Annotated in this window: 49 protein-coding genes (2 of these 49 only partly in view); 23 read left to right on the top strand and 26 right to left on the bottom strand. The window is 58.0% G+C overall.

Annotated elements, in window-relative coordinates:
• The 3 genes in view from IPK79_09385 to IPK79_09375 are tightly spaced (at most 3 nt apart) and all read left to right on the top strand, a layout consistent with a single transcriptional unit that may run on beyond the window.
• Positions 1–520, top strand: the 3' end of a protein-coding gene (locus IPK79_09385; GenBank protein ID MBK8190645.1) for an acetyl-CoA C-acyltransferase. It extends 662 nt beyond the left edge of the window; the window shows 520 of its 1,182 coding nt (coding positions 663–1,182); the start codon falls outside the window, past its left edge; the stop codon is at positions 518–520.
• Between the two features lie 3 nt (positions 521–523).
• The gene (locus IPK79_09380) at positions 524–1,414 is read left to right on the top strand and encodes a 3-hydroxybutyryl-CoA dehydrogenase (protein MBK8190644.1); all 891 of its coding nucleotides are present in this window, start codon (positions 524–526) and stop codon (positions 1,412–1,414) included.
• Positions 1,401–1,991 carry a thermonuclease family protein gene (locus IPK79_09375; GenBank protein ID MBK8190643.1) on the top strand — a complete coding sequence of 197 codons (591 nt, stop codon included), beginning with the start codon at positions 1,401–1,403 and terminating at the stop codon, positions 1,989–1,991. Before IPK79_09380 ends, IPK79_09375 begins: the two co-directional genes overlap by 14 nt.
• Positions 1,992–2,170: 179 nt before the next feature.
• Here the strand turns inward: IPK79_09375 and IPK79_09370 are convergent, their stop codons facing one another.
• Entirely contained in the window at positions 2,171–3,382 is a 1,212-nt protein-coding gene (locus IPK79_09370; protein ID MBK8190642.1) for an aspartyl protease family protein, read from the bottom strand.
• Positions 3,383–3,887: 505 nt separating this feature from the next.
• On the opposite strand from IPK79_09370, the gene IPK79_09365 reads away from it, so the two are divergent.
• A complete protein-coding gene (locus tag IPK79_09365) occupies positions 3,888–4,181 on the top strand; it encodes a winged helix-turn-helix transcriptional regulator (protein ID MBK8190641.1) in 294 nt (97 codons plus the stop codon).
• A 21-nt stretch (positions 4,182–4,202) separates the two neighbouring features.
• Positions 4,203–4,724: a rhodanese-like domain-containing protein gene (locus tag IPK79_09360; GenBank protein ID MBK8190640.1), complete on the top strand. Its 522-nt coding sequence runs from the start codon at positions 4,203–4,205 to the stop codon at positions 4,722–4,724.
• A gap of 14 nt (positions 4,725–4,738) precedes the next feature.
• Here the strand turns inward: IPK79_09360 and IPK79_09355 are convergent, their stop codons facing one another.
• The 5 genes from IPK79_09355 to IPK79_09335 all read right to left on the bottom strand — a co-directional run bounded on the left by IPK79_09355 (position 4,739) and on the right by IPK79_09335 (position 9,753).
• Entirely contained in the window at positions 4,739–5,239 is a 501-nt protein-coding gene (locus IPK79_09355; GenBank protein MBK8190639.1) for an isoprenylcysteine carboxylmethyltransferase family protein, read from the bottom strand.
• Positions 5,239–6,504, bottom strand: coding sequence for a [FeFe] hydrogenase H-cluster maturation GTPase HydF (hydF, locus tag IPK79_09350; GenBank protein MBK8190638.1), 1,266 nt, complete (start codon positions 6,502–6,504; stop codon positions 5,239–5,241). Before hydF ends, IPK79_09355 begins: the two co-directional genes overlap by 1 nt.
• On the bottom strand, positions 6,501–7,919 hold the full coding sequence (locus IPK79_09345; protein MBK8190637.1) for an aspartate ammonia-lyase: 1,419 nt from the start codon (positions 7,917–7,919) through the stop codon (positions 6,501–6,503). The genes hydF and IPK79_09345 overlap by 4 nt, the downstream gene beginning before the upstream one ends.
• Positions 7,920–7,993: 74 nt before the next feature.
• A complete protein-coding gene (locus IPK79_09340) occupies positions 7,994–8,803 on the bottom strand; it encodes a 16S rRNA (uracil(1498)-N(3))-methyltransferase (protein MBK8190636.1) in 810 nt (269 codons plus the stop codon).
• Positions 8,800–9,753, bottom strand: a complete 954-nt coding sequence (locus IPK79_09335; GenBank protein ID MBK8190635.1) for a 50S ribosomal protein L11 methyltransferase — start codon at positions 9,751–9,753, stop codon at positions 8,800–8,802. The genes IPK79_09340 and IPK79_09335 overlap by 4 nt, the downstream gene beginning before the upstream one ends.
• A gap of 57 nt (positions 9,754–9,810) precedes the next feature.
• Here IPK79_09335 and IPK79_09330 point away from each other — a divergent pair, with 57 nt between their 5' ends.
• The 4 genes from IPK79_09330 to tsaD all read left to right on the top strand — a co-directional run bounded on the left by IPK79_09330 (position 9,811) and on the right by tsaD (position 13,289).
• On the top strand, positions 9,811–11,016 hold the full coding sequence (locus IPK79_09330) for an LL-diaminopimelate aminotransferase (protein ID MBK8190634.1): 1,206 nt from the start codon (positions 9,811–9,813) through the stop codon (positions 11,014–11,016).
• Positions 11,017–11,104: 88 nt separating this feature from the next.
• Positions 11,105–11,812 carry a hypothetical protein gene (locus IPK79_09325; protein MBK8190633.1) on the top strand — a complete coding sequence of 236 codons (708 nt, stop codon included), beginning with the start codon at positions 11,105–11,107 and terminating at the stop codon, positions 11,810–11,812.
• Positions 11,809–12,246: a hypothetical protein gene (locus tag IPK79_09320; GenBank protein MBK8190632.1), complete on the top strand. Its 438-nt coding sequence runs from the start codon at positions 11,809–11,811 to the stop codon at positions 12,244–12,246. The genes IPK79_09325 and IPK79_09320 overlap by 4 nt, the downstream gene beginning before the upstream one ends.
• A gap of 23 nt (positions 12,247–12,269) precedes the next feature.
• On the top strand, positions 12,270–13,289 hold the full coding sequence (gene tsaD, locus IPK79_09315; protein ID MBK8190631.1) for a tRNA (adenosine(37)-N6)-threonylcarbamoyltransferase complex transferase subunit TsaD: 1,020 nt from the start codon (positions 12,270–12,272) through the stop codon (positions 13,287–13,289).
• Here the strand turns inward: tsaD and IPK79_09310 are convergent.
• Entirely contained in the window at positions 13,261–14,379 is a 1,119-nt protein-coding gene (locus IPK79_09310) for a polysaccharide biosynthesis/export family protein (GenBank protein ID MBK8190630.1), read from the bottom strand. The two genes, tsaD and IPK79_09310, sit on opposite strands and share 29 nt — an antisense overlap.
• A gap of 208 nt (positions 14,380–14,587) precedes the next feature.
• Between IPK79_09310 and proB the strand changes: the two genes are divergently transcribed.
• Positions 14,588–15,814, top strand: coding sequence for a glutamate 5-kinase (gene proB, locus IPK79_09305; protein MBK8190629.1), 1,227 nt, complete (start codon positions 14,588–14,590; stop codon positions 15,812–15,814).
• Here the strand turns inward: proB and IPK79_09300 are convergent.
• Positions 15,799–18,141: a diguanylate cyclase gene (locus IPK79_09300; protein MBK8190628.1), complete on the bottom strand. Its 2,343-nt coding sequence runs from the start codon at positions 18,139–18,141 to the stop codon at positions 15,799–15,801. The genes proB and IPK79_09300 overlap by 16 nt on opposite strands.
• A 460-nt stretch (positions 18,142–18,601) precedes the next feature.
• On the opposite strand from IPK79_09300, the gene IPK79_09295 reads away from it, so the two are divergent.
• The 4 genes from IPK79_09295 (at position 18,602) to IPK79_09280 (ending at position 21,721) form a co-directional block, all read left to right on the top strand.
• Positions 18,602–19,204, top strand: coding sequence for a hypothetical protein (locus IPK79_09295; protein ID MBK8190627.1), 603 nt, complete (start codon positions 18,602–18,604; stop codon positions 19,202–19,204).
• Between the two features lie 4 nt (positions 19,205–19,208).
• The gene (locus IPK79_09290; protein ID MBK8190626.1) at positions 19,209–20,084 is read left to right on the top strand and encodes a hypothetical protein; all 876 of its coding nucleotides are present in this window, start codon (positions 19,209–19,211) and stop codon (positions 20,082–20,084) included.
• A gap of 32 nt (positions 20,085–20,116) precedes the next feature.
• Positions 20,117–20,971 carry an SGNH/GDSL hydrolase family protein gene (locus IPK79_09285; GenBank protein MBK8190625.1) on the top strand — a complete coding sequence of 285 codons (855 nt, stop codon included), beginning with the start codon at positions 20,117–20,119 and terminating at the stop codon, positions 20,969–20,971.
• A 201-nt stretch (positions 20,972–21,172) separates the two neighbouring features.
• Positions 21,173–21,721, top strand: a complete 549-nt coding sequence (locus tag IPK79_09280) for a hypothetical protein (GenBank protein ID MBK8190624.1) — start codon at positions 21,173–21,175, stop codon at positions 21,719–21,721.
• Positions 21,722–21,795: 74 nt separating this feature from the next.
• Here IPK79_09280 and IPK79_09275 read toward each other — a convergent pair whose 3' ends face one another.
• The 3 genes from IPK79_09275 to flhA all read right to left on the bottom strand — a co-directional run bounded on the left by IPK79_09275 (position 21,796) and on the right by flhA (position 25,655).
• Positions 21,796–22,908 carry a hypothetical protein gene (locus tag IPK79_09275; protein ID MBK8190623.1) on the bottom strand — a complete coding sequence of 371 codons (1,113 nt, stop codon included), beginning with the start codon at positions 22,906–22,908 and terminating at the stop codon, positions 21,796–21,798.
• A gap of 175 nt (positions 22,909–23,083) precedes the next feature.
• Positions 23,084–23,509: a hypothetical protein gene (locus IPK79_09270; protein MBK8190622.1), complete on the bottom strand. Its 426-nt coding sequence runs from the start codon at positions 23,507–23,509 to the stop codon at positions 23,084–23,086.
• Positions 23,510–23,528: 19 nt separating this feature from the next.
• Complete coding sequence (gene flhA / locus IPK79_09265; protein MBK8190621.1) at positions 23,529–25,655, bottom strand: flagellar biosynthesis protein FlhA; 2,127 nt, start codon at positions 25,653–25,655, stop codon at positions 23,529–23,531.
• 347 nt (positions 25,656–26,002) lie between these two features.
• Between flhA and IPK79_09260 the strand changes: the two genes are divergently transcribed.
• Positions 26,003–26,254 (top strand): hypothetical protein, encoded by a 252-nt coding sequence (locus tag IPK79_09260; GenBank protein ID MBK8190620.1) that lies wholly within the window; start codon positions 26,003–26,005, stop codon positions 26,252–26,254.
• Here IPK79_09260 and IPK79_09255 read toward each other — a convergent pair.
• The gene (locus IPK79_09255; protein MBK8190619.1) at positions 26,251–27,237 is read right to left on the bottom strand and encodes a stage II sporulation protein M; all 987 of its coding nucleotides are present in this window, start codon (positions 27,235–27,237) and stop codon (positions 26,251–26,253) included. The genes IPK79_09260 and IPK79_09255 overlap by 4 nt on opposite strands.
• A 158-nt stretch (positions 27,238–27,395) precedes the next feature.
• Between IPK79_09255 and IPK79_09250 the strand changes: the two genes are divergently transcribed.
• Positions 27,396–28,199 (top strand): RDD family protein, encoded by an 804-nt coding sequence (locus IPK79_09250; protein MBK8190618.1) that lies wholly within the window; start codon positions 27,396–27,398, stop codon positions 28,197–28,199.
• Positions 28,200–28,327: 128 nt separating this feature from the next.
• Here the strand turns inward: IPK79_09250 and IPK79_09245 are convergent, their stop codons facing one another.
• The 7 genes from IPK79_09245 to IPK79_09215 form a co-directional block, all read right to left on the bottom strand.
• Entirely contained in the window at positions 28,328–29,392 is a 1,065-nt protein-coding gene (locus tag IPK79_09245; GenBank protein MBK8190617.1) for a glycosyltransferase, read from the bottom strand.
• A gap of 82 nt (positions 29,393–29,474) precedes the next feature.
• Positions 29,475–31,061, bottom strand: coding sequence for an oligosaccharide flippase family protein (locus IPK79_09240; protein MBK8190616.1), 1,587 nt, complete (start codon positions 31,059–31,061; stop codon positions 29,475–29,477).
• Entirely contained in the window at positions 31,061–32,644 is a 1,584-nt protein-coding gene (locus IPK79_09235; GenBank protein MBK8190615.1) for an O-antigen ligase family protein, read from the bottom strand. Before IPK79_09235 ends, IPK79_09240 begins: the two co-directional genes overlap by 1 nt.
• A gap of 81 nt (positions 32,645–32,725) precedes the next feature.
• Entirely contained in the window at positions 32,726–34,702 is a 1,977-nt protein-coding gene (locus IPK79_09230) for a hypothetical protein (protein ID MBK8190614.1), read from the bottom strand.
• A gap of 303 nt (positions 34,703–35,005) precedes the next feature.
• Positions 35,006–35,185: a hypothetical protein gene (locus IPK79_09225; GenBank protein ID MBK8190613.1), complete on the bottom strand. Its 180-nt coding sequence runs from the start codon at positions 35,183–35,185 to the stop codon at positions 35,006–35,008.
• A gap of 63 nt (positions 35,186–35,248) precedes the next feature.
• Entirely contained in the window at positions 35,249–36,040 is a 792-nt protein-coding gene (gene rnc, locus IPK79_09220) for a ribonuclease III (GenBank protein MBK8190612.1), read from the bottom strand.
• Positions 36,041–36,190: 150 nt separating this feature from the next.
• Positions 36,191–41,236, bottom strand: coding sequence for a hypothetical protein (locus IPK79_09215; protein MBK8190611.1), 5,046 nt, complete (start codon positions 41,234–41,236; stop codon positions 36,191–36,193).
• Positions 41,237–41,714: 478 nt separating this feature from the next.
• Here IPK79_09215 and ruvB point away from each other — a divergent pair, with 478 nt between their 5' ends.
• Together ruvB and IPK79_09205 are read left to right on the top strand one after the other, a co-directional pair.
• Positions 41,715–42,869 carry a Holliday junction branch migration DNA helicase RuvB gene (ruvB, locus tag IPK79_09210; GenBank protein MBK8190610.1) on the top strand — a complete coding sequence of 385 codons (1,155 nt, stop codon included), beginning with the start codon at positions 41,715–41,717 and terminating at the stop codon, positions 42,867–42,869.
• Positions 42,853–44,037, top strand: coding sequence for a hypothetical protein (locus tag IPK79_09205; GenBank protein ID MBK8190609.1), 1,185 nt, complete (start codon positions 42,853–42,855; stop codon positions 44,035–44,037). The genes ruvB and IPK79_09205 overlap by 17 nt, the downstream gene beginning before the upstream one ends.
• Here IPK79_09205 and IPK79_09200 read toward each other — a convergent pair.
• Positions 44,022–45,014, bottom strand: coding sequence for a DUF1731 domain-containing protein (locus tag IPK79_09200; GenBank protein MBK8190608.1), 993 nt, complete (start codon positions 45,012–45,014; stop codon positions 44,022–44,024). The genes IPK79_09205 and IPK79_09200 overlap by 16 nt on opposite strands.
• 201 nt (positions 45,015–45,215) lie before the next feature.
• Between IPK79_09200 and IPK79_09195 the strand changes: the two genes are divergently transcribed.
• Positions 45,216–46,184 (top strand): hypothetical protein, encoded by a 969-nt coding sequence (locus tag IPK79_09195; protein ID MBK8190607.1) that lies wholly within the window; start codon positions 45,216–45,218, stop codon positions 46,182–46,184.
• A 147-nt stretch (positions 46,185–46,331) separates the two neighbouring features.
• A complete protein-coding gene (locus IPK79_09190) occupies positions 46,332–47,162 on the top strand; it encodes an enoyl-ACP reductase (GenBank protein ID MBK8190606.1) in 831 nt (276 codons plus the stop codon).
• Positions 47,163–47,182: 20 nt separating this feature from the next.
• Here the strand turns inward: IPK79_09190 and IPK79_09185 are convergent, their stop codons facing one another.
• A complete protein-coding gene (locus tag IPK79_09185; protein MBK8190605.1) occupies positions 47,183–49,489 on the bottom strand; it encodes a hypothetical protein in 2,307 nt (768 codons plus the stop codon).
• Positions 49,490–49,646: 157 nt separating this feature from the next.
• On the opposite strand from IPK79_09185, the gene IPK79_09180 reads away from it, so the two are divergent.
• Positions 49,647–50,936, top strand: a complete 1,290-nt coding sequence (locus IPK79_09180) for a replication-associated recombination protein A (GenBank protein MBK8190604.1) — start codon at positions 49,647–49,649, stop codon at positions 50,934–50,936.
• Between the two features lie 112 nt (positions 50,937–51,048).
• Here IPK79_09180 and IPK79_09175 read toward each other — a convergent pair whose 3' ends face one another.
• From IPK79_09175 to IPK79_09165, 3 genes are all read right to left on the bottom strand, one after another.
• Positions 51,049–51,336 carry a peptidylprolyl isomerase gene (locus IPK79_09175; protein MBK8190603.1) on the bottom strand — a complete coding sequence of 96 codons (288 nt, stop codon included), beginning with the start codon at positions 51,334–51,336 and terminating at the stop codon, positions 51,049–51,051.
• 102 nt (positions 51,337–51,438) lie between these two features.
• Positions 51,439–52,461 (bottom strand): inorganic phosphate transporter, encoded by a 1,023-nt coding sequence (locus IPK79_09170; protein MBK8190602.1) that lies wholly within the window; start codon positions 52,459–52,461, stop codon positions 51,439–51,441.
• Positions 52,462–52,512: 51 nt separating this feature from the next.
• The gene (locus tag IPK79_09165) at positions 52,513–53,139 is read right to left on the bottom strand and encodes a DUF47 family protein (protein ID MBK8190601.1); all 627 of its coding nucleotides are present in this window, start codon (positions 53,137–53,139) and stop codon (positions 52,513–52,515) included.
• Between the two features lie 273 nt (positions 53,140–53,412).
• Here IPK79_09165 and IPK79_09160 point away from each other — a divergent pair, with 273 nt between their 5' ends.
• Positions 53,413–54,771: a hypothetical protein gene (locus IPK79_09160; GenBank protein MBK8190600.1), complete on the top strand. Its 1,359-nt coding sequence runs from the start codon at positions 53,413–53,415 to the stop codon at positions 54,769–54,771.
• Positions 54,772–54,853: 82 nt separating this feature from the next.
• On the opposite strand, the gene IPK79_09155 is transcribed toward IPK79_09160, so the two are convergent.
• Entirely contained in the window at positions 54,854–56,149 is a 1,296-nt protein-coding gene (locus IPK79_09155) for a PDZ domain-containing protein (GenBank protein MBK8190599.1), read from the bottom strand.
• Positions 56,150–56,437: 288 nt separating this feature from the next.
• On the opposite strand from IPK79_09155, the gene IPK79_09150 reads away from it, so the two are divergent.
• The gene (locus IPK79_09150) at positions 56,438–57,022 is read left to right on the top strand and encodes a hypothetical protein (protein ID MBK8190598.1); all 585 of its coding nucleotides are present in this window, start codon (positions 56,438–56,440) and stop codon (positions 57,020–57,022) included.
• Between the two features lie 22 nt (positions 57,023–57,044).
• Here the strand turns inward: IPK79_09150 and lepB are convergent, their stop codons facing one another.
• Positions 57,045–57,671: the 3' portion of a signal peptidase I gene (gene lepB / locus IPK79_09145; GenBank protein ID MBK8190597.1), read on the bottom strand. 477 nt of this gene lie beyond the right edge of the window; 627 of the gene's 1,104 nt are visible here — the last part of the coding sequence; the start codon falls outside the window, past its right edge; it ends in the stop codon at positions 57,045–57,047.

Genomic DNA, 57,671 nt, shown 5'->3' with positions numbered 1-57,671 from the left:
CGCCCGCGCCGATCTCGATCGACTGGCGGCGCTGAAACCAGCCTTTAACGCCAAGGGCGCGATTACGGCAGGAAACGCCTCGACTCTCAACGATGGAGCAGCTGCCGTAGTAGTAGCCTCCGCCCGCGCAACACGAGAACGGCAACTTAAACCGCTGGCGAAAATCCGGGCTGATGTAACGTTTAGTCATGACCCGCAGTGGTTCACGACGGCCCCTATCGGCGCAATTACAAGCGTCGCCGAAAAAGCGGGAGTGAGTCTGCGCGATATCGACCTGTTCGAGATTAACGAAGCTTTCGCCGTGGTCCCAATGGCCGCCATTGAAGAATTAAGCCTGCCCCCTGAACGCGTTAACGTCAATGGCGGCGCGATTGCCCTGGGGCATCCGATTGGCGCATCCGGGGCGCGCTTGCTGGTGACGCTTTTATACGCGTTGGCCGCGCGCGACAAGACGCTGGGGCTTGTCACGCTCTGTATTGGCGGCGGCGAATCGGTCGCAATGGTCGTTGAGCGCCTCTAGACGATGACCAGCGTTTGCACAACCAACGCCCCATTACCGCGCATTATCGGCGTGGTTGGCGCGGGACAAATGGGACGCGGCATTGCGCAGGTGTTCGCCCAGGCCCCTGTTATTGAACAGGTAATCTTGCATGACACGTCCGAACAGGCGCTTAGCGCCGCGCGCGCAGCCATCGCAGACAGTTTGCGGCGTCTGGCGGAGAAAAATAAATTAGACGGGCGTCCGGCTGAGGAGATTCTAACGCGCATACGCTTTGAGCCAACTTTGCAGGCGCTGGCCCCGAGCGAATGGGTGATTGAAGCTATCGTTGAGGACGAAGCCGCCAAATGCGCCCTGCTGTCTCAATTAGACGGATTCCTTTCGCCGAAAGCGATTTTAGCCTCCAATACCTCCAGCTTGCCGATTTCGCTGCTCGCCAAGGCCACGCGACGGCCAGAACAAGTGATCGGCCTGCACTTTATGAATCCGCCGCCATTGATGCCGTTGATTGAAGTAATTCCTGGCCAACGCACGCGCGACGACGTACGCGACGCAGCGCTTACGTTAGCCCGGGCATTGGGAAAAACCCCCGTTCTGGCGCAAGACGCCCCCGGTTTTATCGCCAATCGCATTCTGATGCCCCTGCTGAATGAAGCCATGCGCGCACTGGAAGAAGGCGTCGCCAGCGCCGAAGATATTGACGCAACCTTTCGCCTCGGAATGCGGCATCCGATGGGCCCGCTCACATTGGCAGATTATATCGGCCTGGACACCTGTCTGGCGATTATGAACGTGTTACACGCCGGTCTTAAGGAAGAGCGCTTTCGTCCCTGCGCCTTGCTGGCGGCGCATGTGGCGGCGGGGCGTCTGGGCAAGAAGTCGGGTAAAGGATTTTATGACTATGCCCAATCTTGACCGCCGCGCCATTATCTGGGCGCTAAGCCTTGCAATGACCAGTCTAATGAGTTGTGGTCTACCCCCCTTGGATACAGGGGATCAGGAAGAAGCCGCCACATCATCGGCGCAAGACCGCACCCCGTGCTTTGTCACCCGCGTGTTTGACGGCGATACGCTCGCCTGCGATCTCAACAACAACCGGCGAATTGAATCGCCCGGCGAGCATGTCCGTTTACTGGGAATCGATGCGCCGGAAACATCGCATTCCGCCAAATTAAAGCATCGTCTTAAGCCGGGCCAAGCCCCGTACGACGAGCCCTACGCTCAGGAAGCGACGCGCATGCTGCAATCGCTGGCGTTGCGCCATACGGTGTATCTGGCGTGGGACGTTGAGCGGGTGGATCGCTACGGGCGCTCGCTGGCTGTCATTTATCCCGGCGCTGGATCGCAGGCGTCGTTGAATGAAGCGTTGCTCAAGGCCGGGGTGGTAAAAACGCTTTTCTTCCCGCCGAATTTGGCTTACGCAAAGCGGTTTCGGGCGGCGCAAAAAGAAGCCAGACGCGCCCGCGTCGGTCTATGGCAATCCGCGCGGTAAGTGAATTAATTTGATAGTGAGGGGATCTGACCTATTGGTCCTTATCACAGCTCGACTTTGCTCAAAAAACAGCGGCATCCAACCCTATTGCGCAGATTATTTCAAGAGAATAAACGTCGGAATCAAGGCATTTCTTTCGGATTCAGGAGCGGTTTCAGAGCGTATTTGCCGCAGCAGATTTACCCGTTGTTGGTCCGCCGCAAGGTCAAGGTTCCTGCCTCGCGGTTGATTTCAAACTGGAATTGCTGAAGCACGTCCATGCCGATCACGCCATCGACGTGATCATCTTTCATGGGCGGAGTAAGGGCGATCCGCAAGTTCTCAAAATCATGTTTTCCTAGCCGAAGGTTTCCGTAAGCAATGGGCGATTGAATCATGCCGTTGCCCGTCTGGAAAGCCATCACCTGTCCGGTTGGCTTTAGCTTGAATTTGGCAGCCTTATTCGCAGGCGCCACGCAAAACGAGGCGCCGGTATCGATCAGGAAACGCCCGGTAACGCCGTTTAAATCCGCCTTCACAAACACCACATTGCCTTGCGAGGTAATCGGCAAGGTTTGGGAAGTCAGGTTCTCCAGTTCCGGCGGTACGCGCTTGCCAGTAATCTCGTAAATCCGTTGAGCGGCGATACTGTCCTCCATAGGATCCAGTTGCAAGGATTTTCGGTAGGCGACAACGGCCTCCGGGTATTTTTTCATCGCATCGTATAAACATCCCAGACCAAAATACTGCATGTCATCTTTTGGATTTTGTTTAAGTCCTTCCAGGCGGATTTTCAGGGCTTGATCATATTGATTAAAATTCTGGTAGCTCAGGGCATATTGGTCCCAATAATGGTAATAGTGCGGATCTTCCTTAATCAACTCTTTGTATAGTGGGAGCGCTTCCGCGCGCCGATTGTTCTCCACCAGTTGGGTCGCTTTAGCAATTTTGTAATCGCCATTATTAGGGGCTCGAGAAACAGCCTTTTCAAGATAGCGCATGGCCGTCTCCCAATCCCCGTAGTTTGCTTCGTCTTCAAACTTTAAAAAATTGTAATGGGGGTGGTCAGGAGTCATCGCCAGCAGGCGGTTTAGCGTCAGCAGAGATTCGCTGCGCCGGCTTTCGTGATCAAGGGCGTTATATTTCAGTTCCAGATATTCGACTTTTTCCTTGCGGCGAAGGGCTTCGTTGAGATGGTCCAGGCAAGTCAGGGCCTGGCCCTGTTCACAAGCATCCTGCGCCTTGGCGTAGGATGCTTCTGCCGCCCGTGTTGCTTCGGCATCCGACCACCACCAGACGCCCAGACCGATGAGCGCCATCACCCCAGTGACAATGGCGAGGATTATCACCATCGTCTTGTTACTGTTGGCGGTTTCTACAGTAAATCGTTCCAAAGACGCTTGTGTTGGCATCGCCTTATACCACATAAAAAGTAGGTGTAATTGAATATACCCAAGAAACCCTTATACGGCCCATTAGCCAGGACGTTAGAAGAGAAGAGGCCCATTCATGGGACAGCATGCGGACGCGCATGAGCCGCCCCCTCAATCGATCTCGTTCGAAAAGCTGAAATGCTCATTCGTCGCACTCTGATAGCAAGGCTGGACCACTATAATCACAAACTGGGACAAGAGTTGCGCTGTTGGGAGAAGAGGAAGCGATGGACGAACAGCAGGCGAGAGATCGCCGACGAGAAAAACAGTGGCTTTGGGGCCTGGCTGGTTGCGGATGTCTGAGCGCAGTAGCGATATTATTATCGACCGTCGCGCTCACCGCGCTCGTGGTTTTTTGTCATACTGGAGAAAACGCCTTCGATGAAGGGGAGTATCGCTATCCGACAGGACATTGCGCTCAGTCAGGGCCAACGGGGGGATAAGCCCTTGAAACATTTTAAAATTATGATATCTTGATTTCAAGATGTCAGAAACCCCTCTCAAAATCGAGCAAGCCGTTGGATGCCTGAAAACCCTGGCGCATCCTGTACGGCTATCCATCCTGTGCGCGCTGCGAGAAGGCGAACGCTCCGTGCAGACGCTGGAAGCATCCCTTTCGGTCTCGCAATCGCTGATGTCGACGCATCTCGCTAAAATGCGAGACAGAGAGATTGTGATCGCGCGTCGAGAAGGCCACCAGGTTTTCTATCGCGTAAGAGATCCGCGTCTGTTTGCGCTGCTGGACCTGCTACAAACGCTTTATTGCCCCCCACTGTAACCCCGCAAAGGAGCCCTTTCGATGCCAACCATCGTCAACGCCCAGGAAATTCAACCCGAAGCAACCGCCCACATCATTGACGTGCGCACGCGCGATGAATTTGCGCGCGAGCGAATCGCCGGCTCGCGCAATATTCCGCTGGATGAGCTACCGAGCGCCTGCGGGCAATTAAAATCCATGCAGCATATTATTTTAAGCTGTCAAAGCGGAGGACGCGCGGAGCAGGCAAACGCATTTCTGGAGTCCATGGGGATTTCGCACGCGGTGTTACTGCAAGGCGGCCTCAATGGCTGGAAGGCCGCGCGCCGTCAGACGGAATCCGTCAAGCAGGGCGTCAGCATTCTGCGCCAAGTGCAGATGATTGTCGGCGCCATGGTCCTGATTGGAACATTTTACCCGCCGCTGTGGCTGCTGGCCCCCATCGCAGGAGCGGGCATGCTCTTTGCAGGCCTCAGTAACACGTGCATGATGGCAGTCTTATTGGCAAAAATGCCCTGGAATCGTATGCCTGCGTCCAATACGCAGCAATGCGCCTTGCGTTAAAGCCCCATCACGGCCTAAAGCCACCGTCGGACGCGGCGTTGATACTGTGCATAAGTATCGCCGAACGCACGCAATAAATAGACTTCTTCCCGGGCAATCACCAGGCGGTCGATGACGAGCGTCACCACAAGCAGGGTCATCAGCCCCCATGGATTGAGAAAAATCAGCGCGAACGCCAATAGGGTCAGACTCAACGAGAGATAAATCGGGTTGCGGCTGATACGATAGGGGCCGGTTTGAATCAGCGCCTTCGATGGCTTCCACGGCGGCAACGGCGTCGCATGCTGCCGAAAAAGCCCAATGCAGCGCCGAAACAAGCTCACAGAAACCACGAGCAAAAGAACGCCGGCGATGCGCACCCACAGACCTCCTGGCAAGAGGAGCGGGAAAAACCACTGGGCTATGGCGCCGATCGCCAGCGCCATCAAATACGTCACAGGCGGATGAAGACGCACATCAGCGTGATCGTCCCCGTGATCATCTTCATGGTGAGCCGCAAACGACGGCGTTTCCATCAGACAGACTCCTGAGGCATTTTCAACGCCTCGTCATACGCAGCATACGCCAGCGGGAAGGGCGACAGGGCGCGACGCAGAACCCCTTGCAACGCCGAAATAGCGACGCCGTAATTGGTGATGGGCAATGCATGTTCATCCGTCACGCCCATGCGGCTGAGCATCTCGCGGCGATTGATCATACAGCCCCCGCAGTGAATTACCAGGCGATAATCGCCCAGATTTTCGGGGTAGTCGCGACCCGCGTAAGTGTCAATCTCCAGCGCGCAACCGGTATACTGACGCAACCAGCGCGGAATTTTAACGCGACCAATATCGTCTTCGAGCGCGTGATGCGTACAGGCTTCAGCAATCAACACCCGATCGCCAGGCCTTAATTGCTCGATACGCGCCGCGCCGCGCGCCATCGTCTGCAAATCGCCCTTAAGGCGGGAGAATAAAATAGAAAAGGTCGTCAGCGACGTCTGGGGCGGCGTGTCCGCTACCACGCGCGCGACCACTTGAGAATCGCAAATCACCAGATCCGGCGGCGCATTCAGACGCTGAAGCAACGCCGGGTATTCGCGCTCTTTCACCACCAGCGCGGCGGCGTCGTTATCCAGCAAATCGCGAATCGTCTGCACCTGCGGCAGAATCAGCCGACCTTTCGGAGCCTGGAGATCAATCGGAACGACCAAAACCGCAAGGCCGCCCGGAGGCAGCAAATCGCCCGCAAGCGCAGGTGGCGCAAAAAACGACTCGGGCAAATGCGCGGCGAGCGCTTGTTTAAAGTCTTTCTTTAAACGCTCTTGCGCCTGCGGATCCGACGAAATGGCGCTGCCATAGAGGATAGCAGTCGCAACCCCCTGCGCCGAGGCTTGGACATCCGGATCCACCGCAGCTTTATCTGTCTTATTAAACGCCACGATCAGGGGCAGACCCTTGGCGCGGGCTTCCTGAGCGATAGCCGTTTCGCAGTCGCTCCAGACGTCAGGCTCGCACACCAACACGATGACGTCAGCGCGTCCCATTGCGCGATAAGCCCGTTCAATTCGGGCGGGCGCCAACGCGGAGCGATCATCAAGCCCGGCAGTGTCCAAAAACGTGACCGGGCCAATAGGCAGCAGCTCCATGCTTTTTTCGACTACGTCGGTGGTCGTTCCCGCTACAGGAGAGGTAATAGCCGCTTGTTGATCGGCAACAGCATTCAGCAGAGACGATTTCCCCACGTTGGTACGGCCAAACAGACCGATATGCAAGCGCAGGCTTTTGGGCGTTTTATTCATGCGCGGTTCTCCTCGATGCACGCGGGTGGGCGGGCATCGCCCAGACACAACAGGCGTTGCGGAGAGAGCGCCTCGTTGACGAGGGCGTCGCCGAGCTGCTGACGCAGATAATTGCCAAACGAGGGCGGGTTTTCAAGCGCCTGATAGGCTTTCACTAAAGCGGTCGCGCGATCGTAGCCGACACTTGGCAGCAAAGCCGTCGCCAAGGTCGAGCTATCCATCGCGTACTGGGCGCAGCGCGCTGCGTTGGCTTCGATCGCGCCGATGAAAGGCGTCAGGGCTTCGGCAAGCTTCTCCAGCAGTCGGAACGATTCCAGCAGAGCGTGCGCAATTAGCGGCAAAAATTCATTGATTTGCAGCGAGCCGCGCGCAGCGGCGGCGGCAATTAAGCCGTCATTGGCCATGGTTTTCAATCCCGCCTGAATCGCAGCCTCTAACAGCACCGGATTGACTTTTCCCGGCATAATTGAGGATCCGGCCTGTAAGGCAGGCAAATGAATTTCGCCCAGCAGTTGCAAGCGGCGCAGGTCGTCAGCGATTTTCACCAGATTAGCGGCGCAGGCCTTGAGAATACCGGACACTTCCACAAAGCAATCGACGTTGGCCGTGGCGTCAATCAGATTTTCGCCTCGACTCAATCCCTGGCCGGTGAGCGTGCGGAGAATTTCAATCACCCGAAAAATATACGCGCGCGGGGCTGTCAACCCCGTACCAATCGCGGTACCCCCAATATTGACGATGCGCAGGCGCTCTTCGCACTTGAAGGCCCGCCAGCGGTCACGCGAAATTGCTTCGGCAAAAGCCGAAAACTCTTGACCGAGCGTCATCGGCACGGCGTCTTGCAATTCGGTGCGTCCCATTTTGAGAATGTCTTGAAACGCGATTTCGCGATCCTGAAACGCGCCCTGAAGACGAGCCAGGGCTTCGCTCAGACGACGACAGGCGTCAATGGCGGCGATTTTCAGAGCCGTTGGATACACGTCGTTGGTCGACTGATGGAGATTGACATGCTCAATGGGATGCAGCTCGGCGTAATGCCCCTTGGGGAATCCCAGCCCTTCCAACGCGCGATTGGCGATGGTTTCGTTCACGTTCATGTGGGTAGAAGTACCCGCCCCGCCTTGCAACGCATCCACCGGGAAATGCTCTGGGCCGAGCGCGCCTGAGAGAATCCCGTCACAAGCGGCGACAATGGCCTTAGCGCGCGATGTATCCAAAAAGCCCAATTCGGCATTTGTCTGCGCGCAAGCTTTTTTAACTTGCGCCATCGCCTGAATCAAGGGCCACGGCGCGGGGTAGCCAATCAGATCAAAGTTTTGCGTCGCCCGCTGGGTATGCGCGCCCCAATAGGCGTCGACAGGCGTCTCAACGGGGCCGAGCAAGTCAGTTTCTACGCGAACGGCAGGGGGTGTCATCAGGCGCTCATCGCATCACAGTCGCAAGGCTGCATTATATCGCGAGGGCAGATGCGCTGCTGATGACAAGCGCGTCAGCAGAATTCGTAAATCAGTGCGGCAAGCGCCGTCAAGGCGGCGGTTTCGCTTCGCAGAACGCGCTCGCCGAGCGAAGCGAAGCGAAACCCGCTTACGCGCAAAGAGTCCAACTCCTGCGCGGTCCAGCCGCCTTCGGGTCCGACGGCCAACACGGCGCTTTTGGCATGCGCATGCTTGCGCAGCAGCAGTCGCAGCGGTTCTCTTAAATCGTCAGCGGGGCCCTCACATGAGACGGCGCGGGCTTCCAGGGCGATTTTGAGCGAGGCGCCCCGCACGGCGTCGCAGAAAACAGGCAGCGCCATAGGCGGCGCAATTTCTGGTAAAAACAACCCTTCAGACTGCTCAGCGGCGGCGCGCGCGACCGCTTCCCAACGTTCCCGCTTCTTCTGGGGCGAGCCGATGTGCGGAATCGACCGCTCGGACTCAATGGGCAGCAGGCGACGACACCCCAACTCTGTCGCCTTTTGCAGCAGCCAGTCCCAACGTTGACCTTTAATCAGGGCGGCGCCGAGCGTTAAGGCAATCGGGGTTTCAACTGCGCGCGCATATGGCCGCCACAGGGAAATAGTCGCCTGATCGCGACCGATTGCATCGACAGTGGCCTCATAGGCGACCTCCCGTTCGCCATCGATGGCCAGCAACGGATCGCCAGCCCGCAGGCGAAGCACATGCGCCAATTTATGGACAACGTCCTCCTGAGTCACGAGAATCCGGGCGGGCAAGGCGTCTACCGGCGCCGGAAAAGGCAAAAAAAACCGACTGACGCGCATAGCGTCAAAAGCCGGGCTCGACTCGCCCGCCGTCATGCCGTCCTCCGAGCGATAAGGGAAAACCAGTCACCCTGTTGTCGTTGCGCGACGTCATACCACGCATCATCGGTCAAAGAGTCACGGACAAGACCCACAGAGCTTTCAATCAAGCCGCTGAGCAACAGCGCGCCGTCTGGCCGGAGTCGCTGGCGCATCTCGTTCAGCATGGCCAGAATCACAGGCGCCTGAATATTGGCGAGGATTAAGTCGTATGGAGTCAAGGGCAGGTCTGCAATCAGCGTCGTAGAGGCATGAACCGCCCGTTCAACGCCATTAACGCGGGCGTTTTCATGCGTGGCGCGAATCGCTTCGGGTTCAATATCAATCGCGGTCACGTCTTGCGCGCCCCACAGGGCTGCGACAACTGCCAGAACGCCAGACCCACACCCCACATCCAACACCCGCAGACGATGAAAATCCAACCCCCGAGCAAGAGACTCCATCGCTTCGAGCATCAGGCGCGTGGTTTCGTGCGCGCCCGTGCCAAACGCGCAGCCGGGGTCCAGCGTGATGACCGTTTCGCCAGCTTTTGCGTCATACGGCTCCCACGAAGGCCGAATGATCAATGTCGGCGTGATGGGCGTCACCCCCCAGAATCGCTTCCACGCATGAGCCCAATCGTCTGGCGCGACGCGTTGCGGCAAACCGACCGTCAATCCGGCGTCGCTGAATTCGGGCGTCGCCGCCAGCAGCGACAAAACGCGATCGCGCGCACGCGTTAAATCCGCTTCATCGCGAAACAAGGCGATAAAGCCGCACGGATGCTCCTCTCCCAGCGGGCCTTCATAGCGCGTCTCAACGCTGAGGGTCGCCGGCAGCGTCCAGAGGAGTTCTTCAAACAGCGCGGCCACACTCGCGGCGTTCACGGCATCGGACGCCTTCAAGGCGCTGGGGTCGAGGGCGACGGGCAGGGCAATCGCCGTGGCGGTAGCGTGTTGGTCAGTCATGGCGTTTGCGTTAGAATACCGCAGTTATTCGCCCCTGAGAATCCCGAGGAATCCGTCATGCCGAGTCCGACCGCCAATCTGGGCAAGTTGCCGCCCTATTTATTCGCCGAATTAGACCGCAAAATTGCAGAAGCCCGCGCGCGCGGCGTCGATATCATCAATCTGGGCATCGGCGATCCCGACTTGCCGACGCCCCAGCCGATTATTCAGGCGATGACCGAAGCGGTTCAGGATCCGGCTACGCATACGTATCCCGCCTACAAGGGCAGCCTCCCGTTCTGCGAAAGCGTGAGTCGCTGGATGAAACGCCGTTTTGATGTCGAAGTCGATCCCGCCAGCGAAACCATGGCTCTCATTGGGGCAAAAGAAGGCATCGCTCACCTGATTCTGGCTTATATTCAGCCGGGCGACGTCGTGCTGTGCCCATCGCCAGCCTATCCGGTCTATAGCAACTACACGACGCTTTGCGGCGGCGAAACGTTTGTGATGCCGCTTAGCGCGGATCGGCAGTTTTTGCCTGATTTCAACACAATCCCCGGCGAGATCGCCAAACGCGCCAAGCTGATGTTCTTGAATTACCCGAACAACCCTACGGGCGCGATTGCGCCTGAGAAGTTTATTCAGGAGGCGCTCGCCTTCTGTCGTACGCATGACATCGTGCTGTGCCACGATAATGCTTACTCCGAGATGACCTTCGATGGTTACCAGGCGCCCAGTTTTCTCGCACAACCTGGCGCCAAGGACGTCTGCATTGAGATGTTCAGCTTCAGTAAAATGTTTAATATGACAGGCTGGCGCGTTGGTTTTGCCGTGGGCAATCGCGAGGCCGTCGGCGCACTGGGCTCTATCAAGAACAATACCGATAGCGGCGTGTTCACGGCCATTCAACGCGCGGCTTCGTTTGGCCTGGATCGCGCCGAAGAGCTGACGCGCGATCACAACGCCATTTACGGCCGTCGACGCGATATGTTCGTCCAGGGGCTGCGCGATCTGGGCTGGCCGGTCGACCCGATGGTGGCGACGTTCTACCTCTGGGCGCCGGTCCCTTCCGGAATGACGAGCGAGGCCTTCGTCACCCTGTTACTGGACAAATGCGGCATCGTCACGCCGCCTGGCAATGGGTACGGACCGGCAGGCGAAGGGTATTTCCGCGTGGCGCTGACGCAGCCGGAAAACCGCCTGCAGGAAGCCCTGGAGCGTATGGCGCGCGAAGGCGTTACCTATAAGGCGCTGGCGACCGCTGGAGCGGGCGGGCTTCGTTAGAAAAATTGCTGAAAGCGCGTGCGCTTCAATTGACAAACATCAGGTAGAATAGTAGCTAGATTGCATTATTCTCTGAGGAGCGTTCCGCATGCCTGCCGTCGTCGCTATTCTGCTGCTGTTTGGCCTGACGTATCAGCTCTTTTTCCGTTACGAGCATTGGGTCGATCGCGCTAATTCGCAAATCGTCTATGAACGCGACAATCTGACCGGCGAAACCCATGTTGCGAGAGAAGGCGATAAACGCGGCTTTTTAGCCCGCCTGTTCGGTTCACGCCGCGATCGTCTCCACGGGATTGACGCCCCCGTGAACGAAACCGACCCGGTGGCAATGTCGCTCATTGAAGACCGTCGCCCGACGCAAACCCTTCGCCTGAAAAAAATCGAGGCGCGTTCCAATTTCAATGCCGATGGAACGCTGGCCAGAGCCCCGTTGCCGGCGGCGCCCACCCCTGATCGCGCGCCGCCTGAGCCTCTCAACAACATGATGATCGCGTCTTCCGGCGAAGAACGGAAGTCGCCTCCTCTGCCGGTCGTCGATGTCCAGACGCGCGGGCTGGATATCAACCGCGACGGCGTCGCCGAGCAGATCATGTACGACCGCACGGCCAATGACGGATTAATGGATATCTCGATTCTGGTTGAGCATCGCGAAGTGTTTTATGGGCGCGGTAAAGCGATTCGGGTATTGCCCACGGGCAGAAACGGTTGGGCCGACGTCGCTCTAATGGTGAACGAACAAGAATCGCGCGTTTTTCGGTATAATCCAGCTTCCAGCATGTATGAGGCCCGTTCATGACGCATTTTCTCCCCGATACGCGCTTATTAAGAACGCTATTAACGATGACCGCGCTCTGCGGGCTTGCGCTACCGTTGGCGGCGTGTCAGGGACCGCAAATCGAAAAGCGTCTGGACGAACGGATTGAAACGATTCAAGCGACCGAAAAAATGGCCGCTGAAACCTTCACGTCGCAAATTCCCGGCGCGGCTCAGCAATATCAGATTCAGAGCGGGAAGGCGCCCGAAGGGTTTACGGATTTTGTGTCTGCTAATGCGCTAACGGCGGGAGATGGCTATACGCTCAGCGTTGCCAATCTGGGTCGCCATGGCGGCTGTACCGTGTCGCCGCAAGCCATTGCATGTCCAACAGCGTTTACTTACGTGAGCGTGGTGTATCATTGGGCGCCCGGCGGACAAGCGCGCGCCGACGTCACCCCTAAAGGTCCCGCCTGACACGAAAATGCGCGACGTTTCTGATGCGAATTCTGGCGCTTGAAACCAGTTGTGATGAGACCGCCGTCGCCGTCGTTGAGGACGGTAGGCGTACGCTTGCAAATATTATTCTGACCCAGAATGAATTGCACGCGCAATATGGCGGCGTGGTGCCAGAGGCAGCGGCGCGACAGCATCTTGGGGCGATCAATCGCTGTCTGGATCAGGCGCTTCAACAAGCCGGGCTGTCTCTGGAAAACGTGGATTGTTTTGCGGCGACCCTGGGGCCGGGGTTAATCGGCTCGCTACTGATAGGAGCCAACGCCGCCAAGGCGCTCAGCCTGGTGAGCGGCAAGCCGTTTCGTGGGGTTCATCATTTATACGGGCATGTGTGCGCCAATTATCTGGACAGCGATTTGAAACCGCCTTTTCTCTGCCTGTTGGTCAGCGGCGGTCACACGCAGCTGATCCATGTGAGCGATTACGACCGGATGGAAATTCTGGGAGAAACGCTCGATGACGCCGTCGGCGAGGCCTATGACAAGACGGGGCGTTTGCTGGGAGCTGGTTTTCCTGGTGGTCCTGCGCTCGATCGACTGGCGCAACACGGAAATTCAAAAGCGTTTAACCTCCCGACGGCGCGCACGCAGGGCCCTTATGACTTCAGCTTTAGCGGATTGAAGACCGCGATGCGGCGCGCTTACGAACGCGCGTGCGCAGAGCCCGCGCCCTCTCCAACTCTACAAGAAGATCTGGCGGCTTCGTTTCAGCACACAGTGGTCGAAACGCTCTTTCGCAAGACGCTGGCCTGCGCCGAGGCGCGGAATTTGACGACGATTGCCATTGCGGGCGGCGTATCGGCGAATCAGGGCCTAAGACAGCGGTTTCAGGCGTTCGCTTCAAATCATCCCGATTATCGCGTTTGTGTACCGAAAATGGCTTACTGCACCGATAACGCCGCCATGATCGCCTCGTCCGCGTTTTTTAATCCGCTGACAGACAACTGGACGATGGAAGTATTTTCGCGAACGCCTGCTAAAAGCTGCGAAGCATCCCAGCCGTAAACGCAGAATCGGTAAATGGCTTGAGGATCTGACCCACGCGCTCGAAAAATCGACTGCCTTTGGCGAGAGATCGCTCGCTGACGTACACCACATCGTTGGGGCGTAACACGATATCAAGCTTATTGGGATCGACATAGAGGGTCGAAGCGTCGTTATCCTTAGTGAAGCGTCGAATCGCGACGATTTTCTTGTTGGCTTCCTGAGTGTAGCCGCCCGCCATGGCGACGGCAGAGTTCAGATAAGGGGAATTCCCCGGTAAATAATAGACGCCAGGCGTCTTCAGCTCGCCAATTACGCGAACGGGAAACGTTTCAGGCCCGATTGAAGAATTAAGCACCAGATCGTAGTCGGCGTCAGACATGGCCATATTCGGCAGTTCCGGGATATTAATGGCATCGCCGGATTGCAGCATGACGTCCTGAGAAGCGTCCCCGTTGCGCAACATCCGCCAGAGATCAACGGCGATACTTTCTTCGCCGCCTTCATGCCCTTGGCGGGTAATGCGAACATTGCTAAGGTCGGCGTTCATTTTAACGCCGCCCGCATTGGCCAGAATATTGGACAGACGCAGATCGATACGGGCGATAGGTCCCGTGCTGGAAGGGCCGGTCATACTGTTCTGATTACCCGTCGAGAGCTGATACATGCCGGGATGTTTCACCGCGCCCGCCAGATAGATCGTGCCGGGGCGGGTTTGCGTTACGGTAACCGTCACAATGGGCTGTTTGACCAGCTCGCTCAGCGATTGTTCCAGCATTTTCTGGATTTCGCCAATGGATCGGCCTTCCACCCGCAGCTCGCCCACGCCGTTGAACGAGGCCAATCCGTCCGAGCGAACGAGAATACTGGACTGGTTAAGATCGTCCTGATGGTAAACATGGAAGGACAGGACATCCCCAGCGCCCACGCGATACGAGCTTTCCGTAAACGAGACCGACCCGACCAGCTTGTCGCCGCCGAATGCCAGAGAAGCCCCAAACACGCTCATAATAGCCACCAGCGCCAGCGCAATCAGGCGAAAGGCGCGGTAAGAGCATTGCAGTTTGCTTTCGTGCGCAACGAGAGAGGCAAAATGAGAGGGGCCAATCATGGGGATGGAAACCTCCGAGGGAAACGGGGGGGACTGACGAGAAAAAGAGACCTATCGAAACGACATACGTTTACACTTGTATAGCGTGAAAAAAACCAAAAATCGCGCGTCTTGCCTGAATGTTACAAAATCGTGATAGGCGTGGACGCTATGGCTTGCCCGAGCCCAGCGGCTGACGCGGCGCGGGCGTTGATCTATACTGAGCCCTATGAAAACGCAGTCAGCGCGAAGCAGCGGCATCCGACGGGCAGTCGTCAAGCTGGGGACGGGTATCGTCATCGGCGACGATGGGCATCTGGCGCGCGAACGTCTCCAGACGCTTATGAAGCAATGCGCTCAACTCATGCGCGAAGGCGTTCAAACGATCATCGTTTCATCCGGCGCCGTCGGCCTGGGCGTTCAGGCGTTAGGACTCTCGCGTCCGGCATCTGGCAAGCGTCCACTGGTCGATAAGCAGGCCGCCGCAGCTGTGGGACAAAGCGCCTTGATGGACGCCTACCGCCAGATTTTTGAGCAGGAAGGATTTTTAATCGCTCAGATTCTGGTCACGGAAGGCAATTTCGCCGACCGCCAGCAATATCTTAACCTCCATGGCACTCTGGAGCGCCTGTTGGAACTGGGAGTTGTTCCCATTCTCAATGAAAATGACACGGTCGCCACTGCCGAACTTGAAGAAGACACCCAAAGCAAAGGCTTTGGCGATAACGATAAGCTTTCCGCTCTGGTCGCCAGCCGTCTGGAAGCCGATGTACTGGTGATGCTGACCAATGTAGCGGGCGTTTATACGGATAATCCATCGGAGAATCCTGCTGCTGAGCTAATTCCCGTGATTCATACCATTGAAGAGCTGGGCGCTATCCGCACGCGTGGACTCTCCAGCCAGGGACGCGGCGGAATGGCCAGCAAACTGGAGGCCGCGCGCATGGCGGCATTAAGCGGCGTCAACGCCATCATCGCCAACGGCCTGAGGCCGGATGTGATCGAAGCCGCGCTCCTTTATGACTGGAACGCAGCGGATCCTGATGCAACGCCGCCGGGAACGCTCACGCTTGCGCAATCCTCACTGTCGGGCAAAAAACGCTGGATTGGTCTGGCCTCAGGGTATAACGGCGTTCTGATTCTTAATGAACGTGCAGCGCAAGCGCTTCGTGACGACGGGGCCAGCCTGCTGGCGATTGGCGTGGAAGAAGCGCGCGGCGACTTTACGCGCGGGCAAGTGGTGAGCGTCAAAGATCGCGCAGGCCACGAGCTGGGGCGCGGCGTGTGCCAGTATGACGCCGACGACGTACGACGCATTCTCGGACGCAAGCGCCAGGATATTGTGCAAATTCTAGGTCAGACAGCGCCCGCCAAGGCCGAAATTCTGATTCACCGCGATAATCTGGTGATTTTTCAGGCGTTTCCAGAGACGTCGGGGCCTCAGGCGGGCTTGTGACTGTCGCCTGCTGAGCCGGAATCAGCTTCTTTTGGCGGCATGTCCGCATCATATTGCGCCCCAACGCGGTTTCGTCCCGACTCCTTGGCACGATACAGCCCTTGATCTGAAAACTCGATCAGCTCTGCGGGGGTCTTGCCATGCGTGGGGTAAGTCGCCGCCCCGACGCTGATGGTCACATGTTTGGAAACGCCCGCGGCGATGGGATAAGCCTCTTCCGCCACTGCGCGAACAATTTTAGCGCCCACTTCCAGAGCCTCGCGCTCGTTGGCTTTGTCCAGCACAATGGCCATTTCTTCGCCGCCGTAACGCGCAACAAGATCGTTACTACGAACGGACGTCTTGAGCTTGCGAGCGACCGCGCGCAACACTTCGTCGCCCGCCTGGTGGCCAAACGAATCGTTGAATTTCTTGAAGTGATCAATATCGATCAGCAACAACGAAAATTTGCTGTTAAAGCGATTGGAAAACTGAATGGATTCGCGCAAATGCTCCTGAAAGAATCGGTGGTTTTTAAGCCCTGTCATCGCATCTGTCGTCGCCATGACGTAGGTGCGTTCGTAGGCGCGGTTCTTACTGACGTATTTGATCATATAGGTCAGCATCGTCACCACCGTCACGGCGATGAGCGGCGCGGCCGTATTAATCCACAAATTCAGCTTCTGGAAGGCGAGAACGGCGGCTCCCAGGTATAAAGCCAACAGAACGGCCACCACCATGCTGGCAGCCAACGCCGATCGAAGCCGAAAGATAGCCGTCGCGGAAATAGCGCATAACGCCAGCATCAGCAAAATATTATAGATATCGTCAATGCGCCGCATAAAGCCCGCATTTTGCTGAAGATTATCAAACACGGTCGCCTGAATGACGACGCCCGGCATGGCCTGCGCAATAGGCGTCGTTTTGATGTCATAAGTGGCAACAGCCGTGGTGCCGACAAAAATAACCTTGTTTTTCAGGGAATTCTTCAAGTCCTTATCTGCGGCGGTGAGGCCGCCGGAGCGTTCATCCTTCATCGCCTTCAGGATGCGCCACGCCGAAATTTCTGCATAAGGCTTCGGCGGAAAATCCCGCTGGAGCTGCGAGCGAAGCTGCTCCTCAACCGCCTTGATTTGCGGAACGTCCCCTGGATGCTCGACCGCCATGGCCAGCCGGGCTTCTTCCATTTGCTTAAGCGAAACCTCGATGGCCTCTTGCTCAATGCTCATGTTGTACCACTTGAGAAGCATCGCCCCGTCAGCGTCCAGCGGCACAGTCAGCGACGACCCATCTATCCGGAGTTCGCCGTTGCGCGTCAGTACAATTCTGGACGTGGATTTTCCAGCGTTTTTCAAATCCAATAGCATTCTGAGCCCCATATAGGGGTAATAGTCTGTATGAAGCGTTTTCTGGCAGCGCGCGATGGTTTTGGCCGGGTTTTGCGGTTGCATTCGGCAGCCTTGCGCATTGATCCACTCATTTTTAGCATCCAGCCATTTTCCGCGTTGTTCGCCCGCTTCCTGATCTTTCCATGCGCCAGCGGCCGCATCGAAACGAAAAGGCCGCGCTGCGCTTATCAGCGGCTCTTCCCACTCCAGACGAAAGAATAAAGGGTTACTGCGACTGACGCCGTCCTTGTCACGACTGTGATTCACAAACGCAATGCGTTGTTTTTGCGCGAGAAGTCCCGGCAGAATCCCGCGAAAATTGTTGTAGGTCATCCCCGGATTTTCAAAGAACTGGCCGCTTGCATCCAGATTCAGGACGCGAGGGCGCAGCAATCCGCTTTCGTTATGGCGAGCCAATTGGTTTTCAATTGAGATCGACAACGGTTGAATGCTACGAAACGCCTCGGCGCCGGGCGCTTTTCGCATATCTTTGAGCAGGCCGTAGTTATTATCAAAATTCATGCCGATATAGACGTTCGGATAGCGACGAAAGGCGTCAATCAACTGTTGATCCTGCTCGTGCGACCCTTTTTGACGGGACACGAACATGATGTCGTAGGCGACCATGCGGGCGCCTGCATCGTTGAACCAGCCCATCATGTCGGCATGTACGTTGCGCGGCCAGGGCCAGGTACCGAATTCATCTTCGAAGGTGTTCAGCGTCACGTCGTCAAATTGCACGATGACGATGTTTTCGCTGGGTTGATGAGCCAATGGTCCTTTTTGCAGGAAGGCCCGCATATCGTAGGTCTTGAGTTCAAGGTCCTCGATTAGAGAATCCAGATGAAAATAATTGATGGCAAACACCACAGCCACAGCAAAGATAACCGCCAGCACAACGGCCAGAAGCTGGTTAAAAGGTCTATCGGCTCCGGCCCGCGACTCTTTGGGCGTTTCCATCAGCGATGATCCGTTTCGTCTCTTTCTGAGCCGCCCCAAACGGGCAAAGCTCACGCACTTCCAGCATAAAGGAGCGTTTCTTCCGCGCACAACCTGCCAATGGAGGAGCCGGCGAGGAGGAGCAGAGACATACGAAAGCACGCCTCAGAGGAAAATTTTGTGCCAGAACAGGGTATGGAAGGCAAATTGTAAATAATTATAAACGAGCCAAAGGACAAAAAACAAAGCAGGGAGAGGGTTTCAAAAAATCGTAAATCTAATTCGCTATGCTTTTTGAGCCCGATCGGCCATGCTGATATGTGACAGGCGTCGCAACGCTCACATGTTCGAGGGGTTGCGGACACCAGGCGACGATTCCTGATCAGGCTCTTTTCGCGGTGGCGTTTCGACAGAGAGGCACTCTCTGGGCGCGGCGTCCGCGTGTTCACTTACCATAACGTCAAGGGGGAATACCACGACCATGCTTAAATATCTCTTACTGGCGCTTGCTGTGGCAACGCTCGCCACGCAAACAGCGCTTGCAGACTCTCGTCTGTCAGGAGCCGTTACGACGCGCCACCTTTATAAAGCGGATTCGACCAATACGACCGTCACCCTGGTCAGCGCCGACGACGCGCGCGTCACCCGCGCCGCCGGACTCCTGTTGTCGGTGGACGCCTCGGATACCATCAAGCTGAATTGCGGCAGCGTGACCAAGGCGGCCTTTTTTCTGGGCGCTCGCAGCGGCCTCGCCCAGACGTTCTATCCATTAACGCTGGAGTGTCGCGCAAAATCCTCTAACCTTGCAGGGACCGTGAGCACCACCGTCGGCAGCGCGACAATTACCGGCGTCGGAGCCAGCTTCACGCAGGATTTTGCGCCAGGCGATCGCATTGTAATTACCGGCGGCAATACGCTGACCATTCAAACCGTCAGCAGCAACACCAGCATGACCGCCAGCTCCAATGCGACCAGCGCGGCCAGCGGGGCCGTTTACCAGCGCGGCGCGGACAACCTCAACCTGGTAAAAGGCGTTGCGACGACATCGGTTCATGCGTCCCTCTGGTTCGAGCAGGAGCGCTAGAACGATGACAAAACGATTTTTATGGTGCGGGATACTCGCGCTCACATGGATGGCCGCCTTCGCCGATTGGGCGGGGGCGGGCGTCCTGACGCCCGGTGGTTACGGCGGCGGGCTGTTGAAAGCCTCTCTTATCGAGCCGACGACGATCGCCAATCTAAAACTCTGGCTCAAGGCCGATGCAGGCGTAACGATGGATACGACGCTGGGATCGACGACAGTGGCGCGCTGGGCGAATCAGGCTGCGACGGGTTCCGCGTACGACGCGACGCAAGGCGTTAAGGCCTCGCAGCCGCAATTAGTCAGCGATGCGCTGAATCATCTGCCCTCACTGCATTTTGATGGCGTGGATGATTGGCTGGACCTGCCAGCGGCGGCAGGCGGCATTTTAAGGAACATTCCCGGGGCCACGGTATTTATGATTGTCTCAGGAGGACCTCCTACGAATAGCCAGCGGTATTTGCTCCAGTTCAACACGCAATCGTATACCGTCGCCCGACTCGTGATTTACCGCGAATACAACGGCGCCGTTTATAAGGACAGCATGGCCGGACGCAATGGAGACGCCGCCGCCATGAGCTATTTAACCAAGACGCTGGCGACGCCTTCGGCGTATGCAGTCAATACCTATGTCGCGGACTTCGTCAATCGCAGCGCCTCAATTACCGTTGCCAGCAACAACTCGACGGCCTCCACCAGCGGGTGGACGACGGCGGCGAGCAACACCGACAACATCAATGCGACGCAACCCAGAATCGGTTCAGGGGTTAACGCCGCCTATTATTACGGCAACATCGTCGAGATTCTGATTTACGATCGGACGCTCTCTGCAAGCGAACGGGCCCTTATTGAGGCGTATCTGCTGTCTCGAAGCGGCCTGTAAAAGGATAGCGGCGATTTAAGAGGATACAAAAGATGACCCATGTACTGGTATTTGCAGGAGACTCCAACATCGCTGGCAGCGAGATGCCCAGCAAAACGCTCTCGTATCTGGCCAATCCGGAAAATTTTGAAACCATTGAGGTCGGCCTGGCCGGACTCACCATGAGTGAAGCCGTCAACTACTATGAAGGGACGCATCCGACTAAGATCTTTGGCCAGACCCCATTAAGTCAACGGTATCCAGACGCCCAAACCAAAACCCTGTTTATTGGAACAGGCACCAACGACGTGTATGCGGCCACGCCCTATCAACAAACCGTGGACGCCTTTACAGCGCTGACGACGTTTTATCAGGCGCACGGCTACCAAGTATATCCGATTACCACGCTACCGGTCGCCGATTATCATAACTTCTGGATCAACGCAACCGTCCAACTGATGATGCAACAATGGCAGACAGCCGGCTGGAGCGGGATTATCCACGGCAACAAGGCGCCCGCGCCGCCGCCTTCTAGCGACTATGCAGCCGACAATATCCATATTTTACCTTCGGGAGACGCCAAAGTCGCGCGACTCATCGCGGCATCGCTGGCGGATCGCGGCTTGGCGCGCCTGAAGCCGATGTATATAGAATTCAACAAAGCCACTTATGCGGAAAACGACGCCGATTTTCTTGCGTTCAACGCAAAAGCCGTCAGCCTGGGCGCATACCCAAACGCGGCGGGCACGAGCGATTACGCGCGGCGCCTGGTGAATGCGGACGGCATCCGGATTTCTGCGCCCGTATTAGCCGGGATTCTAAATCAATATAATCGAAGCCTCAGCGTCTGCAACGATCTCGAAGCGCTTGCGCCGGGATTTGTTTCGCGATTACAGGACGCGCCTTAAACGTTTTTTTAGAAGCGGGGCCGCGTATTTGCAGCCCCGCTCGTCTTACGTTTCGGGGCTCAATTGACCATTCACGCTCTTAATGCGTCTCATCTGGAACTGCTATTTTTTATTTTTTGCATTGACCTATTTTAAAATTTCTGGTCTACTGATGCTATAGGCCAACGCCTTGCGTTAGCGATAATAAGGGATAGCAATCTGATGCCGGTTACCATTCAGTTTGATACGCTTAAAGATCTCGAAAAATTTATGTCGGGACGCGACATTTCTGTTTCCACTACCACAAAACGCGGCCCGGGACGTAAAAAGGCCAACGCCGACAAAGCGCCTGCAGCCAAAGCGCCGGGCCGTCGCGGACGTCCGCCGAAAGCGGCCGCAGCTTCCAAAATGGCGGCTCCCGCTAAGCGCGGTCGTAAAGCCAAAGCGGCTGCCACTGTTGAAGCGCCCAAAAAGCGGGGCCCTAAACCAAAGGCGTCCGCCGCTCCCAAAACAAACGCTGGCAAAGGGCGTCCTCGCGGCAGCGATAGCCTCACCAGCAAAATTCAAGGCGCCATTCAGAAATTCATCGATCAGAAACAAGCGTTTACAGCCAATGACGTTTACGCAGAAGTTGCGCGTCGTAATCGTGACGTCAACAAGCAATCGGTCATTACCTCTGTTTTAAAACAGATGAAAAGCACCTATCAGAACATCTCCGTCAGCGAACGTCCGGGAGCCGGTCCTCGTCCGGTTAAAGTGTACCAAGCCTAAACGCTGACGCTTCAAACAACAATTCTGCGCCCGGATAGCATTTTCCGGGCGCAGAATTTTTTAGTTAGCATTTTTTAGTATCTGTAGCCTTGTTGGCCGCCAAAGCCGCCGCCAAAACCGAACATCATCATAATCATCTGCATGAACATCTGGAACAAGGCTTTTAGATTATCGATCTGCGCACCGTTTGAAGATTTCAGATCGCGAGCGTCGAGAATATTACTATCTGATTTCTTGGCGGCGGCATCGGTAATCTCTTGCGTCGTCAGTCCATCTTTATTGGCATCCAACTTGCTGAAATTATCGTTCAGGAATTTGGCGCGAGTCTGATCCGCGACGCTAATATCATCGCGCTTCAGGAAATTGGTCAACTCCTCTTGCGAGAGTTTACCGTCTTTGTTCGCATCCGCAGCGCCGTGGGTCTTGTTGAAATTGATAACCGAGTTCGATTTACCTTCTTGATCCACAACGCTAAGATCTTTGCTATCCAGCACCGCTTTATCGTCAGATTTGGCGGCGACATCGGTAATTTCTTGTGTCGTCAGCCCATCTTTATTGGCATCCAATTTGCTGAAATTATCGTTCAGGAACTTGGCGCGAGTCTGATCCGCGACGCTAATATCATCGCGCTTCAGGAAATTGGTCAACTCCTCTTGCGAGAGTTTACCGTCTTTGTTCGCATCCGCAGCGCCGTGAGTCTGTGTAAAATTGGGCACGCCGCCTGGAGAAGTATTGGTCGTCGCGGCAGGCGTGGTGACGGTCGTACTGGGCGTGGTAGTTGGGGTAGTGGTTGGGGTAGTAGTCGTTGTCTTAGGGGTCGTCGTCGTCGTCGTAACCGGGGCGGATGTCCCAAGCGCACTGTAGATTTCAGCGGCTGTTAAGCCGTTTTTGTCCTTATCCAGGGTGTCAAAGTTATCTTGTAAGAATTTAAGACAGTTATAGTCTGATCTGCTGCTACTGCGGCCAGGCGAGTTAATATCCTGTATGGACCAATTCACTTCATCTTTAGTGAGGATGCCATCGACAGCGTTCAGATCCCAAGAGCGATTTGCGCCAAAAGAATGGATGCCATCGCCTTTGAAAACGCTCTGGATGTTTGCATTCGTCCAGTCCTGATAGGTCATTCCGGCAGCGCCAGCGCCCACGTACCGTCCTGCAGTACTATAGATAAAATTCACATCCGCCATCGTCTCATCCTCTTTCTCTCTGCTCACGAGTACGGGTCTGGATTGATGGATTGACCAAAAGCTCGATCAGAATACGCTCATAAATAATAAAAACAAAATAAAGCCACGAATTGCCTCTTCAGGAAGAAGAGGGCTCACAGACAGGTTTTTACCCGTCTATCGCGCATCCCCTGAACTACACCCGAGACGTATCAGGACTCGCTTCTGCGGGAGGCGTTGCAACATCATCCAAAAACGTTTCTTCGCCGGTCATTGACGGACCCTCGATAGGGTCGCCCGCCAAAGCGGGGATGGGGAGCGGGGCGGCAATTTCGACAGCCACGGCCTTAGAGGCGGATGACTTAACAGGACGCTTGGGTTTTCCCAGAACGCCGCCTAGTAAATAGCCCAGAATTCCTGCCGCCACGGCGCTGGGGAAGGCCAGCGTCAGGACTTTTAAAGGTCGCTCCAGCGACGTATCGACAACCTCATCCATCGTTTGCGGATTCAGGGCGCTTTCGACCAGGGTGATCGGATTCATGGAAGCAAAGTAAGTGGTTAGACTCACGAGAATAAAAGCGCCGCAAGCGAAGACCCCGGCAAATTTATGAGCGAGTTTCATCCATCAGACTCCCAGAACGTTAAGCCATTGCCGGGGCGGCGTTAATAGGGGCCGCATCGCTTCTCACGGATCCAACCGCATTTACTTTAACGCTCGGCCCTATCTCATTATAGGAGAGAACCGAAATTTGCGGCAGGCTGCGCTCAATCAGCCGTTTAAACGGACGACGCAACTGGGCGTTGCATAACACGACCGGTTGAACGCCGGTGGCGGTAATGGCTTTTTCAACCTCTTTGCCCAAGGCATTCAGGATCTGCTGGGTAAAAGCTGGGCTCAGGGCCAAGCCGCCATCTTCCATCAGGCCTTGAGCCATTTGCTCTTCGACTTCCGGGGCCAGGGTGATCACGGGCAAGTCACCGCTATCCGGATCCTGATGCTGTTTGCAGATGGCGCGCGATAACGCCATCCGGCATTGCTCGGCCAGGAAATCCGGGTCTTTGTGCACGCGCGCATGATAGCCGAGCGCTTCGAGGATAGAAGACAAATCGCGAATGGAGACGCGCTCTCGTAATAAATGCTGCAAAATAACATGCACTTGCGCCGACGACAGCAGATCCGGGATCAGATCGCTCACCAGCGATTCGTTTTGCCGCTTGAGATTGTCCAGCAGGTTGAGCACGTCGCCGCGATTAAGGATATCTGCCAGATTCCGCTTGAGGATCTCCGTCAGATGCGTCGAGACGACCGCAGACGCGCTCACCACCGTAAAGCCGTTGTCTTCGGCTTCTTCTTTTTGTGAGGCGCGGATCCACAAGGCGGGCAAGCCGAACGCAGGCTCACGCGTGGCAATGGAGCCGGCGGGCGGTTCCATGTTATCGGGATCGGTGTTCATGGCCAGATAGCGATCGGCCATAATTTCGCCACGATCGATCGTGACGCCGCGCAGCTTCACCTGATACTGGTTGGGGCCTAGTTGCAGATTATCCCGCACGCGGACAGAAGGCAGCACGAGGCCGAATTCCAGCGCAATTTGACGGCGAATCTGCGCGATGCGCTCCAGTAAATCTCCCCCGGATTCAACTTCAATGAGCGGCACCAGCCGATAGCCCATTTCCAGCTCAATGGCCTCGACCTGGAGCAGATCCATCACGTTATCTGACGATTTAGCTTTTTTCTTCTGCTCGGCTTTCTGGACCGCTTGTAATTGCTCTTGCGCCTGTTTCTGGTTGCGCTGGGAACGGACGAGCCAGAAGCTTCCGAAACCCGCAATCCCACCGATCGCAATAAAGGGAAGGGTCGGCAGCCCAGGAATAATGGCCAGCAGTAACATCATGGCCGCAACAATGCCGACTACCTTTGGATTTCCGAACATTTGAGAGCCGATATCATCGCCCAAAGAAGAGTCTTCAGTCTCCGACACGCGCGTCACCAGAATGCCCGTTGCGCTGGAGATCAGCAAGGCCGGAATCTGCGTCACCAGACCATCGCCCACGGTGAGAATGGTAAACGTGCTGGCGGCTTCCGCCAGACCCATTTTCATCTGTAACACGCCGACAATCAGCCCGCCGATAATATTCACCACAGCAATAATAATGCCAGCGATGGCGTCGCCTTTGACAAACTTGCTGGCGCCGTCCATCGTGCCGTAAAAATCCGCCTCCCGTTGAATTTGCACGCGCCGTTTTTTTGCGGAAGCCTCGTCAATCAAGCCGGCATTCAAGTCCGCATCAATGCTGAGCTGTTTGCCCGGCATGGCGTCCAACGTAAAGCGCGCGGCGACTTCAGACACGCGCCCGGCCCCATTGGTGATAACAATAAAGTTAATGATGACCAGAATAATAAAGATCAGCATCCCGACGACGTAATTACCGCCGATGACGAACGCGCCAAACGAGTGAATCACTTGCCCGGCCTCGCCATGACCCAGAATCAGGCGCGTCGAGCTCACGTTAAGCCCCAGGCGAAATAGCGTCGATACCAGCAAAATCGTCGGAAACGTCGAATACTCGAGCGTTTCGCGCGTGTACACCGTCACCAGCAGGATTGTCACCGCCAGCGCGATGTTAATCGTCAACAGGATATCCAGCGCAAGGGCGGGCAACGGAATCAGCATCATGGCGACAATGAGAACCAGCCCCACCGCCAGCAGGATGTCGTTGTGTCGCAAGAGCGAACGCCAGTTAAAAGAAGACAAAGGCTGTGCCATACGCGTTCCTGATTGCCTGAAAAAACCACGCTGCCGCATGTTCAGAATAGCGCCGGCTTTGATGCGAATCCTCCTCCGCCTGGACGAGGCGGCGAATGAACGGCCTCAGAAAGATGAAACCGGAGTCATTTTGATGGGTGATGTCCAGCAGACGACGAATGCATTTATACTAACGACAGGATAGAGTCCGGCCGATCGGCAGGTATGCTCACGCTTGATCGACCAGTCGACGCGAGAAAACTCCCACAGCCAATCCGGTGATTCATCGCGATTTGAAGCTCAACGCGCGTTAAAAGTTCTTCTCCCCTTGATGACGCGACTCAACGAACCCAAAAGGAAGCCCTCCCGTGCCTCTCGATGTGACAAATCAATTCCAGCGCCGCTTACGAGCTGTGCTTGAGCCGGAAATTACCAACGTGGAAAAACTGCTGCTCATTACGCTTATCGTCACTCTGGCCGTGTATGCAATTGACGCGTCAATCGGCGTCAATGTGGGACGGCAGCAACGCATGACGCTGGCTCAGGAAGCCATCGCCAAACAGGAATTAACAGCTCAGCAAGCGGCTGATTCACATGGCATCAACACGCGGCAGGATTAAAGAGAATCGTCCTCATGCGCGCGCAACGCGTGAGCGCTGCGGCCTGCGCCTGCCAGATACGCAAATAACAGCACGCCGGAAGAGGCGCTAATGCCCACGCGCATCCAGACGGGCAGCGTTTTATTCAGCGACACCATCCCCTCAATCAGCCCGGCGATGACCAGCAAACCCACGCAGCCCGCAACGAGAATTAACGATTCGCGAACCCGACTGTAGACATAAGCCCATCGCGGATTCTCCCCTGGGAACAGTAACGCATGGCCGACGATCATACCGGCGGCGCCAGCAATAAAAATGGTGCTTAACTCAATCACCCCATGCGGAATCATAAATAGCAGCAGCGGAAGCCCCATGTTGTAACGCATACAGACGGCCAGAGGGCCCCCGAAAGCGAAAATGCCGTTGTAAAACAGCGCGAACAGGGAACCGACGCCCCAAAACAGCCCGCCGACATAGGCCTGAAACGCCACCCGGATATTATTGGTCATCAGAAAACTGGATTTAGAGGGCGCGGCCTCGACGTCATCCACCCAGAGCCTGCCCTGCGCGACCTGATCGATCATTGCAGACGGCAAAAAGAAGGTTTCCGCAGAAGGGTTCAACGCCACCGTCGCCCCCGCAATGAGCGCCCCCAGACAAAACGTCAGGAACGCCACCCACACAAAGTAATGATTGCGCCGGAAACACCGTGGCAACTCATAGGCAATAAAATGATACACGCCACGCCAGTGCGCGGGCGGGGTTTCAAACGTGACGCCATGAAGCCGCTGCGTCAAATTATTCAGATACGGCGCCAGATACGCATATTGCGGCGACGATTGCGCCCTCGCCAAATCCGAGGCGACGCCTCGATACGCCAGACAAAGCGAACGTATGGCCTGCGGATTCACGCCCCGAAAACGCGATTGATTCTCCGCAAGGGTTTCTTCCAGACGCTTCCAGACCGGTTCGCGCTCTGATAGCCACTGATTAAACTGGGTCATCGGGGCATCCCATCTCCAGGCTTCTGGCGCGTCAAGGACGGAACCGATGCCGTTGGGGCGCGATTCAGGCCCGAGACGCTTCTGTTAGAATACCTCTAAACCGATGGGCGGGCCAATCGCTCAGCCGGTCGAACCCGAGTCCTTATTAAAGCCGCCCCATGTCAACGCCGTTTCAGGATATTCGTTCGTTATACGCCTTGCCGACAACGGATCAAACCGTGGTGAATCTTGAATTGGCCGGCTTGGGCAATCGCCTGATGGCGGCGCTGATTGATTTGGCGATTCTCGGGCTCTTAATGGCCGGCTCTTTTGTGCTGGCATTCCAAATCCGCCCCTTTAGCGCGGAAATTTCCACTTCCTTAAGCTATTTATTGCCTTTTTGCGTCTCCTTCGGCGGGTCTTTCTTGCAGGAATGGCTCTGGAAAGGGCGCTCAGTTGGCAAGGCCATGCTGTGCATTCGGGTCGTGCGCGTCAATGGTCAACCCATTGGCGTATGGGAAGCGTTGGGCCGCAATTTGTTCAGGATGATTGACGTCTGGATGCTGGGCGTCGGGCTGCTCGCGATTATGTTTACCCCTCATGAGCGCCGTTTCGGAGATTTTCTGGCCGGTACGATTGTCATTAACGATCGCGTCGTCACCCTCCCCTCCACAGAACCCGTCTCCAGTGCAGGGGCTGCCGGGGGCATACGAGCGCCTTCGCCCGCCCTACCGTCTTTACAGGAAGCCGGTCGGCGTCTGACGCCGGAAGAAGGCAGCCTCGTCGCAGATTTTCTGGTTCGCCGCGCGCAATTGCGAGACGAGAGCGCCAACGCGTTAGCGCAAGAGATTCAGGATTATCTAACGCAACGGCTGCATGCGCCCATTCCCGACGCCGTAGACGGGTTTTCCGCACGGGCGGCGCTGGAAAATCTGTATTGGGGGTTTCGCCAGGCCCAACGCGAGCAACAACGGGGCTTTTAAACGCATTTCAGTTTTTCAGGGATTGTTCTTATAGAAATCTCATAATTGACTCAGGTCCGCATGATTTAACCCTTCTGGCGCGAACCGGCGATATTATCAGCGCCAGCGCAACGGCCCTAAAAGATTAATCAGGCGCCGCTTAACGCCCGCCGCAGTTGCCAGCGCAGGCGCACGAACCATTGGTCCAACCCGTGCGGAATAACCGAGCGAAGCGTTAACGGTAAAATTTTTCTGAACCATTGCCCGCGCGTGACGTTGGGATCGCCCCAGGCGCGCGCCGCGACTTTTCGGCACAAGCCCGGCTGATTGTTCAAAAGCCGCTCCCGCGCCAGATAGCGATACACCCCGGCATAAGCCTGCGAACGGTATTGGCGGCATTCCTGCGGCAAGCGAGGCTCTGAGCCAAACAGCCAGTCAAATATCTTAAGGCAGCTCTCCAGCACGCGCTCGACATGCTCAGGCGACTTGGTCAGACTCGCCGAATGAATCCGGTAACGGTAGATATAGGCAGGCAGACAACGCACGCCTTCGTAATCGTCCAGATACAGGCGAACGTAATATTCGTAGTCTTCGGGACCGCAGAGGGCCTCGTTGAAAAATCCCACGCGCTCGCGCACGCTGCGCCGTAGCATCAGACCCGGCAACATACAGGTAATATCGCCGGAAACAATGTCGGGCCACGATTTAGGATAGCCCGCAGGCGGTCCCACGCGCCCTTCTCCCAGCGACGTCAATAGAATGGGCTGCTTCTCGAAGGCCGCGCCGGTTTCATCCATATACGACGCGAACCCAAAAGCGGCCGTCGCGCGCGGCTCGGCTAGCAGGACAGCAGACAAGCGCGCCAGCGCGTCCGGGAAATAAGCGTCATCGGCATCCATAAAGGCGATTAAATCGCCCTGAGCCTGACGGAACCCGTGATTGCGCACGCCGGCGGGATGCCCGATTCGCTCGACGGGAAAATACCGCACGCGCGGATCGCGAGACTGGTACTCCTGAACAATGGCGCCCGTCGCGTCAGACGAGGCGTCATCGACCACCAGCAGCTCCCAGTATGGATAAGTCTGCGAGAGAACCGACTCAATGGCCTCGCCAATATAATCGGCGGCATTATGGGCCGGCATAATGACGGAAACCAAAGGCCGTTGGCGGTCGTCAGCGGCAGAATCAGCTTCAGGTTTGGGGGAAAAGGACATACAAACGTCAGGCTCCGGGTCTAAGACGCTTTAGAAGGCTCTATCGGAAAGCGTCAAGAGCGTCGCGCGTCATGATTATAGCTCACGGGATCGGATCCGCGCGCCGCAATCGGCGTTGCAAGGGCGCCAATAAGACATCGCGCGCCATGGCGCGTTCCGCCGCAGAGGCCGTCCACGTAAACCACGCCCACGTCGCCAAGCCCAACACCAGGCTAACGGTCGCCGCAATCTCAAGCAGACGCGACGCGCCGCCATGCGGCAAGAGGGTTTCTATCAGGGTCAGAGCGGCCCACGCGCCCAGCACCGCCACCAGCGTGGGACCATGCACCGCCGCCAGATACGTGCGCAGGCTGACGCCCAATTCGCGGCAACTTTCGGCGATCAGGCTGAACTGATGCTGGATGAGTTGAGGAATCAACGTCCCCAGCGCCACGCCGACAATGCCAAAAGGCTTTACCAGCGCCAGACTGATGACAACATTGGCCAGCGCCGCCAGTACACTGGAGACGGTCAGATAACGCTGACGATTGGCCGCATACAGGAAATAACACGCAGGAATCTGCAAAGCCCCGCTCCAGATAATCGGAACAGAAACGGCCAGCACGGCCAGCGACGGCCCCAAGGCCATCTTCCCGGCAGAAAACAAGCGGAACAGATCGGGATAATAAAACGTAATTGCCAGCAGCATCATGCTGATTAGGAATCCGTTGAGCGCGCTCATACGCAAGAACAACAGGCGCGCTTTCTCTTTGTCCGTATCAGCGCTGGCGGCGCAAGCAGGGGTCATGAAACGCGCGAACAGGGGAAACGCGCCCTCGCTGATACGCACGCACAACTGAAGCGCCGATCCCGGCAAGCGGAAGGCCATTTCGTAGTAACCTACCGACGAAACGCCCAGAAACGCGCCGATTACCAGCGTGTCGATCTTATGAGACACAATGACGCTGACGTTCACCGCCATGGCATGGCCGGTAAGCGACACCAGTTTTATAAACGACGCCCGACAAAAAGCCACGCCCGGCCAAAAGGCCATGGGCTCAACCCGCAAGGCGTGCGTCGTAATAATGGCAATCTTCAGCAGCGCGCCCAGTAGACGAGCCGCCAGCAGGCCGGGCAGCCCGTAGCCGAAGGCGACCATCGCCAGACCGCCGCCAATACCGACAAGATTGTAAACCGTATCGGCAATGTTGCTCCATTGATGCAGGCAATGGCTCAGCAGCAAGGCCCGAAAATAACTCACATAAAGCGTAAGCCCGCCCTCAATCGCCATGAGGATTAGCGCCAGACGCGAGACATCCGCCAGCGCGGGTGAAACCCCGAACCACACGGGGAAAGCCGGCGCCAGCGCAAAGCCCGCCCCCACAGCAAGCGCCCCTAGCAAGGCGAAGAGGCTATGGGCAATTGTCATCAACTCGCGGCGCGACTGGGCATTATCGGGGCGGTCGCGATCAGCCTGCGTGGCGGACAGCAGACGCACCGCCGCATTGCCGAAGCCCAGATCGAGCAATTGGGTCAGCTCCTGCAAGCCCACCAGCATCATGTATAAGCCAAAGGGCTCGACGCCCAGATAGTAGATAACAACAGGCACCAGCGCCAGATTCAAGCCTTGGCGCACGACCACGCTGCCCGCGCCGCTGAGCATGCCTCCCAGAAAGCGCCGTGAGGCCATCAAATCGCTCCGGACGACGCGGTATCGGGATGTTCGTCCGATAACGAAGAAAGTCGCCACGCAAGCGTCACCAGCGTGGAAGCCAGCGTCCAGAACAGGATAGGCGCGTCAAACATATAGGTCATTTCATCAAAGCCGCACACCACCATAAAATACAGCGCCATGGCCAATGCCGTCGCCAGCAGCGGCCGGTTTTCGGGCTCGCAAATACGCGCGCTCATTAAGCGAAACGCGCGCCACGCCAGAGCCAGCACGGCAGCAAACATCAAATAACCCATGACGCCCAGATCATAGAGCAGGGCGATATAGCCGTTATGCACCATCATCAGCGGCTGGGCGTTGGTTTTGTTGTTATAGGTCAACTGATACACCCAGGCATTGGCGTCCGTAAACCCATGCCCGATGAAAATCCACCAGCCCGAAATATTGGAGATGAGGTAATTCCAGGTTTCGACGCGCCAATCCAGACTTTCTTTGGCTTCGAGGCGCGCCTCGAGAATCTCCGTAAAACTGGTTCCGGTAATCGTCGCGTATAAGAACGCCCCCAACGGCAGTAGAATCACCAGCGCCGCAAGGGCTCGGGGCAAGTGACGGCGCACAATGGGAGACGACAGATTCAGAACCGTGAGCAGCGCCATCGACAGCGCAAACACGCCAATGGCTGTTTTGGAAAGGCCCAATAAAAAGGCGATGAGATTAAGCAGAATGGCCGTCACCATCAGCCAACCGGAAACCCGCCCGTGATTCTCGCCCTGATAATACAGCGCCACCCCGAACAGATAGATCATCAAGAGGCCCATATGATGCGAAAACGGATTTGGGTGATTAAACAGGCCGGTTGCGCGCTGAAAACCATCCAGCATAATGCTGGTAAGCATGACAGGGTAACCGAGAATCGCGTAAAGCGCCGTCAGGCTGGAGACAATTAATAAACCCTTATTCAGAGCGTCAAAATACGCGCGCGGGCGAGACTGAATCAACATGGCAACGCTCGCCACGCCCATTGAGAGCAGGCAATAGAGATAAGCTGTTAACTGCACGCTGGCCACAGAGCCGTCTGAGAGCAAGCCGCCGCCTTCGCCCGCCATCATTTGCGGATCGGTCGCGTGGCTATTATAGAAAAAGTAATATGTCAGCAGCCAGACAAAAAAGAACAAATAGAACCGAAAATGCGGCGTATGCCGCCAAAGCGTGAGCCGATGCCGCCAGATAATAACAAGGGCGGGCAAGACAAAAATAACCATAATCAGCGGGCTGTAGCGGATATTGACGCCCATCCCCAAGAGCAGGTTATTGCCGTATTCGAGCAATCCCCACCCCATCACGATAAAAAATGCCAGCCAATGCGGACGTTGCTGTATGGCTCGAAAATACGAGATATAGCCCACAAGGCCCACGACTCCGCCCATCAGCAAAAAGAAACGCGGAAACCGCAGCAGGCGCGCCAATGTTTCGACGCCCAACAGGGGGAGCAGCCCAAAAATAAGCGCCGGGAGCAACAGACCGAGCGCTACCGGAACCGCCCAGTAGCCGTGACGGCGCCACGCGGAGCGAAGCGTATCAGTGAGCGAGGAAGCGTGCATAAACAGGAGTCCCTTAGGAAAGGGCCCGCGCGTTGCGAGCCCTAAAACGCATGATGATACCGCAGAGGCGCCGCGCCGGCATTAGCTGGCCTGATTTGCCGCACGAAACGGAATGAGGTTTTCTTGCCGTTGGCGCATGTATTTTTGGCGGATTTGTCGCTTGATTTCCTCGATACGATCGGCTTCGGCCAAGTGGCTTTCCAGACGGCGAATCAGGGATTCGCGTTTTTTCAAGCCTTGATAGGACCGTTGAAGCTCTTCGGTTTTTTCCTGAAGCATCAGGCGATCGCGCATTAAAATCGTCTGCATCCGCGGATCATCGTCTTCGAGCAATTCGCCGCGCAGCTCCAGACTGCCAGCCAGTTGCTCCAGACGCTTGGATTTTTGCTCGTAACGAGCCAGACCGCGTTTGTAGTCGATCTTGAGCATGGCCAGGCGTTGACGCAGCGCTTCAGGCGAGAGGTCTTCAGGAGCAACCGCCTCGCTTTCGCCGTTGGCTGCTTGGCGTAGCTGACGCGGCGAGAAGATATCATCCAGCGCCTTCTCGAAGGAGTCCGGCGCATCTGTGGCGGCGGCGCCGACCACAGGATCTCGCAACGTCGCGGGCGCAGCCGGTTCGAGGAAGCGCGAGGCCTGACGCCACAGGACTTTAAAGCGATCGTCCAGATTAAAGCGATAGCGCAACACCACGCTCACCAGACCGACCACCACGCCGAGCAGCAACGAGAGGAGGGCCAGTTGCAGTTTCGACGGGAAATTCGACTTGAGGGGCAAGCGCGCGCTGTCGACGATAAACACGTTGCTCAGCGTCTGCGCCTCTTTCAGACGCGCTTCGGTGAGCTTGCGGCGCAGGGCGTCCAGCGAATCGCTCAGGGAGGTTTCAGTCTGCTCGATGTTGCGCAGGCCTTCCTCTACCTTGGGAAACTGGCGAATACTGCCGTCGATGACGCTCAGGCGCTTGCGCAACGCGTTGGCTTCCTGACGCAGACGGATCACGTCGGCCTGGGCGCTTACGAGATCGCCCACCACGCGGGCGCGCGGCGCATCGGACACCGAATCGTTGAGGCTGCCGAGCGAGGCGTTACGGCCCAACGTCTGGCGCAATTCATCCCTCAGATCGCCTTTGACCTGATTCATCCGCGCGCGCACTTCTTTGACCTTGGGGTTGCGGTCGGTCAGGTTGCTGGAGAGATGGGCGTCGGTTTCCGACAGTTCATACAATTCGTTTTTCAGGCGCGAAATAGTAGGATTCATGCCGACGGCAGAGGCTTTCAGGGCCTGCTCCGGCGTCATGCCCAGCATTTTCTGGTAGCGGCTCAACTCCGCCTGACGGCCTTCAGCCGAGGCCAGCGTTTCGTTGAGGCGAGATTCAAAGCCCATGCGCAGCTTGGTCAGTTCCAGGCTCTCGCGTTCAGCGTCGATGGTTTTATTACTGCGCTTGAAATCGCTTTTAGTCGCGCGAACCGTCTCCAGTTTACCCGCCAGTTTATTGACTTCTTCTTCGAGATAGCGGCGGCGATTGCGCTGTTCTTCCTGATTCAGCTCCTGGCTTGCGTGCTGGAAGGCATCCAGCACCACAGACGCCATGCGCTGGGCAATCAGGGGATCGGTCCAGGTGACATGCAGATTGATTAAATCGGTCCCGCTCTTGTTTTTCGCCTTAATGATAGCCGAGCCGTCTTTGTAGTAATTTTGCCAATCCTGTTTGGTTTCAACGCCAATACGTTTGAGTTCGTTGGGATATTCTTTGAGTAAAAACGCGTAGACTTCTTCCATAATCCGCGCCGAACTCAGCAGCCCCATCGTATTGAGTACGGGGTTGGCGGCGTTGGACGACGTGGTTTTCTCCGCCACGTAAGTTTCCGCCTGAACGTAGCCCGAGGTAATCGCCGAATCCTTGATCATCACCCATGCATCGGAAGTATACGTCGGTCGATAGAAGCAGAACGTATACAGCAGCATCCAGCACCAGATGAACAGGGTAATCCCGGCCATCAGGCGGGCGTTTTCGCGGTAAAAGCGACTTTTCAGCAGGATGGAGATCGTCTTGGGGGCCATAAAAGGGAGTTCCTTTATATCAGGTCGCATCTCTCAGAACAGGACGGGGACAAAAGCGTTCACAAAAACGGGCATTCAATGCAAAGGGATAAGAATAGTATATACTTTTGAAATAATAAAAACGAGAGGCAGGCCAAAATTGCGCCCACGCCGAAACGCATCACAAAAGCGTTACATCTTCTGTCACAGGCCTATTGCGCGCGGCAGACGCATCGCTGCGCAAAACCAAAGCCCTACTTTGCGTTTAAACCAGTCTATAACGCCTGCGGCGTTCCCCCTGCCCTCAATCCCCCAGCCTGCGTCTTAAGCGGTAACGTCCAGAAACGTGGCGAAAGACTTCACGTTTTGTTCTTTCATTTTCTTCAATCCGTCGAGGCTAGCTTCCGCCGCTGCAGTTTGTGCGGCGCCAGCGCCAAAACGAGGACCCGTGGAGGATTGCGCTCCCCTGAGCTGGGCAAACATTGATGAGACCGCAAAACTCATTAAAGCATCCTCAAAAAGCTAAGTATAGACTATTATATGCTGTGCAGCAGGCCTTTGCAAGGGCTAATCATCCTCGGAGGCGTCCGCCATCGAGAGCGCGGGCGGGTCGTCGTCTTCGTCCAGCGCGTTGAGAGACTTCAGGGCCATACGGGCGGCCTCTTGCTGGGCCTCCTTTTTGGAGGCGCCTTTGCCAAACCCCAAGACTTCGCCGTTAATCAGCACCTGAATATGGAACGTCTTGCGATGCGCCGGGCCGGTCTCTTTGACGGTCTGATAAACCGGCAGGCCATCGCCTTCGGCCTGGGTCATTTCCTGCAGGACGGCCTTGTAGTTATCTTTGGTGGGGCTTAAATCGACGCGGGTCACTTCGTCCTGCAGAATATCCAGCAGCAGGGCGCGCACTTCGGCCATCTTGCCATCCAGAAACATCGCCCCTAAGAGGGCCTCAAAACAGCAGGCAATGTTAGATGACTTGCGACGGCCGCCGCTGCGCTCTTCACAGGCGCCAAACACCATGTAATCGCCCAGGCGGATATGCTCGGCAAAGCGGCATAGCGTCGCGTCGCTGACGATAACGGCGCGAATCTTGGTCAGCTCGCCTTCGCGATACTCCGGAAACCGCTCAAACAGATACTCGCTGACGATGAGCTTCAGCACGGCGTCGCCTAGAAACTCCAGCCGTTCGTAGTTGTCCAGCGATGAGAGCTTGTTTTCGTAGGTATAGGAACTGTGGGTGAGCGCGTGGTCATACAGCTCGTAATGCGCTTCATGGCTGGGCAAGCTCACCTGAAGCAATGCCAGGAGACTGTCTATCTGCGCTTTTCGATCGGGAGAAATCCCGTAATAGTCCGTCATGACCGGCGAGTGATTATCAACCCATTACTGAATCAACCTTTATTATACCCCCTGTAAGCGTCGGCCAACTGCAAGCCCGCGCAGCGAAACGGGACGCTCCCGTTAAAAGGAGCATCCCGGTTCAGGTGAAAGCGCAGACCGTGAGGAGGCCTACTGAACGAGCGGCAAGCCGCCGTTTGTCGAGTCGGGCGCCTTAGCCATGGTCTCAAGCGCTTTCACAATGGCCGAATCGGCCTTAATCCCGCCTTGCGCGGCGCGCTCAACAAGGGCTTGCGCCACTTGCCGGGTAACGCCCGCTTCGCGCAGATACAGCATCGCATGCCGCCGGGCTTCGGCGATGGTCTGACCCATCGACAATTGCCGGTGGAAGTCTTCCAGCGCCAGCGCCAGAATTTCTTCCGTAACGGGCAGGTACGCGCTGGAGAGCATCACGCCGGGATCCGGGATACGAATCACCAGACGGAACAGCGTCGGGATTCTGTCCAGCGGACCGCGACGGTCCTCCTGGAAGAGGCCCAGCACGTCGTAGTCCGGCCCACGGGTCACACGAGGCTTGGGAGTCCCCCGTCCGCCGCCGGGAAGGGAGATCGGGTTGCACAAGGCCAACTCCACCGCGCTGAGACCCGACTCATCGCCGTCGCCGACGAGAATTCGGGTATTGCCCAGCAACTGGGAGCCCGGTCCCTGACGCACCGAGCGATTTCCCGCCAGCACGATGAGACCGTCGTTGAGATCGGGGGCAGGTCCGCCGAGCGTGCGAATTGTGCCATTATTAATGGCATCGCGGCCCGAGACCAGCAGCACAAGGCCGCCGTTGCCCTGATCGTTGCCGTTGGCCGACAGCAAGCCGCAATTGATGGCGCGTTTACCGCCATATTGCAGCAGATAGCCGCCATCGCCGCGAGCGCCGAAGACGTCGCCATCCACGAGCATCTGACCGTGATTGGCGTTCACGCCGCCCGCCTCGGAGAGAATAATCCCGCCGGTGGCATGCATGAAGAGGCTCAGCAGCGAAGGCGTTTCATCGGTATACGCCTCGTCATACGCCTCATCGCGCAGCAGATCATAGGGTCTGCGGCCGAAGAGGCCTGCGGCCATCGCCTTGATGGTTCCGGTATTGAGGATATCGCCGCACGTACGCAGGACGATTGTCCCTCCCGCCGCGTCGCCGTTGGCGTCAATATCGCCTTCGTTCACGATGCGCGCAGGCGTTTTGAGGATAATCGATCCGCCATGATCCGGCAGACTCCAGCCGGGATTGGTTGCAATGACGCTGGTATTAACGATACCGGCCAGAGAGCGACAACGACCGCCCGCCGCCAGCGTGATGCCGCCGCCGAGACCATCGCCAATCGCGCGCAGAACGTTATCGTTGCGAATCGCGCCGTAAACCGACAACAGGCTGAGGTGACCGCCCGCAATAGACGGATGCCAGTAGTCATTGGCGCGGCCCACGGTCCATCCGCCGGTCTCCGACGGATTTTCCAGATCACCCGCATTGAGAACCGTCAGCGTGTTCAGCGAATTGAACGCAGCAGGCCAGGAGAAGACCTCGCCATCGCCCCAACTGCGTCCCGACGGCTGATCCAGCGTCAGGGTTTCCGCTGTGGCGCTGCCGATGACCAGATTGCGGAACTGGCCGGGCCAATACCGGAAACCTTCATTCCAGAATCCGCCGCCGGCATAGTGCGTCAGCCAGCCGGGGGCCGACAGCGGGTTTTCAACCGTGCGGACCCTGGCGTCTTTCAAGCGCTCGCTGAGCAACGTCAGGTTGCCGAAACCGTCGTCGTCGACTGACAGAAGAATGGCATTCGGGCCGTTCAGCGCGAGTTCGTTCCGCTGAAGCTGCGCAATGCCATTGCCGCCGCTGGACGGAATCGCAGAAGCAGGCGTCCAGACAGCGATCTGCGTCACAGGCGCCGACGCGTCCGGCGTGGCAGGCGTGACGCCGACAGGGGCGCCGCTGGTGCGCGTTGCGTCGAGAAGCTTCCCGCTGAAGCCGAAGCCAATATAGTTAGAGAGCCCGCCTGACAGGGCCGAAGCGGACCAGTCATCGTCAATATTCAGGGAGATTTGCGCCTCACCGCCGCCACCGGCTCCGAACAAGGCCTTGGCCTTGGCGCTGCCATCATCGCCGGATGTACTATAGGCAATCGCGCGCGCTTTGCCCGAAGCGCCGCTGGTCGCGTTGGCGGTCGCATCGGCATCGCCATTGGCGCCGTGAGTCGCCTCAGCGATCGACTTGGCTTCGCTGAAGCCAAAGGCGCCGCTGGTGGCGTTGGCATCGGTGGTAATGTCATCGCCGCCGAATCCATGGGCTTCGGCCAGCGCGACGCCGTGAGCGCCGCTCAAAGCCTTGGCGCTGACATCCGCGTCATCGTCCGCGCCATTACCAGTGCTTCCCCACGCGTCAGCCTTGGCGAAACCGCCCTCACCGACAGTCGCAAGCGCATCGGATTTTTTGACGTCATTGTTCGCCGTCGCAAGCGCATGCGCCAGCGCAACGGCGTCGCGCCCGCCGAGAGCGGAAACGCGCAGGTCTTTCACCTCGTCGAAGGCTGTCACCTCGCCGCTCGCCTTGGCAAAACCCGCGTCGCCGACGGTCGCCGAAACAGCGGCTTTTTCAATGTCATCGCCCGCGTGCGCGGTGAGCGCAGCAAACGCTTTGCCGAACTGTCCGGCGTTGGATTTAACATCCGCCGTCACGTCGCCGCCCGCGCAAATCTGACCCTTTGCCAGCGATTGACCGTCCTGACCGCTGTTAGCGCTCACAGAAAAGTCGCTGACGTCGTGGCCGCTGCCTTCAGACGTATTCGCAAGGCCGGTCGCGATCGAAACGCCGTTCTGTCCGCTATTGGCGGTTGATTTCAGCTTACGGACATCATCGCCCGCCTCGCCGATCGCGTTGGACTCGGCATATCCATCTTGACCCGCATTGGCCGAAGCGTCTACAAAGGCATCGACAAACGCGATGGATTTGGCATTGGCGCGACTAAAGCCGCCTTGTCCGCTATTGGCCGTGGCCTTGGCGTCCGCATTGTCATTCAGACTCTTGGCCAGAGCATCTGCCAGCGAAACGCCCGAAGCGCCGGTATTGGCGGCGGCGTTGGCTTTGGCTGCGTAGAAGGACAGCGCATAGGCATTGGCAACAGAGCAGCCGCCCAGCGTCGTGAGCGCGCCCGCATTGGCGTTGGCCTTTTGTTCTTGAGAATAGGCAGTCGCCCGCGCATCGGCCTTCCCGAACTGCCCGGCGAGCGCATGACTGGTCGCGTTGGCGTCATCGCGCCCGATGGCGGATGTCAGGGCATTAGCGACGCCATAATCGCCCGCAAGGGCATTGGCCGTCGCATTGGGATCGCCGCCCAGCACGACGTCTTCTTGCGAAGCGAAGGCAATCGCGTCCGCCACGCCCTTAAAACCGCTGGTCGCGTTGGCAGTAGCGTCGCTCACTCCCCCGCTGGTCGCGTCGGCCTTGGCCAGCGCGCGCCCGGCGGCGCCTTGCGCGCCATTGTCGCTGTGATGAACTTGATCCGCGTCAAAAGTCGCCGGATTCGGCGCAACAATCAGCCCCGCTGCGCCGCCCTCGCCGCCAGCGCCTGCAATCGCATTGGCAGTGGCGCTAGCCGAGCGCTCGCCGCGCGCGGTGGCGATGGCTGTGGCGTCGCCGCCTTGCCCGCCTTCTCCGCCGTTGGCTTCCACACGACCGCCGCCGGTGGGGTTGCTATAGCCGCTCAGGACAATCAAGCCGCCATGGCCGCCCTGGCCGCCGACGCCGCCAATAGCGCTGGCGACCGCATTGGCCGCGATACCCGCGCTATAAGCGTTGGCGTAAGCGCCCGCGCCTTGACCGCCCGCGCCGCCGTTGGCCTGGATCACGCCGGAATTCACCAGCGAATCGTGATAACTAAAGGCGATGAGGCCGCCATTGCCGCCGGTCGCCGCCGTTGTCTCTTCGCTAGACGCAAAGGCTGACGCGTGGGCCGGACCGCTGGGGTTCTCAACGCTGACGAAATCCGAAAACGGACTCCCGCCGCCCGCGCCGCCATTGGCTTGAATCAGGCCGCCGTTATACACGCTGTGGCCTGCCGTGATGGCAATCGTCCCGCCATGGCCGCCGTCAGCCGTCGCGCCTTCGGATTCAGCAGATAGAAGGCCGTCGCCGCCATTGGCGTGAACCGCTCCATCATTGGCGACGTGACGCATCGCCGACAGAATAATGGTCCCGCCATCCTGCAAAGTATCGCCATCGGCGCTGACAAGCGCCTCAGAAGCGATTTTAATATCGCCATCGTGATTATTCACCAGCGTTTGTTGCCGTAAGGCGATAGCGTCACGCTCAGAGGCGGTAAAAATCGGCGATTTCTCCAGCACGCAATCCGTCAGGCAAGCGGGTTTCGTTGCGCCGCTGGCCACCAGGCGGATGGTTCCGCCGCTGGGCGCGCTATTCGGGCCGCCTTCCCCTTCATAAGCAATTCGCGCCGGGACGTCGACCACTTCCACGCCGTCTGCGCGCAGCACGCCTTCGAGGTTAATCAGCCCGCCTTCTATATTAATAATATTGGTGTCATAGGTGCCAATCACGCGACCCGACGTATCAACAATCGCCCCGCGCTGAATATCCACCGCGCCCGGCGAATGGATCGAGACGGATCCGCCATAGCCGCCCTCGCCGTTCTGGGCGAACCCGCGCGCATCAATGCGCGCTGTCGGACCCAGCAGCGCCGAACCGACGTTAAATTGTACGGCCCCGCCGTTTTTACCGTTGGCGAAAATGGCGCCGTTCTGATACAGCAAGGCAGAATCCACCGTAACGCGACCGCCATTGCCCGCATAGCCGCCTTTACTCATCAAGGCGCTGACGTTAATCGTCCCATCGAGGCGAACCGCTTGGCCCGGCGCATAGAAATGCAGCCAGCCGCCATTGCCGGTAGGGTTACCGGCTGCATCGGATTCCAACCCCGTCACCGTGACGCCGCTTTTGAGATACAGGCCTGTTCCACTGGTGTTGACAAACGTGGTTTTGTCGCCTGCCGTGTTGTAATACGTACCACCGGCCACGTTTTGGCCGTTGTTAATCGAATTGACCTCGCCGGGCGCGGCGAAGACGATAGGCGCGGCGGAGCTGACACTAATGCTAATGGCAAGCGCCAGAGACCCGAATAAGCGCGAAAAAGCTTTGGGATGCGGCTGATGCATGAGTCACCGTTCCTTTCTATGGAAGGTTTTTGATCACCTGACAACCTGAAAAATGCGGCGGATAGCGGCCTATTTGGCAACATTAGTATGCCAAAAATATATATCACCCGCTATTACCATGAATGAAACCCCTCTCCAAAAAAAAATTGTGTCTTGTCACGCCAAGTAAATAAAATTTCGTTACAAACTGCTGATAGGCTTCTGCTCAAAGTCTTTCTAATAGAAGTGGTTCACGACCCTCTCCCTTTTTTCCTCATATGTTGCGGGCGATACGCGATACTCGTCTGTCCATTCACGACGATGTCAGCGCGGAGAAAACGCCTGACGCCAAAATAAGCGGCCCCAGAATAAGCGCCGCACACGAAAAGACGCCGCCAAACGGGCTTGAAAATACAGGGACGTTGCCCCGCGCGCAGCAGAGCGAGCCGGGCGGGTGCTAAAATAGGAATCTGTTGACTCAAGAGAGATGTTCCGAGGCATGACGGTTCAGTTTGGCAGTTCGTCCGCTCCGCAAGAGCCGCGCGCCGCTGTGGACGACACGCAGGCCTCAACGCCCGTACGCAGCCGCCTGCTTCGCGCGCAGGAATCGCCGGAAGATGAGCGCCTGGAGCAGACCATCCGACCGCGCGCCCTTGATGAATACATCGGGCAAAGCGCCCTGAAAGAAACACTGCGCATTAGTCTGGAAGCCGCCCGGGGACGTAACGAACCCCTTGAGCACACCCTGTTTTACGGCCCCCCCGGCCTCGGAAAAACCACGCTTGCCATGGCGCTCGCCCATGAGATGGGCGCCGGGATTCTCATCACCTCCGCCCCTGCCCTGGAGAGGCCGCGCGACGTCATCGGCCTGCTCATGTCGCTCGAGCCGGGGCAAACGCTGTTTATCGATGAGATTCACCGCCTCAATAAAGTCGCCGAAGAGATCCTGTACCCGGCCATGGAAGATTTCATGCTGGATCGCACGATTGGCAAGGGCCAGGCAACCAAAATCCTGCGGGTGCCCCTGCCGCCGTTTACCTTGATGGGCGCCACCACCAAGGCCGGCTCCATTGCAGGCCCGCTGCGCGATCGTTTCGGCATGGCGTGGCGGCTTCAGTTCTACTCGCCTGAAGAACTCCAGCAGATTTTGACGCGTTCAGCCGGGATTCTGGGTATTGCGCTGTCGCCCTGCGGCGCGCGGGCCATCGCCTTACGAGCGCGCGGAACCCCGCGAATCGTCAATCGCCTGTTACGCCGCGTGCGCGATTACGCCGCCGTCAGCCGCTGCGACGCTATTGATAAAGCCTGCGCTGATGCTGCGCTGGATCTATTTGAAATTGACGCGCTGGGGCTCGATCCGACGGATCGCCAATTACTGTCAACGATGATTCAAGGCTTCGACGGCGGCCCCGTCGGGCTGGAAACTCTGGCCGCAGCTCTGGGCGAAGACGCCCGCACGCTGGAAGACGTCTGCGAGCCGTATCTCTTGCAAGCGGGACTCCTGCACCGAACGCCGCGCGGACGGATGGCGACCGCCGCAGCGCGCCGTCATCTGGGGTTTCCGCCCGCCCAGACGCCAGAATCTCCGCTGGTAACGCAGACCCGGCTTTGGGCAAACGCGCATGACGGATACGGGAGTGACAAAGACAATTAGCCAGAGTCTTAGAATCACTCGGCGCGTCTATCGACAAGCGTTGACGCTTGCGCTGATGCTCGCCTGTCTGCTCATCAGCGTCTCACGCGCGCAGCCGGAGCAAGACGATACGCTGCCAGGCGTTGGCGAAACCCTGAGCGGCGTGGTCCTCCACGCGCAGCGCATCCCCCCTGCGCAATTACGAAGCGAGCGCCCGGATTTGGCAGCGGCGCTGGGCCCGTCTGAATATCTGGAAACCGCCCGGGTCCGCATCGTACGCGGCGCTTTAGCGGGCGAGACGGTTAGCGTCGAGCGACTTGTCAATGCGCAAGCGCCGCCGCTGTCACCGGGCGCGCGCGTGACGCTCGAATACGAGATTCAGCCCAACCAGCCCGCCCGCATCCTCCTCAGCGACTACGAACGCGCGCCGGCCTTGTTCCTGCTTGCGGGCGTCCTGCTGATCCTCTTGATACTGACAGGCGGCAGCGCCAGCCTGTGGCTTCTGGGCGGCGCAGGCGCCCTCGCGCTGTTGACTCGGGAACACATGCTGAGCGCCCTTGAAACGCCGGGCGACGAGTGGCGCGCGCTGCTGATCGCTATCCTCGCCCTCTTCGCCATATTGGCAGGCGTCGCGAGACTCTGCGGCATGGGCTCTCCCCGCGCGCGCTTCCTGTATAGCCTCGGCGGCATCACGGCCATCCTCTCGGGGACAGCCGTTCTGGCGGCAGTTATGGCGTGGGCTCCGCTCAGCGGCGCCATGACGGAATCCATGATGAATTGGCCGCCCGCCAAAACCGGCGCACTCTATCTCTTAGCGGGATTATTCTGGAGCGCCGCGCTCGTCGCTCCTCTGAGCGCCTGTCATTGGCGACGTATTCAGCAACAGGAAGCTGATATCTCCTGGCTGCAAGCCCTGCGCCTGGGACGCTCCCCGCTGGCATCTACGCTGGGCGCGACATTTTTAATTGCAATGGCGCTGGTCACGCCGTTGACGCTGGTGTGGGGACAGACGCCGCAAAGCGCGCTGCTCAATCAGGAAGACGTCGTTGGCTGGATCAGCTGGATTTTAACCGCCATGATTGCCGCGTGCGTTTCATTACCAGTCACGGCGTGGGCGGCGCTGCGAGCGAAAGCGCATCAGCGTTCACAAGAGCCGCACGGGCAGGCCACACCTCAAACAGCGGCCTGAAGCGCCGCGTCTAACGTCGCATGTTCAAAAGCAAAACCGGCTTCCTGCAAGTGCGTTGGCTGTGCGCGGACGCTGGACAGCAATAGCGCATTACCAAACTCGCCCAATGCCAGCTTTAACGCCGGAGCCGGAACGGCGAAACGATTGGCGATTCCCGCCAACGGGCGCAGCCAGAAAACCCGACGACTCAAGGCCGTCGTAAAATCGCGATTGGAAACGGGCTGAGGGGCGACGACGTTCACAGGGCCGCGCAGTTCAGGCGTTTGCAGGGCGAATTGAATTGCCCGCGTGAGATCCGTCAGACTGACCCAACTCATATATTGAGCGCCGCGCCAGCCGAGCGGCCCCGCCACGCCCAAACGAAAGGCCGGCAGCATTTTGGCCAGCGCCCCGCCGCCGCGACCCAGCACCATGCCAAATCGCAGATTAACCAGCCGGACGCCCGAGGTCAGAACCGCCTGCGCTTCAGCTTCGTTGTCCATGCACGTTTGTGACAGGAAACGCCCGCCCCATTGCGGGTCTATCAAAGGCATCGGCGACACGCGCGGCTGGCGATCGACGGCGGCGGCTGGCGAACTAAGCTCAGTCAGCAATTCATCGCCGCGATGACCATAGTAGCCAATGGCCGACGCGTTGATAAACGTCTTGGGCTTGATGGGCAGCGACACGATGGTTTTGCCCAGCAATCGGGTCGCTTGCAGGCGACTGTTGCGAATGGCCGCCTTTTTCCCCTTGGTCCAGAGCCCAAACACGGACTCTCCCGCCAGATGAATCACAGCGTCAAGGGGGGCGTCCTCGGGGGCAAGACGGGCCAGCGCAGCCGCATCAATCTCGCCCGCCGCCGGATCCCAGCGAAGTTCAAGCTCATGGCGCGGCTCACGGCGCACGAGACGCAATATCGTATGGCCATCGCGTTCCAGCGCCTCGCAAAGCGCCTTGCCAACAAAGCCCGAGGAACCGCTCAGCAGGATTTTCATCGTGGGCGCAAGGCCTCCCTATTAAAAACGTGAGAACGCGGGAAAAGCCTATTCTAACGAGGAAACGCCTGCACGGCAACGCGCGCGCCACAGCGCATGACGCAAGTCTGGATTAGGACTTGACGCACGCATCGGGCGCGCGCATTTGGGCATCTGCCGCTATAATAAGGCTGAGAGAGTCGAACAGGATCAATCTGCCCGATGCAATGCCCTCAATGCGCCAGCGAATTGGGTCGCGCCCAGATACTATGCGACAGTTGCGGCGCGATCGTCACCGGCGCCGCGCAAGCGCGGCTCGATTACGAATCGCTCAGCGAAACGCCCGAGCCTGTCGACCTGCAACAAGGCTATTACGACCCCCCGCAGCCACTCGCAGCAACGTCCTCAGCCGCAGACATGTCGTCTTCCGGCAGTCCGATTGCGCCGCCGCCCCTGACGCTGGGAGGCCCGGCCATCGTGCCCGCCAGAGAAGCCCTTCCTTTTGCAGGAAATCCGGCAGGGAGCTTGCGCTCGACGTTTCCCGCCGCGCTGGGCGGCCTCGCCGCCGGGGCATCGGTCGATCCGGCCTCACCGACGCCGCCGCTCAATACCTTGCACTGGCTCTCAAAGCAGCCGTCCGCAGCCGCAACGCCGACAGAAACCCCGGCGCCGTCCGATATCGCCCAAAGCGCGCCGGATTCAGCGCCTTTACCGCAGCCGGCTGAAGATTTCTGGCCGCAACCGGGCGACGTTCGCGCGCAGCCAAGCGCCAAAGGGGTTGCCCAGTCGCTGGATTATCTGTTTCTACCGGAAGCGGCCCCGCAGCAGGCTGGCCCGACCTCTGTCGCGGACACGGCGCCCAATCCCCCGCCTCCTGTGGATGCGGCGGGCGGCTCGCGTTTTGGGGCGAGTCGCTTTGGCTTCACGGAGCCCCAGAACGACGCATCAGGCCTCGCGCCAGGCGCTCTGGCGGCCAGCGCGGCTGGGAAGCCGAAGCCGTTTCGCTCGCTCACCGCTTTGTTAATTCTAACCGTCATGATTCTCCCCGCCCCGGTTGCGCTGATTCTAGCCTGGACCAGCGATTGGCCCAGACGTCGTAAAATCCTCTTTACTGTGGCGAACGTGGGCTTTGCGCTGGCAATCGCCGTCGGCGCCGCTATCGCCGCGTTTTTGGCCTTATCCAGCCAGTAATCCTGCTCGCGACACGCACCGCGCGCAGGTAAAGCCGGGAATCTCCCCGAGCAGCCCCGCCGTTGAAAAACGCGCTCGTTGCCGCTAAAATGCCTGCAGATCGCTGGCAAAGGCGATATCGATAAAGGGAGATCCCTCTAGATGACCATGACAGACGCCTGTACGCCCCCCGTCGACGCTGAAGAAGTGCGGCAATTACCTTTACGCGGCCTGCTCGCCGGTAAAACCGGCCTGATTGTGGGCGCGGCGCACAAGTCGAGCATCGCCTGGGCGATTGCCCAAGCCTTGAGCGAAGCAGGCATGCGGCTGGCGTTTACGTACCAGGGCGAGCGGCTCGAAAAAAACGTGCGGGAATTAGCCGAGCCCTTACCCGGCTCGCTTATTTTGCCGCTCGATGTGACGCGCGACGAAGAACTCAACGAGGCTTTTTCGGCGATTAACGCCACGTTTGGCAAGCTCGACACGCTGGTGCATAGCGTGGCCTTCGCCAAAAAAGAAGACCTGACCGGATCGTTTGTCGAAACCTCGCGCGATGGCTTTCTGCTGGCGCATGACATCAGCGCCTATTCGCTGACGGCGATGGCCCATCGCGCCGTGCCGCTGTTTGAGAAAGCGGGCGGCGGCAGCATTATCACCCTGAGTTATCTGGGCGGCGAGCGCGTCGTGGAGAATTACAACGTGATGGGCGTCGCCAAGGCTTCTCTGGAAATGAGCGTGCGGTATCTCGCCAGCGATTTGGGCCCTCAGAACGTGCGGGTCAACGCTATCTCCGCCGGGCCGATTAAAACGCTGGCCGCGCGCGGCATTTCAGGATTTTCAAAAATTCTGGACCATATGGAAGCGCGCACGCCGATGCGCCGCAACGTGGAAGCCGCCGAAGTCGGCGACACGGCGCTGTTTTTAGCGAGCCACCTGTCGCGCGGCATTACCGGCGAAGTGATTCACGTGGACGCCGGTTTTCACGCCGTCGCATACTAGGGTCAGCGCAAGCGACGCAATCAGGCTTTCGTCAGCTTTGCCGTATCGGCGTCCAGCAGGCGCTTGCCCACGTCGTCGAACATTACTTTCAGCGTCACGCGCCCTTCCATTGGAATGATTTTTTCAATGACGCCCGCCCCATACTGCGCGTGCGTCACGCGATCGCCTGGCTGGAATCCTGATTTTTCGCGCGCCTTTAACACCTCGGGCTGGGTATTCTGATACACCGGCGCAGGTTCCGGCGCAGCGGCAACGGCGGGCGCGCTGACCTCCGGCGCGGGTGCGCTTCCAACGGCAGGCATTGGCGACGGCGGGGGTTGCGGCGGCGATTTCGGCGCGCGAGGCGTTACCGGAGCAGCGGCGGCGGAAACGCCGTGAGCGACGAGGCCAGATTCTCCCAACGATTCGACCCGAGTCGGCGCAACCGGCTCAAAGTCAGGCTCAAAGTCAAAAGCCCAGTCTTCCATCCCATCGCTCGCGCCTGCGCCCTCGGCTGTGGCGGGAAATAAAGCGTCCAGGTCTGAGGCATGATCAGAATGAGAAACGTGATGGGCCGTCACAGGGCTTTGCGTAGCAGCCAGAGCCGAAGCCGGCGGCGGGTAGAGGTCTTCCAGCGACAGGCTGACCAGGGACTTTTCGGGAGAAGCCGTCTCAGAAGGCGGTCCCTGCAAGGCGGGAGCCGGAGCCGGAGCAGGCGCAGGCGGTTCCAGGGAAATGAGCGGCTCGTCCAGAATATCCGGCGCGGGCTCATCGACAAACGCATCCAGCGGCGGCAGATCGATTGGTGATTCAGAAGCCCAAACGTGTGCCGAGGGGGCGTCAGCGATCGCGTCGGGCGCAGGCGTCTGCGCGCCAAGTGCGGGCGACGATAAAGAAGGGGCGACAACGCGTTCCTGCGCTGGGGCGTCCGTCTCGCTATCGGCGTCCGTCTCTGCCGCAGCAGACGCCTCCCCTTGGGCAGGCGAGGTCACCGGTGGCTGAAGCCAGTCGGACTCCGTCTCAAATTCAGAAATCGCCGGGCTTTGCAGCATCACCGACGCGTCGTCTTCGGCGATAGCGCCGGCAGTCAGCGGCATTTCCGGGAAAGGGGCGAAATGGGCCGCTTCCGTCGGCGGCGGCGACGCGCTGTCATCCTGAGCCGATTCGGCAGGACGCATCGCCTGCGGCGCGCCCAGAATCGTTGTCACGGGCAGGTTTCCGCTCACGCGGCCACAAATGGTCACATCCTGCTGTTCGCCCGCGCCGCGCATCAACGCAATCAGACGCGAATCCGGCAACACGGCGTACGATCCGCCGGGCGCATGACCGGAAAGCGCCGCCACCCCATGACCGCGCATTTTTTCGAACTGTTGCAGCCAGGCCGATAGAAACGAAGGCTCCAGCAAGCCTTCTGGCTCAATAAGAATAGGAAAAACGCTGATATCGGCCTGTCTCAGGAGCGCCTGGCACACGTAGCGGTAAAAGACGCCGCGCCACGGCTCCTGAAGCGACGATAAATCCAGGATGGTCACCGGCGCAGGCGGCAGCGCATCCAGCAAAAACATCTCCTCGGGCCGATCCGCAAAGACGCGGTTCTGGTGAATGCCATACAGGGCATGCAGCAGCGGCAGCTTTGCCGGTGAATCCCAATACCGCTTGGGGCTGAGCAGATATTGAAAGGGAATAAAATCCAGGGTCAAGGGCATGCCCTTCACCAGCACATGCAGGGCTTCCATGCGAAAGGCAGGCGGCAGCGCCGCTTCCATCGCCGCCAGAAACGTACTCATGCCAAGCGCCTGAAGCGACAGACGCACGTCTTGCCCCGCCGCCACGCGCGGAAAATCCGTTTCGTGCGCCAGCAGCCCGCACGGGTCGACAATCAGCGCCGGGCGCGCCTGCGGGTTCGATACGCTGACGGCCAACGCAAACGCTTTCAACAGCGCGCGCCGCGACGCGGGCGAATCTCCTTCCAGCACGCCTAGCGTTCCCAGTCGGTCCAGATCCCCGACCACGCCGCCCGCCAGACTCAGCGGCGCGGTAATCGGCGCCAGCAGCGTTTGCGCCGCGCGCGCGACATCAACAGACGCCAGCGGCGTCAGCGTACGCGCGTTCATGGACGGCAGGCCCGCCAGCATTTTGATAGTCAGACGAACCCCGCCCGCCCGAACGCCGCCAGCAGAAGACGACACAGGCAGCGCCTCCACAATGGTCACCTGTCCGTAAGCGGGCGCTGGACCATCGAGGCGCACCAATTGCCCGGGAGACAAATCGCTGGGAGATGTCACATCCACCCAGAACTCATTCTGGGCGGCTTTCAGGGGGGTCATGGCAAGCGCGGAAACGGGCAAAACAGGCCTCTCCTGTATCACAGGATTCTGTCGAATAACGCCTTTGCGCTATCTGCGCAAGGCATGCGTCTATTGTAACGTCAAATTCGCCGGAATGGGGAGCGCGCGCGGCAATCCCCCTGCCCGTTCGTTATAATAAGCGCAAAAGGAGACGCCGATGGCAGGCTACCGCGCCGACCCGAAATCGCCCAACCTGTTGGACGCTCTGGCCGAGCGCAATCGTCGCGCCCCGCTTGCGGAGTTGTTGCGTCCCAAAACGCTGGAGGCGTTCCTCGGGCAAAGCGCCGTGATGGGAGACGCGTCGCCCCTGCGCAATCTGTATGCCTCAGGCGAACTCACTTCGTTGTTATTCTGGGGACCGCCGGGCGTGGGAAAAACCACTCTGGCCCGCCTGATCGCCAAGCGCTCGGACGCGCGTTTCGCCGAACTCAGCGCAGTGAACAGCGGTGTGAAGGAATTACGCGAAACCATCGCCGAAGCCCTCGACGCCCTCAAGACCTCGGGCCGGCCCACCGTGGTATTTATCGACGAGATTCACCGCTACAGCAAAACCCAGCAGGACGCCATTCTGCCGCATGTTGAAAATGGCGTCATCACGCTGATGGGCGCCACGACGGAGAATCCGTCGTTTCAGGTCATCGCCCCGCTGCTGTCGCGCGTGTTGGTGATTCGTCTCGATGCGCTGACCCGCGCCGATATTCTCGCCCTGATTGCGCGCGGCGTCGCGTTTTTGCGCGAGAAAGGCCCCGCCGTCCATCTGGACGAGCAGGCGGCGGGTTTTCTGGCGGATTACGCCAATGGCGACGGACGCAGCGCGCTGACGCTGCTTGAGATTGCGGTTAAATCGGCTCCTGTCTCGCCAGACGGCGCCAGACAGGTCAGTATTGAGCATCTGGAGCGGCTCGCGCGACAAAACCGGCTGAACTACGATCGACAGGGCGATGAGCATTACGATCACGCTTCGGCGTATCAGAAAAGCATGCGCGGCGGCGACGCGGACGCCGCCCTCTACTGGCTCGCCAAAATGATTGCCGCAGGCGAAGACCCGCGCTTTATTGCGCGCCGTCTGGTGGTCACTGCGAGCGAAGACGTCGGGCTCGCGCGTCCAACCGCTCTGGTGGTCGCCAATGCCGCCGCAGAAGCCGTCGAGCGGCTAGGTCTGCCGGAAGGCCGCATCCCGCTTGCCATGGCGACGGCCTATGTGGCCCGCGCGCCGAAATCCAACCACGCGTATCGCGCCATCGACGCCGCGCTTGCCGATATTCAGCAGCGGGGCAAGGCGTATCCGGTGCCGCCGCATCTGAGAGACGCGCATTATCCGGGCGCCGCCCAACATGGCCATGGCGAGGGGTACGTGTACACGCACGATCATCCGGATCAGGCGCAAACGTTTCTGCCCGAAGCGCTCATTGGCGCGCGCTATCTTGACCCCGACGCCCCGCGCTAGGCCCCCTGTCGCCGGTTAAGACAACGGGCCTGCCTGCTAAAAATCCCTCCCCTCTCACGAGGGGTCTCATTAAGAAGAGGGAAGGGATTGAAATAACTGGAAACCCGCCGGGTTATTGTTGATCGGTCACCACCAGCAAGTGCCAGCCGAACTGGGTTTTAATGGGTTCGGACAATTCGCCGACAGGCTGCGAGAAGGCCGCCTGATCGAATTCCGGCACCATTTGACCCCGGCCAAAAAACCCCAAATCGCCGCCCTGTTTGCCAGACGGACATTTGGATACGCGCTCGGCGACGCTGGCAAAACTGGCGCCGTCCTGGATTTCCTGACGCAGTTGCCGGGCTTCTTCTTCACTCGCTACCAGCAAATGGCTGGCGCGAACTTTCGTAGCGGTAGGCATAACGGGTATCTCCTCTCAAACGATAACCGACGCGCGGGAGGCGTCGAGCGCCTTATGGTGTCACGCTCGCGCGCGCGACGCAAGCGCCTGCCTGCATCGGTCCTAGCCGTGCGCCCACTGCTTGATGTGCAGAAACAGCGTCGTCAAAAAGCCCGAAAACAGGAACGTCAGCGGAATCGTCAGCACCCAGGCCCAGACGATATTCCCCACCACGCCCCAGCGCACCGCCGACAGCCGCTTGGTGGCCCCCACCCCCATAATGGCCGATGAGATCACGTGCGTGGTACTCAGCGGCAGACCAAAATGAGAGGCGCTCATAATAATCCCGGCGGCAGTGGTTTCGGCGGCAAAACCATGAATCGGCTGAAGCTTGATCATTTTACTGCCCAGCGTTCGAATAATGCGCCAGCCGCCGTTCAGCGTCCCTGCGCCCATCGCCAGCGCGCAGGAGAGGATCACCCACAGGGGCACTTCAAACTGCTGGCTGGGATAGTACGTCACGAGCGCCAGCGCAATAATACCCATGGATTTCTGCGCGTCATTATGGCCGTGGCTCAGCGCCATCACGCCCGCCGATACAATCTGAAGCTTGCCGAAGACCCGGTTGATGTTATGCACCGACACGCGATAGACCACCCACGTGAGCAGGGCCATCACGATAAAGCCCACCGTGATGCCGACCACCGGGGCCAGAAACATCGGATAAATGACTTTTTCCAGGACTTTGGACCAATACACCAGATTGAGCCCGCGCCAGTCCGGCAGCGAGAAACAGACCGCGCCCATCAACGAGCCAATCAGCGCGTGAGAAGAGCTCGTCGGCAGCCCCAGGCGCCAGGTGATAAGATTCCAGACAATCGCGCCAATCAGCGCAAACAGCACCAGCTCCATCGACACCGCTTTGGCTTCCACCAGCCCCTTGCCGATGGTAGCCGCGACCTCGGTGCCAAGCAAGGCGCCCAGCAGGTTGAAGACAGCGCCAAATATCACCGCCGAGCGGGGCGATAGAACGCGCGTCGAAACCACGGTCGCAATGGCGTTGGCGGCGTCATGAAAGCCGTTAATAAAGTCAAAGGCCAGCGCCAACACCACAATGAGCGCCAGCATAAAGGGAAAGGCATCCATCGCCGTCAGTCTCGTCTCCCGTCAGTGTGGGTGTCTTGGGCTCTGCGTATCTCAGCTATGCTTCAGGACAATCTGTAACGCCACGTTGGCGCAGTCGCGGTAATAGTCGGTCACTTCTTCGAGCATCTCGTAAATATCCTTGCGCAGAATCAATTCGCGCGTATCAGAGATACTCCAGAATAAATCGGCGATAAGTCGCCCCAGTAAATGATCGCCGCGATCTTCGAGTTCGTGGAGCGTGGCGACGCGTTCGTTCATTTCGTTGAGTTTGCGATTATTGTTGAGAATGCCGATAACGGCTTTCAGCGCTTCGTTTTGCTGCGAGATAATGTCCACCAGACTCGTGAAATCGCCGTTAAAAGGCTGCAAGCGATGAACAATCATCCGCTCCTGAATTTTGTCGGCGATTTTCGGGATTTTATACAACGTATGGCCAAAGGCCTGAATATCTTCGCGGTCGAACGGCGTAATAAACGTCCGGCAAATTTCGCTGGTCATATTGTAGTAACAGCGCTTGGCCTTGGCCTTGATTTCAGACATCGACTGCCCAATCTGGACAATGGCCATGGGGTCGTCGTCGCGCACGATGCGATTCAACTGCTCGACGCTCTGGTAGGCAAAGCCTGCCAGCTCTTCCATCATGTGATAAAACTTTTCTTCCTTGGGCAAAAGGCTCATGGCTTGCGACAACCCCATTTTACGGAACCCGTCAGGGCTCACTGTAAATCAGTTGGCAACCCGCGTAAAACAAAGCGTCATGGGTTGTTTCGAGATGTAACGCGGGGCGACGTCTTCTCAGGCAAGCGTCTCACGGTTTTATGACGATTGAATGACGCCTCTTGCCGCACGCGCATCAAAAATCGCGGGCCGGGTTTTATGCAGGAGAGGGAGTATCTGGTTATATCAGCGTCAGCCGACGTTCGCGTCGCGCGTAGACGCAGGGAGCGGGATTTGAGCATCACGATACATTCGCTACAGCAGGGGCTGCATCAGATTCGCTTGCCGGAAGCGGCACAGGCATTGACAGGAGCGCGTCAAACAACCAGCCACGCGCTGGCGGGCAACGCCGATACGTTCGCTTCGCCGCTGCAAGCCGTGAAGACCCAATTCAAGCTCTTAAAGCCCTCAAAAGAAGCAAATGGCGCAAAAATCATCGTTTCGTCCAGACTCGACGCCAAAGGCGCCGCGCGGAAGCTGCGTCAAGCGAATCACGTCGTGGCGGGCGACTTGTACGGCAACCCCGTCAAGCTGCTGGATACGCTCATCGCCAGCGGTCATGTGACGATCAGCGCCGAGAACGCATTCGCCTTCAAGCAAGCGCTCACCAATGTCGAGCGTCTGCTGAAAAAGAATTGCGACGTGTCGCGCCATGAGGCCAAACGCGAACTCAAAAAAATCCAGCAGATTATCGACGACGAGATGAAATGGGCCAACCCCGAGCGGCGTCTGACACTGGCAGGCGATACAATCGGCGACAAGGCCGCCATGGCCGATCGCCCTATCGTTTCGCTGTGCAATCGCTTTAGCAATCACATTGACGTCGTGGCGTCCAATCACGATTTCGACGTGCTGCGCTTGCTGGCCGATCGGCAGTTCACCGCGCGCAAGGCGCTTAAAAGCGAGGGCCCGGGCAAGAATTCACTCGCCCAGTCGCTGCATCTCACCCCAAAGGAAGACATCCCCAGATGGCAACGACAATACGCGCGCTACCTCTCCAATCAAAAGCTGATTCACCTGACGCCTGACGGACGCGGCGGCCATACGCTCATCACCCATGCGCCGATCACCAGCGATCATATGCGCGATCTCGTACGCTTTATGCGCCAGGGCGGCTACTGGCAGGGGCGTCACACGGATCTCACGCCGCAAACCCTGCCGGAATTTGCGAAGGCGGCCAATGCGCTGTATCAGGACTTCACGCGCTACCGGCTCAAGGATGTTTTCTCCAGAAAAGAGCCGCCCCTGAGCGCCGAACGCATCGCCTTTTTTGAGAGCCGGCTCCCGAGCCGCTTTCTGGAAAAATCCCGGACGCTGGGATCTCTGGACGACGCCAACGCAACCCTGGGCAATGCCTTCAGTCAGTTTTTGACCAATCACGGCAAAACAGGATTCTTAACGCTGCGGCAATCCAACGCCAAAGCCAGCGCCGCGCCGTTAGCGCATGCGGGCGTGAGCGGCCATGTGTTCGGGCATGTTCACGAAGCGCTCGCCAGCGTCGGGGCGTCCCAGACAGGTCCGTTTACCCGGGTATGCCTCGATAACGGTTCGGGGCTTGACCCCGCAAAAGCCATCGCCCTGTGGGTTCAGTAACGCCGCAGGGCGTCGTCAGAGGCGTATCGCGCAAGGCCCCAGAGCCAGACCCTGTCTTCCTGATTTAATCAGGCTGATGCAATCAGGACTTCGGCGCAACCGCTTCGGCGTCTTCTTTAACCGCAGGCGCAACGGCGTTCTGCAACAGATTACGGCTTTGAATGGCCTTGATTGATTTGCCGCTCAGGCGCTCTTCCATCGCAGAAATAGCCACCTCAAGCTGTTTGTCTTTCTTGGCCTTGATATCGTCTTCTTTGAGTTCAACGACGATATCGGGCACAATGCCGTTCTTGTTGATATCCGTATCGTTTGGCGTCAAATAGCGCTGCGTCGTAATATTGACGCCCGCATCGCCGGGCAGTGGGTTGATTTCCTGCACCAGGCCCTTACCAAACGACGTCTGCCCCACCAGAATCGCGCGATTATTATCGCGCAGCGCGCCGCTGAGGATTTCGCTGGCGCTGGCGCTGCCCTTGTCGATGAGGACCACCAGAGGCTTATCGGTGAGCTGGCGGGCGGTGGCGGGGCTTACTTTTTTGTAGCCGTCGCGGTCGACCGTGCTGACAATCGCGCCCCCGTCGAGAAAGAAATCGGCGATGCTGATGGCGTTAGACAACAGGCCGCCGGGATTGGAGCGCAGATCAATGATATAGCCTTTTTTATCGCTGACGGCCTTCAGCGCATTGCGCATTTCGAAGGCGGCGTTAGCGCTGAGAAAGGTTGAAATCTTGATATAGCCAATATTGGCAGGAATCGGCGTCTCAAAGGGCGGCTTGTCGCTGACGGCTTTGAGTTTGATTTCGTCGCGCATCACCTCATACACGGTATCCGGCTTGTCTTTGCGCCGAATCAGCAAGTGCACCTTACTGCCCTTTTCGCCGCGAATGAGATCGGCGGCGTCTTTCACGTCCATGCCTTTGGCCTGCACGTCTTCAATTTTGAGAATTTCGTCGTCAGCCATCAGGCCCGCGCGCGCCGCCGGGGTATCTTCGATCGGCGCAATAATGACCAGCTTCTCATCCCGATTGCCAATCTGGATGCCGATGCCAAAGAGCGTGGCCTGGATCGAGCGGCCTTCTTCGGCGAACTCATCAGGCGTCAGAAAACGCGTATACCGATCGTTAAGACTCGCCAGCATGGTTTCGATGGCGACAAAGGCGTCGTCGTTGGTTTTAATGACGTCGTCGTAGCGATTGCGCCAGATGTTCCAGTCCTGCCCGTTCTTGGAGCCATCGACAAAGCGCGTGTTAATCAGCTTCCACACGTCGTCGTACAGCGTCGCCGGCGCATAGGCCCAGACCGGGGCCGCAGAAGCGCCGATCGCCAGCGCGATTGTCAGGGCGCAGGAAACAGACCATTGAGTCAGTCGCGTTTTCATGAAAAAGACGAACGCCTCTCAATTACAGAGCCTACTAAACGGGAGAATCCTTCAAGAACGCAGAGCGCGCCGCGAGACAGCGGCTAAAGGGCATTATACTCAAAAGCGCATCCCGCGCCCATCAAGCAAGCGACCGAGCGCGCGCTTTTTCCATAATACCGACGGCAAAAGGCTTCAGGGGGATTCCGGGCGCGATTTAACCTCTATTTAACCGATGCCCTTTGCGCGCCCAGGCGTCACCATAAAGAACGCCTGAAACATAACGCCTGCAGGAAGACGCCGCTCACGATGCCCCTCGACAAGAGTCCGCCCCCCACCCAGCGCTGGTATGACCGCGACAAGCGCCTCTCGGTCGCCGTGCAGTTGATGATGGCGTTTCCCGATGAGTTCAAGACCATCATCTGCGACGGAATTTCGATATTGGCGGAGCGCGAGTTCAAGGTCAACGAGATGATCTCGCAATTTAAGTCGCTGGGCAGCGACAAGGTGCTGGCGCTCTTTAAGTCCAAGCAGCGCAAACGCGACTATGACGCGCATCCGGCCATGCACCAGACAATGAACTATCTCTTTGTCCTGTCGCCGGAACACAAAATGTTTATGGCCAACCATATCATCTCGCTGGTGGAAGTCGTACAGGACTATCTGCGCCTGTGCCAGCGCACGCAGCACGCGCCCGAAAGCGAGTCCGTGGGCGTCATCACCAAGGCCTACGTCAATCAGGGACGCGATTCCGCGCGAATGATGCTCAAGCGCTTTGAAGAGCGCTTTCTCACGACCATCGAACACAAGACCAACGAGATCACCATTAACAGCGCTCAGCGCGCCGAAAAAATCCGCTCCGACGACGACGATATGCGCGTGCGCGACGATTAATGCGCAACGTCTGACTTTATGGCTACAACGTTCCGATGCGATTCAGCGGAAAAATGCGGAACACGGCGCGCCCCAGCACCCGCGACGCCGGTTGGTAGCCAAAATAGCGGCTGTCTTTGCTGTCGTTTCGGTTATCGCCCATCATAAAATATTGTCCCTTGGGAATCACGCGCGGCTCGCAGGCGCTGACGCAGAGCTCGGGCAGCGCCGCGACGTAGGGCTCTTGCAGCAGACGGCCATTGATTTTGACGCCCACATTGGGAACCACCTGGAACGTATCGCCCGGCAGACCTATGAGCCGCTTGATAAACGCCCGATCCACGGGGTCATCGGGCTTGTTGTGAATCAGGGCGGAAAAGCCGCTCATCCGCAAAAGCGCGCTGAGCGGATCATTGTGAATCACGGCTTCCGGCTCCGGCGGATAAAACACCAGAATATCGCCGCGCTGATAAGGCCGCACCCAATGCGAGAGCTTCTCGACAATCACGCGATCGCCTACCTGTAGCGTCGGCAGCATCGACGGCGAGGGGATGAGGCGGGGTTCGCCCAGCCCTTCGCGAATCAGCACCAGAAACGTCAACACGATCACGACCAGTTCAGCAATTTCGCGCAGGATATACAGCGCGCTCCAGAAGCGACGGGCAGGCAT

It is taken from the genome of Vampirovibrionales bacterium, from assembly GCA_016712355.1.
GTDB lineage: Bacteria > Cyanobacteriota > Vampirovibrionia > Vampirovibrionales > Vampirovibrionaceae > JADJRF01.
The sequence above is the reverse complement of the archived record's forward strand: the minus strand, read 5'-3'. Positions and strand labels throughout refer to the sequence as shown.

Bases quoted from the DNA above. Each gene is read 5' to 3' on its own strand.
- IPK79_09325 (MBK8190633.1), top strand. From the start codon at position 11,105: ATGCCTGCCGTCGTCGCTATTCTGCTGCTGTTTGGCCTGACGTATCAG.
- IPK79_09285 (MBK8190625.1), top strand. From the start codon at position 20,117: ATGACCCATGTACTGGTATTTGCAGGAGACTCCAACATCGCTGGCAGC.
- hydF (MBK8190638.1), bottom strand. From the start codon at position 6,504: ATGAATAAAACGCCCAAAAGCCTGCGCTTGCATATCGGTCTGTTTGGC.
- IPK79_09155 (MBK8190599.1), bottom strand. From the start codon at position 56,149: ATGAAAACGCGACTGACTCAATGGTCTGTTTCCTGCGCCCTGACAATC.
- IPK79_09295 (MBK8190627.1), top strand. From the start codon at position 18,602: ATGCTTAAATATCTCTTACTGGCGCTTGCTGTGGCAACGCTCGCCACG.
- IPK79_09150 (MBK8190598.1), top strand. From the start codon at position 56,438: ATGCCCCTCGACAAGAGTCCGCCCCCCACCCAGCGCTGGTATGACCGC.
- IPK79_09225 (MBK8190613.1), bottom strand. From the start codon at position 35,185: ATGAGTTTTGCGGTCTCATCAATGTTTGCCCAGCTCAGGGGAGCGCAA.
- IPK79_09365 (MBK8190641.1), top strand. From the start codon at position 3,888: ATGTCAGAAACCCCTCTCAAAATCGAGCAAGCCGTTGGATGCCTGAAA.
- IPK79_09255 (MBK8190619.1), bottom strand. From the start codon at position 27,237: ATGACCCAGTTTAATCAGTGGCTATCAGAGCGCGAACCGGTCTGGAAG.
- IPK79_09280 (MBK8190624.1), top strand. From the start codon at position 21,173: ATGCCGGTTACCATTCAGTTTGATACGCTTAAAGATCTCGAAAAATTT.
- tsaD (MBK8190631.1), top strand. From the start codon at position 12,270: ATGCGAATTCTGGCGCTTGAAACCAGTTGTGATGAGACCGCCGTCGCC.
- IPK79_09170 (MBK8190602.1), bottom strand. From the start codon at position 52,461: ATGGATGCCTTTCCCTTTATGCTGGCGCTCATTGTGGTGTTGGCGCTG.
- IPK79_09195 (MBK8190607.1), top strand. From the start codon at position 45,216: ATGCAATGCCCTCAATGCGCCAGCGAATTGGGTCGCGCCCAGATACTA.
- IPK79_09340 (MBK8190636.1), bottom strand. From the start codon at position 8,803: ATGACGGCGGGCGAGTCGAGCCCGGCTTTTGACGCTATGCGCGTCAGT.
- IPK79_09335 (MBK8190635.1), bottom strand. From the start codon at position 9,753: ATGACTGACCAACACGCTACCGCCACGGCGATTGCCCTGCCCGTCGCC.
- IPK79_09360 (MBK8190640.1), top strand. From the start codon at position 4,203: ATGCCAACCATCGTCAACGCCCAGGAAATTCAACCCGAAGCAACCGCC.
- IPK79_09235 (MBK8190615.1), bottom strand. From the start codon at position 32,644: ATGCACGCTTCCTCGCTCACTGATACGCTTCGCTCCGCGTGGCGCCGT.
- IPK79_09300 (MBK8190628.1), bottom strand. From the start codon at position 18,141: ATGGAAACGCCCAAAGAGTCGCGGGCCGGAGCCGATAGACCTTTTAAC.
- IPK79_09380 (MBK8190644.1), top strand. From the start codon at position 524: ATGACCAGCGTTTGCACAACCAACGCCCCATTACCGCGCATTATCGGC.
- IPK79_09355 (MBK8190639.1), bottom strand. From the start codon at position 5,239: ATGGAAACGCCGTCGTTTGCGGCTCACCATGAAGATGATCACGGGGAC.
- IPK79_09270 (MBK8190622.1), bottom strand. From the start codon at position 23,509: ATGAAACTCGCTCATAAATTTGCCGGGGTCTTCGCTTGCGGCGCTTTT.
- IPK79_09375 (MBK8190643.1), top strand. From the start codon at position 1,401: ATGCCCAATCTTGACCGCCGCGCCATTATCTGGGCGCTAAGCCTTGCA.
- IPK79_09310 (MBK8190630.1), bottom strand. From the start codon at position 14,379: ATGATTGGCCCCTCTCATTTTGCCTCTCTCGTTGCGCACGAAAGCAAA.
- IPK79_09240 (MBK8190616.1), bottom strand. From the start codon at position 31,061: ATGGCCTCACGGCGCTTTCTGGGAGGCATGCTCAGCGGCGCGGGCAGC.
- ruvB (MBK8190610.1), top strand. From the start codon at position 41,715: ATGACGGTTCAGTTTGGCAGTTCGTCCGCTCCGCAAGAGCCGCGCGCC.
- IPK79_09190 (MBK8190606.1), top strand. From the start codon at position 46,332: ATGACAGACGCCTGTACGCCCCCCGTCGACGCTGAAGAAGTGCGGCAA.
- rnc (MBK8190612.1), bottom strand. From the start codon at position 36,040: ATGACGGACTATTACGGGATTTCTCCCGATCGAAAAGCGCAGATAGAC.
- IPK79_09345 (MBK8190637.1), bottom strand. From the start codon at position 7,919: ATGACACCCCCTGCCGTTCGCGTAGAAACTGACTTGCTCGGCCCCGTT.
- IPK79_09330 (MBK8190634.1), top strand. From the start codon at position 9,811: ATGCCGAGTCCGACCGCCAATCTGGGCAAGTTGCCGCCCTATTTATTC.
- IPK79_09215 (MBK8190611.1), bottom strand. From the start codon at position 41,236: ATGCATCAGCCGCATCCCAAAGCTTTTTCGCGCTTATTCGGGTCTCTG.
- IPK79_09230 (MBK8190614.1), bottom strand. From the start codon at position 34,702: ATGGCCCCCAAGACGATCTCCATCCTGCTGAAAAGTCGCTTTTACCGC.
- IPK79_09370 (MBK8190642.1), bottom strand. From the start codon at position 3,382: ATGCCAACACAAGCGTCTTTGGAACGATTTACTGTAGAAACCGCCAAC.
- flhA (MBK8190621.1), bottom strand. From the start codon at position 25,655: ATGGCACAGCCTTTGTCTTCTTTTAACTGGCGTTCGCTCTTGCGACAC.
- IPK79_09290 (MBK8190626.1), top strand. From the start codon at position 19,209: ATGACAAAACGATTTTTATGGTGCGGGATACTCGCGCTCACATGGATG.
- IPK79_09180 (MBK8190604.1), top strand. From the start codon at position 49,647: ATGGCAGGCTACCGCGCCGACCCGAAATCGCCCAACCTGTTGGACGCT.
- IPK79_09275 (MBK8190623.1), bottom strand. From the start codon at position 22,908: ATGGCGGATGTGAATTTTATCTATAGTACTGCAGGACGGTACGTGGGC.
- IPK79_09175 (MBK8190603.1), bottom strand. From the start codon at position 51,336: ATGCCTACCGCTACGAAAGTTCGCGCCAGCCATTTGCTGGTAGCGAGT.
- IPK79_09200 (MBK8190608.1), bottom strand. From the start codon at position 45,014: ATGAAAATCCTGCTGAGCGGTTCCTCGGGCTTTGTTGGCAAGGCGCTT.
- IPK79_09320 (MBK8190632.1), top strand. From the start codon at position 11,809: ATGACGCATTTTCTCCCCGATACGCGCTTATTAAGAACGCTATTAACG.
- IPK79_09250 (MBK8190618.1), top strand. From the start codon at position 27,396: ATGTCAACGCCGTTTCAGGATATTCGTTCGTTATACGCCTTGCCGACA.
- proB (MBK8190629.1), top strand. From the start codon at position 14,588: ATGAAAACGCAGTCAGCGCGAAGCAGCGGCATCCGACGGGCAGTCGTC.
- IPK79_09165 (MBK8190601.1), bottom strand. From the start codon at position 53,139: ATGAGCCTTTTGCCCAAGGAAGAAAAGTTTTATCACATGATGGAAGAG.
- IPK79_09245 (MBK8190617.1), bottom strand. From the start codon at position 29,392: ATGTCCTTTTCCCCCAAACCTGAAGCTGATTCTGCCGCTGACGACCGC.